The 57671-nt window shown below is 66.5% G+C and carries 26 protein-coding genes (1 of these 26 running past the window's edge); 21 read left to right on the top strand and 5 right to left on the bottom strand.

All coding sequences use genetic code 11. The features are described from left to right. The 19 genes from VIN30_RS06325 to VIN30_RS06235 form a co-directional block, all read left to right on the top strand. On the top strand, nucleotides 1-22325 hold the end of the coding sequence (locus VIN30_RS06325) for an LPXTG cell wall anchor domain-containing protein (protein ID WP_338210144.1). 45169 nt of this gene lie to the left of the window's left edge; only the last 22325 of its 67494 coding nucleotides appear in the window; the start codon falls outside the window, past its left edge; its stop codon occupies nucleotides 22323-22325. A gap of 259 nt (nucleotides 22326-22584) precedes the next feature. Further along, nucleotides 22585-23211, top strand: a complete 627-nt coding sequence (locus VIN30_RS06320) for a DUF4433 domain-containing protein (RefSeq protein WP_326424188.1) — start codon at nucleotides 22585-22587, stop codon at nucleotides 23209-23211. Between the two features lie 8 nt (nucleotides 23212-23219). Next, on the top strand, nucleotides 23220-24314 hold the full coding sequence (locus tag VIN30_RS06315; RefSeq protein WP_326424189.1) for a macro domain-containing protein: 1095 nt from the start codon (nucleotides 23220-23222) through the stop codon (nucleotides 24312-24314). 71 nt (nucleotides 24315-24385) lie between these two features. Next, on the top strand, nucleotides 24386-25279 hold the full coding sequence (locus VIN30_RS06310; RefSeq protein ID WP_338210141.1) for an AzlC family ABC transporter permease: 894 nt from the start codon (nucleotides 24386-24388) through the stop codon (nucleotides 25277-25279). Next, on the top strand, nucleotides 25276-25605 hold the full coding sequence (locus VIN30_RS06305; RefSeq protein ID WP_338210139.1) for an AzlD domain-containing protein: 330 nt from the start codon (nucleotides 25276-25278) through the stop codon (nucleotides 25603-25605). The genes VIN30_RS06310 and VIN30_RS06305 overlap by 4 nt, the downstream gene beginning before the upstream one ends. An 85-nt stretch (nucleotides 25606-25690) precedes the next feature. Beyond that, the gene (locus tag VIN30_RS06300) at nucleotides 25691-27733 is read left to right on the top strand and encodes an ABC transporter ATP-binding protein (protein ID WP_338210137.1); all 2043 of its coding nucleotides are present in this window, start codon (nucleotides 25691-25693) and stop codon (nucleotides 27731-27733) included. After that, complete coding sequence (locus VIN30_RS06295; RefSeq protein ID WP_338210135.1) at nucleotides 27730-29631, top strand: ABC transporter ATP-binding protein; 1902 nt, start codon at nucleotides 27730-27732, stop codon at nucleotides 29629-29631. The genes VIN30_RS06300 and VIN30_RS06295 overlap by 4 nt, the downstream gene beginning before the upstream one ends. Before the next feature lie 580 nt (nucleotides 29632-30211). Next, nucleotides 30212-31045: an HAD family hydrolase gene (locus VIN30_RS06290; RefSeq protein WP_338210146.1), complete on the top strand. Its 834-nt coding sequence runs from the start codon at nucleotides 30212-30214 to the stop codon at nucleotides 31043-31045. A 206-nt stretch (nucleotides 31046-31251) separates the two neighbouring features. Then, nucleotides 31252-32766, top strand: coding sequence for a ribonucleotide reductase subunit alpha (locus VIN30_RS06285; protein ID WP_338210133.1), 1515 nt, complete (start codon nucleotides 31252-31254; stop codon nucleotides 32764-32766). A 77-nt stretch (nucleotides 32767-32843) separates the two neighbouring features. Next, the gene (locus VIN30_RS06280) at nucleotides 32844-33725 is read left to right on the top strand and encodes an HhH-GPD family protein (protein ID WP_338210131.1); all 882 of its coding nucleotides are present in this window, start codon (nucleotides 32844-32846) and stop codon (nucleotides 33723-33725) included. A gap of 186 nt (nucleotides 33726-33911) precedes the next feature. Next, nucleotides 33912-34550, top strand: a complete 639-nt coding sequence (locus VIN30_RS06275; protein ID WP_338210129.1) for a manganese efflux pump MntP — start codon at nucleotides 33912-33914, stop codon at nucleotides 34548-34550. A 77-nt stretch (nucleotides 34551-34627) separates the two neighbouring features. Continuing rightward, nucleotides 34628-35533 (top strand): prephenate dehydratase, encoded by a 906-nt coding sequence (pheA, locus tag VIN30_RS06270; protein WP_338210127.1) that lies wholly within the window; start codon nucleotides 34628-34630, stop codon nucleotides 35531-35533. A 280-nt stretch (nucleotides 35534-35813) separates the two neighbouring features. After that, nucleotides 35814-37091: a hydrogenase small subunit gene (locus tag VIN30_RS06265; RefSeq protein ID WP_326424202.1), complete on the top strand. Its 1278-nt coding sequence runs from the start codon at nucleotides 35814-35816 to the stop codon at nucleotides 37089-37091. A 16-nt stretch (nucleotides 37092-37107) separates the two neighbouring features. Next, nucleotides 37108-38781: a nickel-dependent hydrogenase large subunit gene (locus tag VIN30_RS06260; RefSeq protein ID WP_338210124.1), complete on the top strand. Its 1674-nt coding sequence runs from the start codon at nucleotides 37108-37110 to the stop codon at nucleotides 38779-38781. A gap of 1 nt (nucleotide 38782) precedes the next feature. Further along, nucleotides 38783-39469 carry a cytochrome b/b6 domain-containing protein gene (locus tag VIN30_RS06255; protein ID WP_338210122.1) on the top strand — a complete coding sequence of 229 codons (687 nt, stop codon included), beginning with the start codon at nucleotides 38783-38785 and terminating at the stop codon, nucleotides 39467-39469. Between the two features lie 640 nt (nucleotides 39470-40109). Continuing rightward, nucleotides 40110-42788 carry a YhgE/Pip family protein gene (locus VIN30_RS06250; protein WP_338210120.1) on the top strand — a complete coding sequence of 893 codons (2679 nt, stop codon included), beginning with the start codon at nucleotides 40110-40112 and terminating at the stop codon, nucleotides 42786-42788. Then, nucleotides 42781-44973 (top strand): YhgE/Pip domain-containing protein, encoded by a 2193-nt coding sequence (locus tag VIN30_RS06245; RefSeq protein WP_338210118.1) that lies wholly within the window; start codon nucleotides 42781-42783, stop codon nucleotides 44971-44973. The genes VIN30_RS06250 and VIN30_RS06245 overlap by 8 nt, the downstream gene beginning before the upstream one ends. 118 nt (nucleotides 44974-45091) lie before the next feature. Then, nucleotides 45092-45547: a viscotoxin-A3 gene (locus VIN30_RS06240; protein WP_338210116.1), complete on the top strand. Its 456-nt coding sequence runs from the start codon at nucleotides 45092-45094 to the stop codon at nucleotides 45545-45547. Then, a complete protein-coding gene (locus tag VIN30_RS06235; RefSeq protein ID WP_326424208.1) occupies nucleotides 45544-46071 on the top strand; it encodes a hydrogenase maturation protease in 528 nt (175 codons plus the stop codon). The genes VIN30_RS06240 and VIN30_RS06235 overlap by 4 nt, the downstream gene beginning before the upstream one ends. 239 nt (nucleotides 46072-46310) lie before the next feature. Here VIN30_RS06235 and VIN30_RS06230 read toward each other — a convergent pair whose 3' ends face one another. The 5 genes from VIN30_RS06230 to VIN30_RS06210 all read right to left on the bottom strand — a co-directional run bounded on the left by VIN30_RS06230 (nucleotide 46311) and on the right by VIN30_RS06210 (nucleotide 51897). Continuing rightward, nucleotides 46311-47816, bottom strand: a complete 1506-nt coding sequence (locus VIN30_RS06230; protein WP_338210114.1) for a hypothetical protein — start codon at nucleotides 47814-47816, stop codon at nucleotides 46311-46313. Between the two features lie 24 nt (nucleotides 47817-47840). Then, the gene (locus VIN30_RS06225; protein WP_326424210.1) at nucleotides 47841-48530 is read right to left on the bottom strand and encodes an RNA polymerase sigma factor; all 690 of its coding nucleotides are present in this window, start codon (nucleotides 48528-48530) and stop codon (nucleotides 47841-47843) included. Nucleotides 48531-48653: 123 nt separating this feature from the next. Continuing rightward, a complete protein-coding gene (gene nth, locus VIN30_RS06220; protein ID WP_326424211.1) occupies nucleotides 48654-49316 on the bottom strand; it encodes an endonuclease III in 663 nt (220 codons plus the stop codon). Between the two features lie 338 nt (nucleotides 49317-49654). Further along, nucleotides 49655-51211, bottom strand: a complete 1557-nt coding sequence (locus VIN30_RS06215; protein WP_326424212.1) for a hypothetical protein — start codon at nucleotides 51209-51211, stop codon at nucleotides 49655-49657. Nucleotides 51212-51222: 11 nt separating this feature from the next. Continuing rightward, complete coding sequence (locus tag VIN30_RS06210; protein ID WP_326424213.1) at nucleotides 51223-51897, bottom strand: RNA polymerase sigma factor; 675 nt, start codon at nucleotides 51895-51897, stop codon at nucleotides 51223-51225. 333 nt (nucleotides 51898-52230) lie between these two features. Here VIN30_RS06210 and mfd point away from each other — a divergent pair, with 333 nt between their 5' ends. Then, nucleotides 52231-56160 carry a transcription-repair coupling factor gene (gene mfd / locus VIN30_RS06205; RefSeq protein ID WP_338210109.1) on the top strand — a complete coding sequence of 1310 codons (3930 nt, stop codon included), beginning with the start codon at nucleotides 52231-52233 and terminating at the stop codon, nucleotides 56158-56160. Nucleotides 56161-56441: 281 nt separating this feature from the next. Next, nucleotides 56442-57527, top strand: coding sequence for a DMT family transporter (locus VIN30_RS06200; protein WP_338210107.1), 1086 nt, complete (start codon nucleotides 56442-56444; stop codon nucleotides 57525-57527). Nucleotides 57528-57671 lie beyond the last annotated feature (144 nt).

The following is a 57671-nucleotide window of genomic DNA, read 5'->3' as shown; positions in this document are numbered from 1 at the left end:
CCAACGAGACCGTGTACCTCACCCAGTGGTACTACCTGCCCCTGGCGAATCTGAACGCCGGCGCGGGCAGCGTGTCCGATCCCGACGACACCTCCTTCCGCTGGAAGGCCGACGCCGAGCTGGCCGATCTGGCCGCGAAGTGGGCCGCCGGCACCCTGACCGACGACGAGGCCGCTGCCCTTGAGCAGAAGGCCCTGGCCGTCGGCGTGCCCGTGACCTACGTGGCCGACGAGGACGGCAACGCGACCGATGTGGTGGACTACGTGGCCGATTGGGAGCCTGCCTCCGACGGCTCGGGCTTCTGGGTGCGCAACATGGACTTCGGTCACGACAAGCTGACCGGCCGCTTCCATACCGAGACCCATGTGGACGAGACCTCTGACGAGGTGATCACCACCACCGAGTTCCTGGGTCCGCGCTCCACCGACTCGTGGTATGTGGAGGGCAAGCGCGGCGTGGTGGCCGTGCGCACCGCCGACGGCGTGTCCACCGACACCGCCGAGGACGGCACCGTGACCGAGACCACCGACGAGAACGTGCGCGGCACCTACCGCTTCGACAACCTGCCGGCGGCCTACACGGCGCCCGATGGTGGACACTACCTGGCCTCCTACCGGGTGGAGCTGGCGAACACCCGCCGGGTGTCCACCGACGAGGCTGCGGCCGAGGATGACGAGCAGTGGCTGCTCACCCGTTACCAGCAGCCTCTGCGCACCGCGGCCGATCCCGTGAAGGATCTGGCCGAGGGCACCGTGGCCGATATGGACGACGCCGCCGTGGTGGAGCAGCTGCGCCGCCGTGCCGACTCCGATGCCGAGAGCGCCCGCGGCGTGGCCGGCGGCCTGGCTCTGACCGCCAACGACACCGTGGCCTCCATTAACGGCACCAGCTACACCGGCACGCGCGCCCACACCGGCCACATCGTGCTGGCCGGCGAGGCTGCCGACACGCGCAACAGCAATATCGATATCCGCACCAAGGCGGCCGACCTGGCGGCCTCGCGGGTGACTGTGCCCGTGACCGACTTGGTTAACGTGACGGTGGAGGGCGACGGCACCGCCGACGCCAACCTGCTGGTGCCCACCGACCGCTACGTCACCTTCGACTGGCTGGGCTACCGTCCCAAGACCGACGCTTTGGGCACCGTTATCACCGAGGAAGTGCCCGAGCTCGACCGTAACGGCAACCCGGTGCTGGACGCCTCGGGCAAGCCGAAGGTGTCCCAGGTGCCCGTGCGCGAGGTGTTCGGCGGCGACGCCGGCGAGATCGCGCCGCCGAAGCAGGCCATCACCGGCGTGGTGTGGAACGACGCCGACAACGACGGCATGCGCGGCGTGGCCACGGCCGACGGCTCCGATCGCGAGCTGGCCGAGGGCGAGCAGATGCTGGCCGGCATCCAGCTGACCCTGGAGCGCCACTACCTGGTGCTGGGCGACGCGAACGCCGCCTGGACCTACGACGCCGATTGGGCCGTGAACGACGAGCAGTACGCTGCCGATCCGACGGTGGGCCTGGAGGGCCACAACACCTACGGCGCCTATGTGGAGCCCGATCCCGAGCCCGAGCTGGACGAGGACGGCAATCCCATCGAGCCCGACGAGGGCGACGAGGGCGATGCTCCCGAGCAGCCGGCCGAGACGTTCACCCATAACACGGTGACCGACGAGACGGGCGCCTACCGCTTCGACAACCTGAAGAGCCAGGGCTTCGTCATGGTGCCCGTGGCGGCCGACGGCTCGCAGATGGCCGGTTCGGTGGACGATGTGCTGTACGTGCGCACCGAGGCCGAGAAGCCGGGCCGCGTGGAGTACGTGCCCGCCGACGACACCGTGGCCGACGACGTGCAGCGCTTCGCCAAGAAGCGCGTGGTGTACGGCTACAAGGTGCGCGTGACCGACGAGAACTGGTGGAACCGCTACTGGGGTACCGCCAAGTACCTGCAGGGCGACGACTACGGCCTGGCCGGCACCGACTACCGTTACGACTCCGATCTCATTCACGGCACCGGTTACCTGATGGCCGAGGCCGAGGAGGGCGTGCCCGCCGAGTACACGGTGCTGCTGGATGTGGCCACGGCCACGTCGCCCACCGAGAACGACGCGGTTATCGCCAACCCGAACCATGCCGACCTGAACACCGTCGACCGCTACGGCGACGCGGTACGCTACGGCACGGCCGACGAGGGCTATGAGCCGCGCGCCGGCGAGAGCAAGATCGTGCCCGACGTGTACACCACGGGTGCCGTGGACGCCTTCAACCGGGCGGCCGCCGAGGGCGAGTCCATCACCTTCGCCGGCACCACCACCTTCGACCTGGCCCGCGGCGCCGACCGCGCCGGCAACGACGCCGGTCTGCGCGAGCCGGTGTTCCAGTCCATCGAGGGTGTGGTGTTCCACGACGCCGATTACGACGGCCTGTTCGCCGCCGACGAGAACACCCAGGATGCGGGCCTGCCCGGCAAGCGCGTCATCCTGAAGCAGTGGTACTGGGCTCCGGTGCCGGTGACCGACGAGGGCACCGACGATACCGAGGGCACCGAACCCGACGAGGGCACGACGCCCGACGCGCCGGCTGCTCAGGCCGAGGGCGACGAGGCGACCGGCGACGGCACCGAGGGCTCCGAGCCCGGCGAGGGCGACAGCGCCGACAAGCCCGCCTACGTGTGGCAGTGGGTGCTGAACCCCGACTTCGGTGCCGACAACTACACCTGGGCCGCCGCCAACGCCGGCGACGTGCCCCACAGCTCGCTTTCCGCCATCGACGGCGCCACCTACGACGCCGACCTGGGCGCGGTGTGCACCTTCACCGATGCCGGCACGGCCACCGCGGCCGCCGGCGCCGGCGTGGTGGGCGACGCGGGTCATTACGACTTCGCGAACCTGCCCACCCGTTACGTGGCCGACCGCCGCGCCGAGGGTGCCGACACGTCGAAGCCCGCGGCCGAGTACCTGGCCGGCTACACCGTGGAGGTGCTGGGCGGTCCTGTGACCTCCACCAACGCCGAGGCCATCCAGGGCCTGCCCGCCACGCTGCTGCAGCAGGGCAGCCTGGCCACCGACGACGTGAACTCCAAGGCCGTGTCGGCCCTGGCCTCGCTGGGCAACGAGGTGTATGTGGACGGCAACTACCCGGTGCGTTGGAACGAGCAGACCGCGCAGAACCCGGCCGACGACGCCGACTTCAACAGCAAGGCCACCCTGGACGGCAAGATCATCCTGGCCGCCCGCGCCCAGGCCAACAAGCTGGCCGGCGACGACGAGCCGCTGACCATTTCCGATACCGTGACCGAGGGCACCGCCCCGGCCGAGGCCACCCGCGATGCGGCGGCCACCAACCGCGCCGACGCCGCCACGGCGGCGGCCCGCGGCACGGCCAAGCAGTACTACGTGGAGGCCACCCGCGATGCGGCTGCCGCCGGCTCCAAGGACGGCGCCGACGTGCCGGCCGCCGAGGACGTGACCGTGCGCTTCGACATGAGCCGCGGCCAGTCCGAGCTGCGCATGAACGCCGGCTTCGGCGAGTACGGCTACACCGAGGTGAACGGCAAGGTGTGGCGTGACGAGAACTTCGACGGCATTTTGAACCCCGGCGAGGAGCTGCTGACCAACGGCGTCATGTCCATTACCCAGTGGTTCTGGGTGACCGACGAGGCCCTGATCGCCGCCTTCGAGCGCGAGGACGAGAACTACGAGGTGGATCGTCGGACGAACACGCTGACGCGCAAGGCCGACGGCACGCCCGATAAGGTGGAGCAGGGCGCTTGGATCCACGTGATCGAGGAATCCGGCAAGTCCAGCTTCCACCGCGATGATGCCTACACCGACAACCGCAACGGCGACGGCGAGGGCGTCTACCGCTTCAAGCAGCTGCCCAGCTTCGTGTACGTGCTGACCGATACCGTTCAGACGCCTGCCGAGGGCGAGGGTGCCGAGGGCGCCGAGCCCACGCGCACGGTGACCGTGGACCGCATTCTGCAGCCCAACGACACCACGGCCGAGAACATCACCGAGGCCAACGCCGCCTCGCTGGATCAGCTGTACATGACGGCCTACCGCATCACCATGGCCGATGTGGCGCCCGACTACGCGCTGACCACCCCGCATGTGGGCGTCAACGTGGATAAGAAGGTGCTGCCGCCCGACTTGACCACCATCACGGTGACCAAGGACGGCGCGCCGCTGGAGGATGCCGACTCCGACGCCGTGCGCGGCGACGATCGCGTGATCCAGATCGTGCAGGAGTACTTCGACAACTCGCTGGATCTGAAGGCCGACGACAAGCACACCTCCGACGCTGCGGGCAATGCCACCAACTGGCGCACCGACGGCTACGTGATCGTGGCCAAGCGCGGCAACGCCGAGCAGCACTACCAGTACGAGGAGATCTACAATTCGGTGGCCTACGACGTGCCCCGTCCCATGGGCGAGCAGCGCGGCGGCGAGGCCGGCCTGGTGAAGATTCCGCGCTCGGCCCTGACCGGCCGCGTGTGGGACGACACCGGCGTGAAGACCGTGGGCGAGGACGGCAATGCCGTGCTGAACGAGAACGGCCAGCCGGTGTACAACTACGCCACGGGCTACAACGGCGTGCAGGATGCGGGCGAGGCCGGCATTCCCGGTCAGACCCTGTACCTCACCCAGTGGTTCTGGGTGCCCGGCGACGAGTGGGTGCGCTTCGCGAGCCTGCATCCCGAGCTGGCGGCCACCGTTGACGCGAACGTGAAGCGCGAGGAGTCCGGCGAGGGCGACGATGCGACCGTGACCTGGGACACCTCTGCTGTGGTGGCTCCCGCCGAGGAAGTGGGCGGCTACTGGATGCACAATACCGCCTTCGGTTCCGACACCTTCACGTCGAACCGGTACAGCCGCGGCACCGGCGAGGACGTGGCGCCCATCGTGTACGACGCCGCCACCGGCCAGCCGCTGGCCTACCAGGATGCCGCCAACGGCGTGCTGAAGGTGACCACCGACGAGAAGGGCCGCTACACGGTGACGAACCTGCCCACGGCCTATGTGACCGACAACGACGATACCTACTACCTGGCTTCCTACCGCGTGGAGCTGGCCGAGCTGTACCACGACCACAGCAACGCCATCGACGACACCGAGAACCAGTGGATCCTCACCCGCTACCACGCCGACGGCGCGGACGCGGCGAAGATCGCCACGGTGAACAACGCCGAATCGGTGGTGTCCGACTCCGACGTGGCCAGCGAGGTGGACTTCGGCATCGCCGGCGGCATGGTGGTGGCCGGCCGTGTGAGCGGCGACTCCACCGGCGCCGCTTCCGATGCGGCCGACGCAACCGGCACCACCCGCACCCACGACGGCCAGGTGATCCTGGCCCGCCAGGTGACCGACCTGGACGTGAAGCCCTCGGTGGACGAGGACGGCAACTACTCCGACGGCGACCGCAACGCCTGGGTGCAGCTGCCGGCCGGCCAGGGCGCGGGCCGCGCGGTGGAGACCTACAGCTGGATTTCCGATCCCGATGCCGTCGACGGCACGGGCGAGCGCACCGTGGTGGCCGTGAAGCCCGGTTCCACCGAGACCGTGGTGGCCGTGGAGGCCGGCGACATCGGCCAGGTGCAGCAGCCGCGCCAGAGCATCTTCGGCACCATCTGGAACGATGCCAACAACGACGGCCTGTACAATGCCGGCGCGCTTACCGTTGATCCCATCACGGGCGACTCGCTGACGACGGCTGGCGAGGAGCTGCTGAGCGGCGAGAAGGTGGTGCTGGAGCGCTTCACCATCACCGCCAAGCGCACCGACAACGGCTCCTTCGCCGTGGCCGAGGGCGCTACCTGGACGCGCGACACCGACTGGGCCGACGAGGCCTCGTGGAACGCCTATGCGGCCGACCCGGTGAACGGCCTGAAGAAGACCTTCACCGCGGCCGACGGCACCAAGAAGGAATACGACCGCACGGCGACCACCGACAAGGACGGCCGCTTCAGCTTCAACGACCTGCCCAGCTACGTGATGGTGCCCGGCGCCGCCACGGCCGACGACATGCTGGTGCTGTACGGCTACCGCCTGCGGGTGATCGCGCCCGATTGGTGGGATCGCTACTACGACACCGCCAAGTACCTGGTGGCCGGTGGCGTGAACAGCTTCGCCGTGGATTCCGACCTCATCCACGAGGACGGCTACCTGATGGCCCCGGGTCAGTACGACGTGCTGCTGAACGTGGTGACCGACGAGTCGCCCGCCAGCAACCACCTGACGGCCCCGTCGTCGAAGAACATGAACCAGAACAGCAACGACCGCTACGGTAACACGCCGACGGCTACCGACGCGGACAAGCTGGTGGGTGCCGGCAACCTGAAGCCCGCTGCCGGCGAGGGCGATGCCGAGACACCGGCCGCCGGCGAGCCCACCGCTGCTGTGAACCTGACCTACGACCTGGGCCTGGGCGCCGACCGCGACGACAACGACGCCGGTATGCGCACGCCCATCAACCAGGCCATCAGCGGCGTGGTGTTCCAGGATGCCTCCGGCAAGGCCACCAACCTGGCCACCACCGACTACAACGGCAAGCGGGACGAGGGCGAGCCGGGCATCGCCAAGAAGAAGGTCATCCTGAAGCAGTGGTACCTCACCGAGGACGGCTGGAAGCAGAACACCTCCTTCGGCAACGACAACTACACCGCCGCCGCGACCATCGACGGCGACGCCGCCACCGAGAACCACGGCAACCGCAAGGTCATCCCCGGTTCCACCTACGATAAGAACCTGGGCGGCGTGTGGGTGCTCACCGCCGACGGCAAGCCCGCCGACGACGGCACCGTGGTGGAGGAGGGCCGCTACTGGTTCAAGCAGCTGCCCACCCGCTACGTGCAGAAGCACGAGGGCACCCAGCCCGGCCGCCAGTACCTGGCCGGCTACACCGTGGAGCTGGCCGGCGGCAACGGCGAGAACGACATGCAGGGTGCGGTGGCCACGCTGCTGCAGCAGGGCACGGGCGTTGACGACATCGTGAACTCCCAGGCCTACAGCGGCCAGCGCACCGTGGCCGGCATCAATCTGGCCGACGGGGTGACCACCGCCTACACCGCCAACAACTACCCGCTGGTGTGGAACGAGCGCACCGCTCAGGATACCTACGGCACCGTGACCGAGGGCGAGGGCGACGATGCCGTTGTCACCGGCACCGAATACACGAAGCACAACATCCAGGGCATGATCGTGCTGGCCGGCGCCTCCGACACCCAGAGCGCGAACGTGGCCGAGGCCGTGGTGGCCGTGGATGCCGACGGCAAGCGCGTGGACTCCGACGCCGAGGGCGCCCTGGTGTTCGATTGGACGCTGGGCCGCGACGAAGTGAACCTGAACGCCGGCTTCGGCTTCTACGGCACCGGCAAGGTGGGCGGCTTCGTGTTCCAGGACAAGAACGTGGACGGCTTCTACACGCTGCGCGAGCCCGTGGTGCTGCAGGAGAACTACGATTCCACGAAGAGCGATAAGGTGTACTACGACGCCTTGACCGGCGGCAACCGCGTGGTGACTGCCGAGAAGGGCCGCACCGTGTACGAGGAGACCGGCGATGTGCCCGTGGCCGGCGAGACCGTGCAGCTGTCCCAGTGGTTCTTCGTTCCCAAGGACGAGGCCGACCTCATCAAGCGCCTGCAGGACGCCAAGTACGAGTGCGACGAGGACACCACCAGCGATGGCGTGTGGTTCAAGTCGCGCACCTTCAGCTACCGCACCCATATCAGCGAGCTGCCGAAGGTGGGCGAGGGCGACGCTGCCGCTCCGCTGACCCTGGACGGTCGCATCAAGGTGGATGCCAACGGCTACTTCCAGGGCACCTACACCGATGCCCAGGGCAACTACGCCTTCGACGAGCTGGCTAGCTACGTGTACGTGGACGAGCTGACGGTGGGCGAGGGCGACGCCGCCGTGACCACCCTGAGCGACATCCAGCCCTACTTCGCCAACCGCGATCATGTGAACCTGCCCGTGGACGAGAACGGCACGGTGAAGGTGATCGGCGCCACGCCGGCCGCCCAGGCCGACGAGGACGGCGAGGGCGAGAACACCGGTGGCGACGAGAATACCGAGGGCGGCAACGGCGACAACGAGGGCACGGGCGGCAACGGCGACAACGAGGGCAACGACGGCAACGGCGGTAACGAGGGCGGCAACGGAGGTGCGACCGAGCCGGTCTTCCCGGCCATCGACGCGGCCGACGATCCGCTGCTGGCAAACGCCCAGCAGGTGACCTCCGACAAGCTGTACATGACCGGCTACCGCCTGGTGCTGGACGAGGTGGAGCCCGATTACGCCATCACGTTCCCGCACGAGTCGATGAACCCCGACCTGAAGAACCAGGATGCGGCTCACAACATGACCAACGACTCCGACGCGCTGCGCGGGGCCGACAACGCCATCAATCTGTACGAGCAGTACGATGCGGCCAACGCCTACGGCACCGCCGAGACGTCGGGCGATACGTTCAAGGAGCTGCAGAAGGGTTACGGCACCCAGCCGCGTCACGACGGCTACGCTATCGTGGCCAGCGAGCTGACCGACCAGGTGACCGGCGATAAGCGCGGCCAATACCAGATGAACAACGGCGCTGCCGCCGCGAACACCACCGCCTTCTACAACGGCAAGCGCTACGACCTGCCGCGTCCGACCGCCAACCTGGTGGCCGGCGGCGACGCGGGCCTGGTGGAGCTGCTGAAGGGCGAGGTGACCGGTCGCGTGTGGGATGACGCCGACTACGACGGCGTGCAGGCCACCAAGCCCGTGACCGAGACGGTGGACGGCGAGACGGTGACCACCATGGTGCCCGACACCGACAAGGAGCCCGGCATCGCCGACCAGGAGATGCGCATCACCCAGTGGCTGTATGTGCCGGCCGGCAAGTGGACCGCCTTCGTGGCCAACCACGCCGATTTGGTGGCGGCTTCCCTGGCCGATGCCCAGGCGGCGGCCAAGCCCGATTCCACCGAGGCCGCCATTCCGCTGAAGAAGGCGGACGGCACGCCCATCCTGGGTGCCGACGGGCAGCAGCTGACGGCTCCCGGCGAGCTGGCCCAGGGCGTGTGGCTGCGCAACACCCTGTTCGGCGAGGACCGCTACACCGCCTACACCTCTACCATCACCGAGATCGACGAGACCGATCCCGCCAACCCGGTGGCGGTGAAGAAGGTGTTCCATAAGCCTTATATGTCTGGGTCGTTCTACAACGGCAACGGCGTGGTGTCGGTGTGGACCGCCGACGGCAGCGCCAAGACCGATGGCGACGGCAACGCCGTGCTGGACGACGCGGGCAAGCCCGTGATGACCACCCAGGGCGTGTACACCTTCGACAACCTGCCCACGGTGGCCGTGGTGCAGTCGGCCGACGGGCTGTCCGACGAGTTCTACCTGGCGGCCTACCGCCTGGAGATTCCGGCCATGAACGTGACCGTGGCGGGCGACGCCACGACCGTGGCCGGTTCCGAGAACGACACCTGGCTGCTCACCCGCTACCACGGCGATTCCAACGTGGACACCGCGCTGGATTCCGACGTGGCCGACCTGAGCGATGCGAACAAGGGTGCCTCGGGTGCCTACATCGTGGCCCAGCAGAACGCCGACAAGGATAAGACCCGTCGCCAGAACAACGGCCAGATCATCCTGTCCGAGCAGGTGAAGCCCGAGAACCGCAATCCGAACACCACCGAAGAGGTGGACGGCGACAAGAACATGGACCAGAGCAAGGTCATCTACGACTGGATGAAGGAGGCCAACGGCCAGAGCGTGCATCACGGCGGCGACGTGGGTGAGGTGCGCCCGCCCTACGAGACGCTGTCAGGCTACGTGTGGTACGACAAGTCCAACGACGGCCTGCAGGGCAACTACATTCCCGATCCCGATGATCCGACTGCCACGCTGGCCGAGCCGCCGGTGGCGGGCGCCCAGGTGTCGCTGGAGCGCTACGTGCAGGTGGTAGGCGAGGGTGCCGACGGTACGTGGCTGTGGGATACCCAGTGGGCCGACGTGGCTCCGGAGAACTATCTGGACCAGTACTCTGGCACGAAGAACAACATGAAGCCCGGCGTGGGCCATTGGGAGAAGAACGCCGATGGCAGCTTCGCCACCGAGGATATAACGCTGGCCGACGGCACGGTTGTGATGGGTCCCGACGGCAAGCCCAAGAAGCGCCATAAGTTCAGTGCCGACGGCTACGAGTACGCCAACACCAAGACTGACGAGAACGGCCGCTTCTCCTTCGGCAACCTGAAGACCTCCGACTACCGCTACATGCTGGACGGCAAGCTGGTCAGCTTCGATACGCCGGGCGCCACCCGCGTGCTGGTGATCTACGGCTACAAGACGCGTCTGACTGACGAGCGCTTCCGCAGCCGTAACCTGCTGGCCGCCAACTACCAGGAGGGCACCGACTACACGCTGGATTCCGATTTGGTGTACCGCGACGGCTACATGATGGCCCCGAACGAGTACGCCGTGCTGCTGAACGTGGCCGACGACGCCGACTACGTGGCCCATGCCGCTGACTACGTGGCTGCCACCGATCATCCGGCCACGGTGGTGAAGACGGTCTCGCAGCCCTCGAACCTGGTGACGGGCGCGAACTCCCTCAACGCCGATCAGAACAACGTCGACTCCTACGGCCGCTACCCGGCGCTGACTGCCGGTGCTTCCGAGCCGAAGGCTGAGGGTCATGCGGTGGTCAAGGGCGACGTTCCCACCACGCTGACCTACGACCGGGCCAAGGGTGCCAGCCGCGCCCATAACGACGCGGGCATCATGGACATTCCCACCCACTACATCGCCGGCTACGTGTTCAACGACGCCAACTACGACGGCGTGTACAACAACGGCACCTCCGACGACTTCGAGGTGGCGGGCAACCGCTACCACGAGCAGGGCCTGGTGGGCAAGAAGGTCATCCTGAAGCAGTGGTACTTCAAGCCCGCGGCCGACGGCAACGGCGGCCAGTGGATTCAGAAGGCCGACTTCGACAACGGCCAGCGTGCCGAGGAGCCGAAGAAGCCCGAGGTGCCCACCGATCCGACCGATCCCGAAAACCCCGTGGATCCGGCTAACGACCCCGCTACGGCCGTGATGCTGGCGGCTTACCCGGCCTTCGCCGCGGCCACCCTGGCCGAGGCCGGCATCGCGCTGGCCGACACCACGGGCGGCACTCCCGTTACGGGCAACGTGGAGGTGTCCACGCTGACCATGGAGGCCACCACCATCGATGGCGACAAGGTGCGCGACGGCTACTACCGCTTCGACAAGCTGCCGGTGTACGTGGCCGTGGAGGGCACCGAGTACCTGGCCGGCTACACCGTGGAGGTGCTGGGCGGCACCGACGCCATGGCGGTGAACTTCCCCGTCACCAAGATGGAGCAGACCCGCTCCTCCGACGGCACCGGCGTGACCAACGGCAACGACCAGAACTCCACCGCCCAGGTGATCGGCACCGAGCTGGTGAACGGTAACGGCGTTACCTACACCGCGGCCGATGGCGGCGACGTGTTCGCGAACACGAACTACCCGCTGCTGTGGCACAACCGCACCGGCCAGGGCTACACCAAGGACACCCACAACGCCGGTTGGCCGAACAACCCCGACGGCTCCATGGAAGTGGGCCCGGTGGCCAACAGCTCGGTGTCCACCTTGGACGGCATGATCGTGCTGGCCGGTAACACCACCGACTTCACCCAGGACGACAACTACAAGGTGGCCGCCACCCGTGGCACCGGTGACAACGCCACCACCGTGGCCTTCGACATGGCCACCGGTGTGGATGAGGACAACCTGTCGGCCGGCTACGGATACTTCGGCACCACCGAGGTGTCGGGCTACGTGTGGTACGACGCCAACTTCAACGGCGTGCGCGAGGTGACTGCCGGCGCCACCGTGGGCGAGGTGGCCGTGAACGGTCAGGAAGTGCAGCTCACCCAGTGGTACTACCTGGACGGCAAGCTGTCGGCCGACGGCACGCAGTTCATCGCCAATGCGAAGACCTACACCACCACGGACGGCAAGACTGCCGAGCTGCGCCCGTCCCGCACCTTCGATGCTACCGACGCCAAGATGCTGGAAGTGGTGTACGAAAGCGACAACACCACCGTGCGCGGTGCGTGGATTCGCAACATGAACTTCGGCGACACCGCCACGGTGACGCCCGAGGAGGGCGACGGTGCGGGCGTGCCCACCACGACGGTGCTGGGCTACAAGCGCGCCTTCACCAAGACCGAGGGCAGCAAGGACGGCTACTACTGCTTCGGCGAGCTGCTGCCCTACGTGCAGTTCGACGCCGATGGCAACCCGCTGACCACCGTGGAGAACGTGGCGAATGCCACCGACGACATGCTGGCCATCGCCGCCTACCGCGTGGTGCTGCCCGAGCTGCCCGAGAGCCATGTGCTCACCCTGTACCAGTCGGGCCAGGGCGCCTCGAACAACGACTCCGACGCCAAGCGCGACGTGCTGCGCACCGAGGCTGTGACGGTGTACCCGCAGTTCACCGCCACCGGCGAGCAGGCCGACGGTGCCTACGCCCAGAAGACGGGCTTCATCACCACGGCCAACACCACGGTGACGGGCGTGAAGCACCCGCTGCCCTACACTATTAACATCGGCGGTGCCGACTACGACATCGCCAACGAGTTCAGTACCCGCGAGAACGTGAACACCGGTCTGTTCAAGGTGCCCACCTCCCAGATCACGGGCGTCGTGTGGGATGACACCGAGCGCGATGCCAACGGCCGCGCCGAGAACACCGCCTCCGACGGCATCCGCGCCGAGGACGAGAAGGGCATCGCCGGCCAGACCGTGCTGGCCACCCAGTGGTACTACGTGCCCGCCGATGCGGCCGCGTTCACCCAGCTGGTGGGCGACGTGCACGTGGGCATCATCGAGTGGGTGAAGTCCGACGGCACCAAGCAGGTGAACGGCGCGGCTCCGGCCGATGCCGTGGGCGCCTGGGTGCAGAACGCCCAGTTCGGCAGCGACTGGGTGACCACGAAGCTGCCCGACGGCGCCAGCGACCGCGTGCCGGTGGTCACCGGCGGCGTCAGCCGCGCCGATGCCGCGGGCCTGCGCTCCGTGGTGGCCGTGAAGACGGCTGCGGCCGGCAGCAGCGCCACCAAGCTCGACAAGGACGGCAACACGGTGGCCGTGGAAGAGGGCGAGTACGTGTTCGACAACCTGCCTGCGGGCGTGGTGAAGTACAACACCCAGACGGGCACCGACGAGTACTTCCTGGCTGCCTACCGCATCGAGCTGGCGGACCCGGTGGATTACGTGCACGAGGCCGACGTGACCGATGGCGAGGGCAATGTGCTGCACGCCCAGGGCACGCTGAACGACCCGTGGCACTTCACGGCCGCCAACCAGGGCAACGATGTCGCGGTCGATTCCAACGTGGCCGCCACCGCCGCCGGCATCGCTGGCAACGCCGACACCGTGGGTGCCACCCCGGTGACCATGGCCGATGCCGACGAGCGCGCGCTGTACCACAGCTCGCCGGTGGTTCAGCGCTACGACGCCGCGGGCACCCTGCGCGCCAACAACGGCCAGGTTATCCTGGGCTCGGTGGCCGGTGACGACGCCACGGGTCTGGATGCCTCCTTCTCCACCATTCCGGCCGGCCATGCCATGGACGACGGCGGGGAGGTGCGCTACCAGTGGACCGAGCCTGTCATCACGCGCAATGCGGGTGACGTGGGCGAGATCGAGCCCGCCTACCAGACCATCGCCGGCTATGTGTGGAAGGACAACGACTACCACGACGGCGTGTACACCTATAAGCTGGATCTGCCCTTCGCTTCGACGACGGGCTACCCCGATCCCGAGGAGACCGATCCGGACTACGACAAGCGCACCAAGCTGAAGCTGACCGATCCCGAGGGCGGCCGCGTGGGCACGCATATGTACCTGCGCCAGTGGTACTACGATCCCGAGAACACCAACCCGAATATGGGCAACAGCCACTGGTTCCCCACGCAGGCCTACGGCGACAGCGTGGCCACCGACGAGGCCGAGGAAGCCTTCGCCTTCAAGAACACCACCACCCAGGGCGCCAACGCTGCCCGCGGCACGCTGGACGGCTACTACGAGTTCACCGACCTGCCGGTGCGCGTGTACGTGAAGGGCAAGGAGTATCTGGCCGGTTACACCGTGGCCATCAAGGGCAATCCGGGCTTCAAGCCCTCGGATAGGGAAGTGATGGTCACGCCCGACCCCTATATCACCACCGATAGCGGCTTCGTCGGGTTCGACCACTGGAACTCGAAGGGCTTTGCCTACGTGAAGCCCAACGCGTCCAACCCCGACGAGAACCGCCACGGCGCCAACACCTTCCCGCTGAAGCGCAACGAGGCCAATTCCAACACCGGCTACGTGCATACGCTCGACTCGATGCTGGTGCTGGCCGGCTCCACCGCCGACGATGCGGCGGGCACGAGCGTGGCCGCGGGCCAGTACGTGAAGGGCGACGGCACCTACAACTTCGACCTGAGCTACGGCAAGAACGACCTGTACATCAACGGCGGCTACGTGATTCCGCCCAGCGCGCCCATCGAGGGCTTCATCTGGAACGACGCCGACTACGACGGCGTGCGCGACGAGGATGAGGAGGGTATCGCCGGCGTGACCGTGCGCATCACCCAGTACTACCTGAAGGACGGCGTGTGGGTGCGCACCGAGAACGTGTTCGCCGACGAGGTGACGGCCGACGACAACGACAAGGACGGCCTGCCGAAGGGCAAGTACGTGTTCGAGGACATGCCCGCCAGCTACCAGCCCGACGAGACCGACACGACCGAGTACCTGGCCGGCTACCGCGTGGAGGTAGTGGAGCTGCCGAAGGGCGCCACCCTGACGAAGCCCCATGCCACCACCAAGGCCACCGACGACGGCTATGCCGACGACTCGGACATCTACCGCAGCAGCGAGGGCACCTTCCCCATGGTGAACCGCTTCACCACCGTGGCCGACGGTGCCACCGAGCCGCGCGCCGACGGCATGATCATCGTCGCCCGCAAGCGCACGAACGAAAGCAACGACCCCTATCCCTACGCTGGCGTCGACTACGACATCAAGATGGCCGTGCAGCGCCAGCAGGGCGGCGACGGCGGCCTGGTGTTCATCCCCGAGACGAACATCGACGGCGAGGTGTGGGACGACAGCTACCATCCGGTGACGGGCAGCGATCCGCTGGCCCCGGCGGCGGATGCCACGGCCCGCGCCAATTCCTACAACGGCGTGCACGATGCCAACGAGCCGGGTCTCGAGGGCCGTACCATGATGCTCACCAAGTGGTTCTACAAGAACGGCACGTGGGTGAACATCAAGAGCGCCACCCGCGAGAAGCTCACCGACGCCTCGGGCGCCTACCGCTTCGACAAGGTGGCCGCGGCCCACTACGAGTCGACTGAGGACTACAACCTGCCGGTGCAGGCCACGCTGCCCGATCATGGCGGCGAGAAGCTGTCGTCGGACGACTACTACCTGACTTCCTACCAGGTTGAGATCAAGGGCCTGGAAAGCGGTGCCGACGACGGTACCTGGATGCTCACGGGCTACCACCAGGGCACCGACACCACCAAGGACTCCGACGTGGAGTACGGCAACCGCGTGGGTGCTGCCGGCGGCATGGTGGTGAGCGACACCGCCACGGTGAAGGCAAGCGATGGCACCGCCATCACCGGCACCCGCGCTGGCGCCACCACAACGGTGGGCAGCGGTGCCGATGCTGTAAACATGAAGAGCGGCGCCCGCATCATCGTGGCCGCCGAGGGTGTGAAGGGCACCACGGCTCTGGCTGATGCGGCCGACTACCGCAGCGTGCCCGCCAACCAGCTGGTGGAGTCGGCCGACGCCGCCGGCAAGACCGTGAATTACGACTGGCTGACGGTGGCCGGCAAGAGCGTGGCCGGCGGCAACGTGGGCGCCGTGGCTCCCACGAAGCGCTCCATCAGCGGCATCCTGTGGAACGACGAGGACAACGACGGCGTGCAGGACGCCACCGAAAAGGGCCTGAACGGCTACGCGGTGGAGCTGGAGCGCTACTACTTCGACGGCACCAACTGGACGAAGGACGAGGACTACGTGTACGGCGAGACCGTGCAGGAGGAAGATCCCGACAACCCCGGTTCCATGAAGGACGTGTTCAGGCCCATCTCGGTGAAGACCGAGCCCGAGGTGGTGGGCTTCCTCACCTCCGCCTTCGTCGGCCAGGTGCAGGGCTGCGGCCTGCGCAAGGAGTCCGTCGCTGGCGGCTACAGCATCGTGCAGGACGGTGCCTACCGCTTCGAGAACCTGGAGCCGGCCGGCAAGCGCGACGGTGCCTGGGTGGTGTACGGCTACAAGGTGAAGGTGACCGATGCGCGCGTCACCTCCGAGGACCTGTTCAAGGCCAAGGCCCGTGTGGCCACCAAGAAGGACGTGGTGGACGGTGTGGAGACCGATGTGCCCGTGGGCTACACCGAGAACTCCGACCTGTTCACGAACAACCACCTGACCCAGACCGCCAACGCGGGGGCCGCCACCATCGACCCGGCGGCCGACGACGAGTTCATCGTGCTGCTGGAGGTGGTGGATACCGAGGGCAACACCCCCGAGTACGTTATCGAGAACGCCGACGGCACCACCACGGTGGAGATCGCCAAGCGCCATGCGAACGCGTCGAACATCGTGTACGCCCCGGCCTCGAACAACGACGACCAGACCAACGCCGCCAACGCTAGCAAGCGCGGCAGCCTGGTGGCCTACGACCTGATGATGTCCCACGACCGCGCCCATTCCGACGGTGGTCTCATCATCCCGCCGGGCTACGACATCTCGGGCTTCGTGTGGGAGGACTACGACTACGACGGCCTGTACAACTTCGCCGACGAGATTCGCGTGGTGAAGAAGAACGGCAAGAACGAGATCGAGATGCACCGCGAGGAGGGCTACGCTAACAAGCAGATGATCCTGACGGCGTGGTACTTCGACGATGCCGATAAGACCTGGAAGCGGGGCGGCCAGTACCTGACCGGCGACAACAAGGACGTGCGCGTCGAGATGGCGGGCGGCCAGATGACCGTGCTGACCGGCGGCGCCACGAACGCCACCAAGAAGAAGGTGCAGCTGACCGACGAGCATCTGCGGGAGGCCGGCTACAAGAGCTTCAACGAGTTCAAGGGCGCCTACGCCGAGGGCGCTGGCGACAACGAGAAGTGGTATCTGGACATCGACGGCTACTACGAGTTCAAGAACCTGCCCACGGCCTACCACCATGCCGACGGCAAGTGGTACCTGGCCGGCTACACGCTGGAGGTGAGCGGCGCCAACAACGCCACCGGCCTGGCCTCCACGCTGGTGACCACCCATCAGTGGAACACCACCGACAAGGACGCCTGGAACTCCAAGAGCCAGCCGCTGTTCAACGCCGAGGATGCCGCCGCGCTGGCGACGTCCACCGGCGCTGCGGGCAACATCCACGAGGACAGCCCGCGCTACACCCCGGGCAACTACCCGGTGTACTGGTACGAGGACGATGTGCAGACGGGCAGCGCCGCCCATGTGGGCGCCACCTCGAAGACCGGCGTGTCCAAGAACGTGATGAGCGGCAAGACCGATGCGGGCGAGGCCCTGTTCGGCGGTCGCATCGTGCTGGCGGGCATTGCCGATGCGCATTCCATGGCCGGCCAGCACCTGTCCGTGCAGGTTTCCAGCACAGTGGAGGAGAACGGCGTGGAAGGCGTGGCGAACGCCACCTTCGACTTCGACTTCGCCCGCGGCCAGGATCAGACGTCCATGAACGCCGGCTTCGCGCCGCCCGACCGCTCCAGCCTGGCCGGTGTGGTGTGGTACGACGAGAACTACGACGGCATCCGCGACAACTTCAACGATGTGGTGGACGATCCCGAGAACGCCCCGGCGGAGGATACCGAGGACGGCCTGAAGGACATGACCGTGGTGCTGACCCAGTACTACTTCGTGCCCAAGTACGACGCCACCCACACCCACCAGCTGGTGGAGGACGAGGACGGCAACACGTTCTACTACACCGACTCCACGCACACCAAGCTGGTGCTGTACCAGGCCTCGGCCGCCAACAACGTGCTTGCGGCTTCCAACGGTGATGTGTACTACGTGCGCAACGGCCGCCTGTACCCCTACGAGACCACCTCGCGCTTCCAGAACCTGAAGGACTCGGGTACCTGGGTTGAGAACGAGGCCTTCGTGGGCTCGGGCGAGTACCTGGTGAAGACTCCCGATGTGAAGACCGCCGACGGCAAGGTGATCGAGCAGGGCAAGGTGACCTACGTGAAGTCGGAGAACGCCGGCGCCATCACGGTGGACGCCGAGACGGGCGCCGAGATGATCGACTGCACCATCAACGGCGCCACGGTGAAGTGCACGCTGCTGGCCCGTCCCCACGAGCGCACCACGCTCACCGACGAGAAGGGCACTTACAACTTCTCCGAGCTGCCGGCTTACGTGCTGGTGGACGACAAGGAGGCCATGCCCACCAAGCCGGACTTCGGCAACATCTACCAGCCCGAGATGGTGCTGACGGCGAAGTCCATCGCCGCCCTGCAGGCGCGCGAGGTGACGGCGAACATGCTGCGCTCGCTTACCCTGGCCGAGCTGGAGAGCCTGTCGGCCGCCCAGATCGCCAAGATCAACGAGCCGAAGTTCACCCAGACCCAGGTGCAGAAGACCGAGGAGCGCCAGAAGAAGGACGAGCTCGGCAACCCGGTGACCGAGAATAAGCAGGCCACCGACAATGACGGCAACCTGCTGTTCGACGAGACTACCGGCAAGCCGATCTACGTGCAGAAGATCGATCCGGATACGAACCAGCCCATGGTTGACGCCGATGGCAACCCGGTCTACGAGCAGGTGCCCGTGATGGAGACCGTGCCGGTGTTCGAGGAGAAGCAGAAGACCGACGAGAACGGTAACCCGGTGTTCGACTCCATCCCCGTGAAGGACGAGAACGGCGATCCGGTCATCGACGAGGTCACCGGCGAGCAGGTGACCCAGCGCGTGCCTGTTATGGAGCAGGTGCCCGTGATGGAGACCGTGACCGTCGAGGTGGAAAACGAGCTGAAGGCCATCTACGAGGCGCGCCTGGCCGCCCTGAAGGCCGACGACGCCCGCCATTACGAGACCGCTTCGCCCTACCTGGCCGGTTATGCCATCAAGGTGCTGGAGGACGGCAAGTACGTGGCCAGCCGCTTCCACGTGGATTCCAACGGCGCCGACCGCGACTCCGACCTGAAGACGTTCAACGCGTCCATGGCCGGCAAGTACAACGAGGACGGCTTCAACGAGGACACCTACGCCGTGGTGGCCCAGTCGGCCAAGAAGGGCGCGGCCGTGGCCGACCGCTACGACGTGGCCTACAAGGGCGTGCAGTACGACCTGGCCAACCGCCTGTACCTGAAGCACGCGGGCGACGCCGGCCTGGTGCTGCAGGACCCGGTGTACATCGCCGGCAAGGTGTGGGACGACGTGAACGGCGACGGCCTGCAGGACGAGGGCGAGGAAGGCGTGCCCGGCGCCACCATCAAGCTGGTGCGCTACTGGTACGACACCACCGGCGCCGGCTTCCTGGAGCACGATCCGCGCGAGGAGTACGACGTGGATCCGTCGCCCGAGTTCACCGAGGAGCAGATCAAGGCCATCGAGTCCATGGCCAACGAGGAGGTGACCATCAAGTGGGTGAGCGCCGCCGAGCGCACCATGGACGAGCTGCGCGTGGTGGCCCGTTCGCACCGCGACTACATCTTCGGCTACTCGGTGAAGGTGGAAGACGAGGTGACGGGCGAGATCACCATCCGCGACGTGCCCGGTGCCCTGGACGGCGAGTTGGCCAAGGCGTTCGACAAGAAGTGGAACGAGTTGGAGAGCGCTCTGAAGCCGACCGATGACGACAAGGGCGTGTGGCGTCGCGACTGGACCTTCACCCAGGAGGACGTGGCGGTGCTGATGGAGGACGCCGACGGCATCGACGGGTCGACGAACTACACCATCGACGAGCTGAAGGGCCTCATCCGCGAGGAGACCTACGATCCGGGCGAGGCCGGCGAGGAGTACGTGCCCGGCGGCGCCTTCGACCAGACGGTGAGCACCGGCGACTGGGCCTTCCTGGCACCCGGCACCGGCAACCACGAGTTCCAACTTGAGAACGGCGGCACGGCCGACGTGAAGGTGCTGTACGGCTACCGCGTGGAGATCGTGAGCTACCCGAACGAGGACAAGTACATGCCCACGCTGCAGCAGGTGGGCGAGGACGACACCATCAACTCGAACTACGATGCGGTGACCGACGCCCTCACGCCGAACAAGGCCGACGTGAAGCTGCCCTCCGGCTCTGCCGAGGTGGGCGACCTCATCGTGCTGTCCCGTCTGGCTGACGACAACGAGGTGGGCTCGCGCACCGACGGCCCGACGGCCAAGTTCGCCGACATGAACGGCAACGGCGGCTCGGGTGCGGGCGACGCGACCGATCCCGACGACGGCAATACGGGCGACGGCAATGGTGGCGACGGCACTAGTGGCGGCACCGGCAGCGGCGACGGCAACGGCACTGGCGACGGCAACGGTGACGGCGGTGCGGTCACGGCCGGCCTGCTGGCTGCCTTCGCCGCCCTGGACGCCCGCGCCTTCGCCGAGGCGGCCGAGGGCGAGGATGCCGGTAACGGCACCGAGCCGGTGCTGCCCGAGCTGACGCCCGACCAGCAGGTCATCATGGATGCCATCCTGGCGGCCACGACGGTGGAGGAACTGGAGGCTGTGGATACTGCCCACCACGTGGAGATCTTCGGCGAGCCCATGCTGGACGCCTCGGGCAACCAGGTGTTCGAGGACGGCAAGCCGGTGTACAAGGTGCCGCAGACCAAGCGCCTCATGGAGGCCTACGAGGCCCGCATGGCCGAGCTGTCGGTGCCGGTGGCGGCCAATCTGTGGTCCGACATCAACTGGCAGGATTCGCTGGACCACGACTTCGGTCTGGTGAAGATCGCCGAGGCCCGCATCGCCGGCACGGTGTGGCAGGACAACGGCTACGACGGCGTGCGCGATGCCGGCGACACCCAGCGCTTCGGCGGCATTCCGGTGTCGCTCGAGCGCTACTGGTTCAACGGCACCGAGTGGGTGGCCGACACCGCCTTCAACAACTCGGCGGCGGCGCACACCACCTCGGCCGGCAACGGCGAGTGGGCCTTCGAGAACCTGCCCACGGCCGGTATCCGCCGCGACGACAAGACCGTGGTGCTGTACGGCTACCGCGTGAAGGTGGACAGCCTGCCGGCCGGCTACGGTGTGACGCTGATGAACGCCGGCGCGGCCGACGTGGACTCCGACCTGGACGAGATGACCAAGATTCTGGATCCGGCCAACCCGGTGTCCGGCATGATCGTGCTGGCGGTGCCCTCCGAGCGCACCGATCTGGCCACGGGTGGCCTGACGGTGTACCTGATGGGCCCGAACGGCACCTGCTGGCTGGCCAGCGAGGCCGAGGACAGCGAGTTCAACGACACCGGCCTGGTGCCCTACGCCACGGCCACCATCGCCGGTGTGGCCTACAACGATCCGGAGGGCGACGGCCTGCAGGACGACACCGCCGAGTACCTGCCCGGCATGACGGTGCACCTGGAGCGCAAGACGCTCGCCGGTCAGGCGGCGGTGGGCTTCAGTGGCGCCAGCTACACGCCCACGGCGCTGGCGGCCATCGACGGCACCACGGTGCGTTCCGACGACGGCTGGACGGAGGTGGCCTCCATGGACACCGACGTGAACGGCGCCTACCGCTTCAGCGGCCTGCCCATGGTGGACGGCAGCGACACGCCGTATCTGTACCGCGTGCGCGCCACCATGCCCGACGGCGGCGAGTTCGTGACCCTGAACGTGGGCAACGACGACAACAACGACAACGACTGGGGCGAGGCCACCGGTCAGGTGGTGGGCGAGGGTCGCGTGGGCATCACGCCTTCGATGTGCGTGCTCGGCAACTTCCGCGTGGTGCGCTCCGAGCCCAACGCCTACGGTCAGAAGTTCAACCTGCTGTCGCCGTACGACTGGACGCCCGAGGTGAAGCGCTCGGTCGACCTGGGCATGACCGGTGCCGGCGGTTGGCGCACGCTGATCTTCACCACGCCGTGGGGCACCAAGGTGTTCTACGTGAAGCTCCCGCAGACTGGCGACGAGCTGATGCCGTGGATCTTCGGCGCGGCGCTGGTGGGGGCCATGGCCCTGCTGCTGGCCCTCATCGCCCGCCGCCGCTCCGAAGAGGAGGAAGAAGAGGAGGCTGAGGCCGCTCAGAACAAGGTGAGCGACTCGTCTGAGAAGGAGTAGCTTCGTCGAGGCGCTCCGGAAGGGAAGTTTCAGCGGCCCCGTCACTTGGCGGGGCCGCTCTCTTTTTTGCAAAGGGAGAAGGTCAGATTTCGGGCGTTCTTTTGTACGGCGTTGCTCCTCGCTAGACAATAAGCGGTAGAGAAAAATGCTCGGGTTGTTACGCCGCACTTTCTGAGAAAGACAGAGCTCTTTCCTTGTATAAAACGAACATTAGTACTATAATGCTGAAGTGATCTTGTTGATCGAGGAGGGAGGAACGATGGGGGCCGTAGCTCGTGCTTACGCCGAAAGAATAGGAGACAGAAAACTTCAATATATAACTCCTATTGCCAATACTCCTTCCATTATGCAATATGGAATTCTGAGTCATCACGGGGCTTCGCAATTGGCTCATATCGATATATCGCTCGGAGATGTGCAGCGAAAGCGATCCAAGAAGGAAGTCGTGGTGGGGCGAACGCAGCTTCATCAGTATGCGAACCTCTATTTTGACGCACGTAATCCCATGATGTATCGGAGGAGGTCCGAACGGTCTTCCCTGTGTGTGCTCTCGGTATCGTGCGATGTGCTTGATATTGCCAGCACGGTTGTGGCGGACAGGAACGCTGCTTCGGATTATGCGCGTTTCTTTTCTCCCATGGCGGCATTGGATGCTCTAGATTTCGCTTCTGTATTCGCGCGTGATTGGACGGATCCGCGCGCTCCTGTCTTCTATGAAAAAAGGTCAAAGAAATGTGCCGAGGTGCTTGTTTTAGACTGCGTTCCTCCGAATCTTATTGTTGACGCCTGTGTGCTTTGTGAGGCTTCCGCGGAGCAGCTCAGCGGCAAGATCGGCGCTGGCTCGGGTTTTTGCGTTAAAATCGACCCCGATCTTTTCTTTGAATAGGAGCTGCAATGCGGGTTCTCATCGGCGATATGTTTGAAAGCAACGCATCAGCGCTTGTCAATACGGTGAATTGCGTCGGAGTCATGGGCAAAGGCATTGCCTCGATCTTCAAACGCCGTTTTCCCGAAAACTACAGGGATTATCGCTTCCGTTGCAGTCACGGTATGGTGAAGCCGGGCGAACCCTATATCTTCTCGGGGCTTATAGGGCCAGCTGTCATTAATTTTCCCACGAAGGACCATTGGCGTTCGCCTTCTCGTTTGAGTTATGTTGAGCGTGGGCTAGACTGGTTCGCAGATAACTGGGATTCCTTGGGAGTGGATTCGGTGGCATTTCCTCCCTTGGGATGCGGAAACGGCGGTCTCAGATGGGAAGATGTGGGACCGCTCATGTACCGTAAACTTAAGGATATTCCCCTTGATATATCGATATACGCCCCATATGGAACCCCGCGAGGGCAGCTGAACACCTCATTTCTTGCCCAAGCATGTGCTCCTTATTCCGAGGTGGGCAGATACTCCGGGCGCTATAACCGCAAATGGGATCTTGTCCTTGCGGTTATCCAAGAACTCGATTCGGATAGCCTGTCGCTTTCCGTGGGTCGGACGGCCTATCAAAAAATTTGTTATATCCTTACGCGGTCGGGCGTTGCGACGGGCTTCGTGTTTGGAAAAGGGGATTACGGACCTTTTTCCGTGCAAGCCAAAGATGCGCTCTCCGCAATGGCGAATTGCAACTATATTACGGAAACGACTCTGGGACACATGATCCGGTTGAGCCCCTCTGATGGCTTCGTATTCGATCCTGGTCGTTTTACGGCCGCTGAACTTGAAGCCGTTCGGGTCACTGTCGACCTGTTTAGCCGTATTCGAGATACGCGCGAAGCGGAAATTGCATCGACGTTGATCTTCGCTCATGATCAACTGAAAAAAGCAGGTGGGCTTATTTCCGAGGAACAGATTATCGATTATGTGATTGCCTGGAAGCCTCATTGGGCCTCCGAGACCGTGCGAAGGGAATTGACCCGGGCTCTCTTCCAACTCGCAGCGCTTGGTGTGATTGGTGTGCAGCAACTCACGTACATTCCTGAAGAAGATTTTTAAGGGGTGTTCTTTTGTGCGGTTGCGCAAACGGGTGGTGCGCGGGGCGGGGCGGATGGCTATAATGGGGTGCTATGTTTTCTCGCGAGCACATATTGTCGGCGTTCTCGGCGGCGGCCCCCATTATGCTGGGCTACGTGGCCATCGGGCTGCCCTGCGGCATTCTGTCGAACACCATTGGGCTGAACCCTTTGCAGGTGTTTCTGCTGTGCGCTCTTCTGTACTCCGGCGCGGGCCAGTTCATGATCTGCAACATGTTCCTGGCCGGCTCGTCTATTCCCTCCATTGCGGCCAGCGTTTCGCTGGTGAACACGCGGCAGATGCTGTACGCCGCCTCGTTCGCTCCCACCTGCGAGCATGCTCCGCGTTGGCTGGCAGCGCTGTTCGCCGCCACGGTGACCGATGAGTCCTACGGGGTGAACACGCAGCGTTTCGCCGAGGGCAACTGGTCGGTGGACCGCGCGCTGATGGTAAACGTGTTCTCGCAGAGCTCATGGACCATTTCGAACGTGATCGGCTGCGTCGTGGGCGCGGCGGTGGCCATTCCCGTGAACATCGCGGCCTTCGCCATGACGGCCATCTTCATCTGCCTGTTGGTTACTCAGAAATTCACCTCGGCCAACATCGTGGCCATGGCCGTGGCGGCGCTCGGCGTGTACGTGTGCAAGGCATGCGGGCTTTCCGGCCCCGCCATCCTCATCGGCGCGGTGGCCGGCGTGGTGTGCGCCATGGCTTTCTCCCTCACGCTGGGGAAGGGCGCCGAAGCCGCGGGCGGCCTAAAGGCCGCCCCTACGGGGAGCGCGGCAGGGGATTGCGGCGTTCCTGCGGGGAATGCGACCAGCGATTGCGACGTTTCCTCGCGCCATCCCGAGCGGGGCGCCGAAGGCGACCACCCCTTGTGCCATCCTGGGCACAGCGCCGAAGGCGCGGAGCCGAGGGATCTTCCCCGAGGCGGTGATGCCCGATGAGCTGGACCGAGTTCTGGATCGTGCTTGCGGGCTGCGTGCTGGCCATGTGGGCCTGCCGCATCATCCCGCTGTTCCTGCTGAAGGGGCGTGCGCTGCCCGAGAACCTTGAGCGGGCCTTGGGATTCATCCCGCCCGCGGCCTTCGCGGCACTCGTGGCCAACGACCTTCTAAACCCCGGCATGTTCGATGCTGGCATCTGGCCGGCCGCCATTCCGCTCGTGGCCGCCGTGGCCGCGGCCATCGTGGCCGCGAAGAGCAAGTCGCTTCTGTGGACGGCCGTGGCCGGCGTGGGCGTGTACGCGGCGCTCGCGTTCTTCGCGGTGTAGGCGGGACGATGAAGGGCCTCGTGCGCATCGAACACGCCGCTTGCCCCGGCCGCCTTGGCATCGTGGGCATGAACGGGGGTGCGCCGTGGGCGTGATCCGCTTTCTGGGGCAGCACAAGGGCGCGGTGGCCCTCGTCATGCTGCTGCTGGCGTTGAAGGCCGTGTGCGATCTGGCCTTGCCGGTGTTCACCTCGCAGATCGTGGACGTGGGCATCGCCCAGTCGGGTGTGGAGGACGTGCAGGCCCTGGAGGGCTACCGCGCCGCCGGCGTCGATCTGTTCCCCATGCAAGTATCCTATCTGGTGCGCATCGGTGTGGTGATGCTGGTGGTGGCGGCCTGCGCCATGGTGCTGGATGTGGCCGTGAGCTTCGTGGCCTCGCGCACCGGCGCGGCCATCGGGCGCGATCTGCGCAGTCGGCTGTTCTCCCGCATCGTGGCCTTCTCCGACGCCGAGATCAACCGTTTCTCGGCCGCCTCGCTCATCACCCGAGGCACCAACGACGTGGTGCTCATCCAGAACGTGTGCACCATGATGCTGCGCATGGTGCTGTACGCGCCCATTCTCGCCATCGGCGGCGTGGTCATGGTGATGGTTACGAACCCCCAGCTGGGTTGGATTGTGGTGGTGGCCGTGGCGCTGGTGTTCGCGGTCATCGCGGTGCTGTTCCGCTTCACCCTGCCGCGCTTCAAGATCATGCAGAAGCTCATCGACCGTGTGAACCTGGTGGCGCGCGAGATGCTCACGGGCCTTGCCGTGGTGCGCGCCTTCAACCGCGACGCCTACGAGGAGGAGCGCTTCGACGGCGCCTCGCGCCGCCTCATGCGCACCCAGCTGTTCACCAACCGCGCCATGGCGTTCATGATGCCCACCATGATGCTGGTGATGAACCTCACCTCGGTGGCTATCGTGTGGTTCGGCTCCGGCGCGGTGGCCGCGGGCAGCCTGCAGACGGGCGACCTCATCGCGTTCATCACCTACGCCATGGTCATCATCATGGGGTGCCTCATGATGGGCATGATCTCCATCATGCTGCCGCGCGCCGACGTGGCCGCCCAGCGCGTGTTGGAGGTGCTGAATTGCGAGTCCTCCGTGCGCGACCCTGAAGGCGGTTGCGGCGATTCCCCGGATGCCCCCTCGCGCGCAGATTCCCTGGGCGATCCTTCAGGCACCCCCACGTGCTCAGGCAAGTCCTCGCTCGGCGGAACAGCCCACCGGGCTGTTCCGTTCGCTGCGGAATCTGCGCGCGAGGGGGTGCCTGAAGGATCGCGGAAAGGGGAGACTGCGCCGGCTGCTTCCAAGCCGCCGTATGGCCTCGATGCGGTTGCGGAAGGGGCGCGCATCGAGTTTCGGCACGTGTCGTTCCGCTATGAGGACGACACCGCCGACGTGCTGCACGATGTGTCGTTTACGGCCGAGCCGGGCCAGGTGGTGGCCATCGTGGGCTCTACGGGATCGGGCAAGTCCACCGTGGTGAAGCTCATTGAGCGCTTCTACGACGTGTGCGGGGGCGCGGTGCTGGTGGATGGCGTGGACGTGCGCGCCTGGCGCCAGGCCGACCTGCGCGCCCAGCTGGGCTACGTGCCGCAGAAGGCATTCCTGTTTGCGGGCACTGTGGCCAGCAACATTGCCTACGGCGATGAGGCGGCCACCGACGACGACATCCGCGCGGCGCTGGCGGCGGCCGAGGCCCTGGCCTTCGTGGAGGAACGCGACGAGGGCCTGGCCGCCCCCATCGCTCAGGGTGGTTCCAACGTGTCGGGCGGCCAGCGCCAGCGCCTGGCCATGGCGCGGGCTCTCGTGCGCCGCGCGCGGGCCTACCTGTTCGACGACTCGTTCTCGGCCCTCGACTACACCACCGATGCCCGGGTGCGGGCGGCCCTTGCCGCCTACGCGGCCGGATCCACCCAGATCATCGTGGCCCAGCGCATCTCCACAGTGCTTGCGGCCGATCGCATCGTGGTGCTCGACGAGGGCCGCGTGGCCGGCGTGGGCACCCACGACGAGCTTCTGGTCACGTGCCCGGCCTACCGCGAGATCGCTCTCTCGCAGCTGACGGAGGACGAGCTGGGACTGGGCGCTCTGCCTGCGACTGCTTCCGACCCGTGCGGGAAGGGGGGCGCGCGATGAGCGGACACCCCTCCTTTATTCCCAAGGGCGGCCCGTCCGGCCCGCGCCGAGGTCCCGGAGGGCCGGGCGGCCATGGGCCCGCCGGCCGTATGATGGGCGGTGAGAAGCCCCTGCACTTCGGTGCCACCATGCGGCGCATGCTGGGCTTCATGGGCCAGTTCAAGGGGCGTCTTCTGCTGGTGCTCCTCTTCGCCATCGGTTCCACCGCCTTTTCCATCGTGGGGCCGAAGGTGCTCTCCGAGGCTACCACGGTGCTGTTCGATGGCACGGTGGCCGCGGCGGCCGGCGCCGGCTCCATCGATTTCAACGCTATTGCGCATATCCTTCTGGCCACGCTGGCGCTGTATGTTGCCTCGGCGGTGTGCGCCTGGGTGCAGTCCTGGGTGATGAGCTACATTTCCCAGCAAACGTGCTACCGCCTGCGCGATGCCATTGCCCGTAAAATAGAGCGGGTGCCCTTCGGCTACTTCGAGAAGAACTCCACCGGCGACACCCTCTCGCGTATCACCAATGATGTGGACACCCTGGGCCAGAGCCTGAACCAGGGCGTCACCCAGCTGATCACCTCGATCGTCACCGTGGTGGGCGTACTGGTGATGATGCTGTCCATCAACCTGGTGATGACCCTGGTGGCGTTGGTGATGATACCTGTATCTATCCTGTTGGTGTCCCTGGTGGTGCGCCTGTCGCAGAAGCACTTCGTGGCCCAGCAGCGTCTGCTGGGGGCGCTGAACGGCCAGGTGGAGGAAACCTGCTCGGGGCATGCGGTGGTGCGCGCCTTCGGGCGCGAGGGCGCCACGGTGGAAGCCTACGAGCGCGATAACGAGGCCCTGTACAATGCCGGCTGGAAGGCCCAGTTCCTCTCGGGCCTCATGATGCCGGTGCTGGGATTCGTGGGGAATCTGGGTTATGTGGCCGTGGCGGTGTCGGGGGCCTTCTTCGCTGTGACGGGCGCCATCACTGTGGGCGACATCCAGGCGTTCATCCAGTATGTGAAGAACTTCACCCAGCCCATCACCCAGCTGGCCCAGGTGTCCAATGTGCTGCAGTCGTTGGCTGCGGCCGCCGAGCGCATTTTCGCCTTCCTCGACCTTCCCGAGATGGAAGGGGAGGGCGAGGCCGTTGCCGGCAAGGCCGCTGCGAATGTGCCGTGCGATGTTGAATTCGACCACGTGCGCTTCGGATATGCGCCCGATGCACCGGTCATCCGTGATTTCTCGGCCCGGGCGGCCGCAGGGCAGACGGTGGCTATCGTCGGTCCCACGGGTGCGGGCAAGACCACTCTTGTGAAGCTGCTCATGCGCTTCTACGACGTGGATGCGGGCTCTATCCGCATCGGGGGCGCCGACATTCGCGACATGGCGCGCGCGGCGGTGCGCGATCAGTTCGCCATGGTGCTGCAGGACACCTGGCTGTTCTCGGGCACTATCCGCGAGAACATTCGCTATGGACGTCTTTTGGCCACCGATGCCGAGGTGGAGGAGGCGGCCCGCGAGGCGTGTGCCGATCACTTCATCCGCACGCTGCCCGGCGGCTACGATTTTGAGATAAACGAGGACGGCACGAACATCTCGGCCGGCCAGCGCCAGCTGCTCACCATCGCCCGCGCGCTTCTAGCCGACCGCCGCATGCTCATCCTGGATGAGGCCACCTCTTCGGTGGACACGCGCACCGAGCTGCGCATCCAGCAGGCCATGGACCGCCTGATGGAGGGCCGCACCTCCTTCGTCATCGCGCATCGTCTGTCCACCATCCGCCGCGCCGACCTTATATTGGTGCTGCGCGACGGCGACATCGTGGAGCAGGGCACCCACGACGAGCTGTTGGCCGCAGGCGGTTTCTATGCCGAGCTGTACGCCTCCCAGTTCGCCGCCTGCAACGATCGCTTCGAAGACTAGAAGCGTAGCCGCCCCGCCCGGAGGCGTCGCGCATCCGCAGGCCTCGTAGGGGGCGGCTTCAGCCGCCCCGCCCGAGTGGGCTTCTTCTGGCAGGGCGGCCTGAAGGCCGCCCCTACGCAGTCCCGTCCCGCCGCCGTGCACCGACCCGATGCCGCCCCGCCCTGCCGACGGTGCTCCGACCCGATGCCGCCCCGCCCCGCCGACGGCGCTCCGACCCGATGGCACCCCGCCCTGCCGACGGTGCTCCGACCCGATGGCACCCCGTAGGGGGCGGCTTCAGCCGCCCCGCCCGAGTGGGGGGCTTCTCCCAGGAAGGCGGCCTGAAGGCCGCCCCTACGAAGTTCTCGTCTCCTCGATCCCCCTGCCCGTGTTGGCGACGGCGTGGGACGCTGCTGGCCCAGGGCACCGCTGTCGGCGGCTTCGCGGCGATGCTGTCGCGACGGCGGCGATGCGGCACCGGGAAGGTAAAGGTTCTCTGTTGTTGGCCCGCGAACGGCCGCGACGGGTTCCCGATGAGATATTATGTCGGCTCGAACCGATTCGCATTGCCGTCGATATGTCGAAGGATTGTCGAGTGATCATGCCCATAGTGCCGAAACCCTCCGTGCTCGTGCCCGACGAGGAATGCGGCTGCGGCGCGGCCGCCCGTCTGCCCGAGGGCATCTGCCGCGTGACACCTGCCGCCCTGGGCGCCGAGCGCCTGCTGCCGGCCCAGCCCGTACGCGATGGGTCGGGCAAGGTGCAGGTGGCTGCATTCGACTTCGATGGCACCTGCATTCGCGGCAATTCCCCGGTGCTGCTCGTGCGTCATTTGGCGCGCCGACGCATGCTGAAGCCCTCGGTGATAGCCCGCATCATGGGGTGGGGGGCTTGCTACAAGGCCCGCCTTCCTCAGAACGAGAGCTGGGTGCGCGGCCTGGTGTTTCGCGCCTTCGTCGGTCAGCCGGCCGCCGAGGTGAACCGGTTCCTGCGCGATTTCTACGATCGGTTTATCGACGAGCGCTTCCGGCCCGATGCCGAGGCCGCGATGCTCGCCCATGAGGAGGCGGGCCATGCGGTGGTGTGCGTGTCGGCTACATTCGAGCCTATCGTAGCCGCCGCCATGCAGCGCCGCCCCATCCAGTACGCCATCGCCACCCGCATGAAGGTGGACTTCCAGGGCAACTACACCGACAAGGTGGAGGGCCTGCCCATCGAGGGCTCCCAGAAGGTGCAGGTGCTCTCGCAGTTCTGCGACGAGCGGTTCGGCGAGGGCCGATGGGAGCTGGCCTGGGCCTACGGCGACCATCATTCCGACCGCGCGCTTCTGGCCGCGGCGGCGCATCCCTGCGCGGTTACGCCCGACCGTCCGCTGACGCGCACGGCCAACGCCGAGGGCTACGAGATCCTCGATTGGCGCCAGGGAAGGAAGTAGGGCCGAGCGTGCCGCACCGCCGCTTTGCGATCTGCTGCGGAAAACAGCTTCGCTGTCCCGAATGCACCCCACCGAGGGAGAAGCTGTGCGCTGTGCGATGGAAATGCGAAAATACCCTATTCAAACGATCTTTTGTTCGATAGAATAGCCCCCAAAATACGATGAGCGGGCCCCAGCGGTCCGCAGCCTATGAGAGGTAGCAGCTTATGTTCGAGAACGTCGATGCGAATCTTCCGCCCTGCGGCGACGGGGCGCAACCTACGCCGGCCGACTATCTGGCCCAGGCCACGGCGGCGTGCGAAGCGGGGGACGCGCGCCTGGGACTGCATCTGTACCTGGCCGCCTTCGAGGAGGCCTCCGAGTCCGAGGTTCCGTCGGAGGATGCTATTTACGGCCTGAAGCAGGCGTGGCGGGTGGCGTGCTCCACGCGCGAGCGGGCGCTGGCCGAATACATTTTCGAGCGCCTGGAGCCCTATCTGTCCCACGACGAGATCGCGGCCTGCGCCGAGCAGCTGCAGGGTCTCGCCTTCGACCGCCTGGAGCAGTTCGGCATCTCCCGCGACGACATAGAGGAAATGACCGAGGCCCTATCCCAAGAGGCAGTGGGTATGATCATGGCCTCGCCGGGTGGCGCGGTGCCCCCGGTGTTGGCTGCTTCCGTCGCGGTGCCGACGCCTGAGGCCTCTGCGAAGGCGAAGGAGCCGAGTCGTCCGAAGAATGCGCCTTCGGCTTCGCCGGGGGCGGCTGGCGCGGGTGCGCCCCAAGGTTCTCCCGCCGCCGGTCCCGCGGCGGCGCCGGCCGATGCGCAGCCGGTGGACATCTTCACTTACGCCTCGCTGCCTGGCTTCACCGAGGTCGTCGAGCGCATGCGCGCCCTGGGCATCGGCCTGGCGGGCGACCCGGAATACGAGGCCTTCATCGCCATGCTGAACAGCCGCCACGGCTTCGAGGGCGCGCCGGCGGCCGACAACCTGCTGTTCTGCTCGCAGGCCCGCGAGGATGCGAGCCGCTTCATGATGGCCACTGTGGGCGAGCTGGGTCTTCCCGCCGTGCGCATGCGCATGGAGGAGAGCTTCCAGGGACTGCCCATGCTCTGCGTGACGGCCCAGGCCGCCGATGCCGACGGGCTGAATGCCTTGCGCCACGGCTTCGAGGGCGGCGGCGTGCTGGTGTTGGAAGACATCGACTTGTGGGGGTCGCCCATCGCCGAGATGTCCGACGACATGGCGGGATTCCTCATGGCCGCCATGTCCCGAGGCGCCCGCGAGGCGGTGAACCTTATTCGCCAGGCCGTGGAGAACCCCGATGTGTACGTGCTCGCCTCGGCTTCTTCCTCCGAGGTTATCGACCCGTTCTTCCTCGATCTGCTGTATCCGTTCACCTGCATCGATATCGCCTATCCCACCGAGGGCGAGCGCGCCGATATCTGGATGGACATTGCGCGCGCCCACCCTTCCATCCGTGCGGTGAACCGCGACGAACTGGTGCGTCTGTCGGCCCATATGCCCCGCTACGACATCTACATGGCTGCTCGTGAGGCCATCGAGGAGGCCTATAAGCAAGGTCTCATGCACCGTCGCTACCAGCCGGTTACCCGCGAGAACCTGTTCGACAAGCTGGCGGCCTACCAGCCGCTGGAGTCGGCCGAGTACGCCGAGTTGGAAAACGCCGTGGTGTCCGACTTCGCGGCCTCTCTCGGCGACTTGGACGAGCTGCTGTAGGGGAGCGTCGCCTTGACGGTTTCGGCAAGCAGAGGCGCGGCGCATCTCGCGCGGCCGCAATGGGGCGTGGATGAGCTATGGCAAAGGTCGTAGAGCCGGCGTGGCCCGCTGGGATCGAGCCGCTGGATTGCTTCGTCCATCGCATGCTCCAGCATGCCCGCGAGCTGTACCGCGATCTGCCCTGGCGCCATATCGACGATCCCTATGCCGTGCTGGTGTCGGAGATCATGCTGCAGCAGACCCAGGTGGCGCGCGTGGGCCGTTTCTGGGAACGGTTCCTCGATGCGTTTCCCACCGTGGATGCCCTGGCCGCCGCCGCGGTTCCCGATGTGCTGGAGCAATGGCAGGGCCTCGGCTACAATCGCCGCGCCCTGGCCCTGAAGCGCACGGCCGACCAGTGCGCGGCTTCTGGCGGCCAGCTGCCCGACACCTATCAGGAGCTGCTGGCGCTTCCGGGCATCGGGCCGGCCACGGCGGCCGGCGTGATGGCCTTCGCGCATCAGGTGCCTGGAGTGTACGTGGAAACGAACGTGCGGGCCGTGTTCCTGCACGAGCTGTTCCCCGATCGCGATGGCGTACCCGATCGCGAGTTGGAGCCCCTGGTGGCTGCCGCGGCCTTCCATCCGGCGGCCGCTGCCGATCCGCGGCGCTGGTATTACGGACTGCTCGACTACGGTGCCCATTTGAAGGCCACGGGCGTGAATCCCACGCGACGCTCTGCCTCCTATAGTCGCCAGTCCGCCTTCGAGGGGTCGCGCCGCCAGAAGCGCTCGTGGATTGTGCGCCGCGTGCTGGCCGCGCCCGAAGGAGTGCCGGCGACGGCCGTTCGCTCGGAGCTCAACCGTGCGGAGGTCGCGGCGTCCCGTGAAGGAGTCGACGGCGACCTGTTCGTCTCCATCGTCAACGATCTTGTGTCCGAGGGGTTCTTCCGCCGCGACGGTGATCTTCTCGTGCCCTAGGTGTGGTACACTCGCTCTCGTCCGCAGGGGAGTGGCCGGCGTCTCGGGACGTGGCCGCACCAACAGACTGCCCGCAAGGGCTGATACGATCCTCAATGGTAAGACGTGCGGTGCCGCCCTTGGCGCCGCACCGCCTCAGCGTCGGCGCGAAGTCGGCGCTTTTTTGATGGCCGAAAGGAGTTGTTCGTGGGCATCATCGAGCTGATCCTCACCGGGGCAGGGCTTTCCATGGATGCCTTTGCCGTGGCGGTGTGCAAAGGTCTCGGCATGCGCCGCGTCCAATGGGGGCAGGCTTTGGTGATCGCCCTTTTTTTCGGCGGCTTCCAGGCTTTGATGCCCCTGGTGGGTTGGGCGGCCGGCAGCCTGTTCTCCAGTTCTATCAAGGCGGTGGACCATTGGATCGCCTTCGGGCTTCTGGCGTTTATCGGCGGCAAGATGCTCTGGGACGCCTTCCGCGAGGACGGTGCGGGCTCATGCGCCTGCGGCCGCGACTGCGCTTCCTGCCCCAAGCGCAACACCCCCGCCTGCGACGATCCTGTGGCGGCTGGCACCGTTGCGCCGCCGCTCGATTACCGCGAACTCACCATGATGGCCGTCGCCACCAGCATCGATGCCCTGGCCGTGGGCATTACCTTCGCCTTCCTCGGTGTGAACATCTGGTTGGCCGTCGCCATTATCGGCGTGACCACCTTTGCCCTGTCGTTTGCGGGCGTGGCCATCGGCAACCAGTTCGGCGCCCGTTTCGAGAAACCCGCCACCATCGCCGGCGGCCTCGTCCTCATCCTCCTGGGCGCGAAGATCCTCCTCGAGCACCTCACTTCTTAATGCCGTTCCCAACTCGCGTTGCTGTCGCCATTCGCCCGAGGCGCCAGTCGGATGGTCAGGGCTCGAGGTCGTCTGATGTGGTGAAAACGTTTATCATGGGCAGCGGCATGTTTCCTGCGACAGATTGGCGCCCCATGAGCTACGACAACTCCATCGCCTTCCTCGGCCCGGCTGGCACCTACTCCAACGAAGCCGCCCTGCGTTTCGCAGCGCGTCTCGGTATCGACGAGCCGCAGCTGGTGGAGTGCACCTCCTTCGACGAGGTGTTCGATTGCGTAGACGGCGGCGTCACCCGCTTCGGCGTGGTGGGGAAGGAAAACTCGCTGGAGGGCCCGGTCACGGCCACGCTCGACAACTTCGCCTTCCGCACCGACGCGGTCATCCTGGCCGAGGAGGTCATCAACGTGAGCCACTGCCTGGTGGCGCATCCCGATGCGACGCTGGACGCCATTGCGCGTGTGGCCTCGCATCCCCAGGGCATCGCCCAGTGCCGCCGGTTCCTGGCCACCGAGCTGCCCGGTCGCTCCACGCTGGCCGTGTCCTCCACAGCGGAAAGCGCGCGCATGGCGGCGGCCGATCCCACGTGCGCCGGCATCTCGAACGCCTTGGCCGCCGAGCTGCACGGTGCGCGGGTGCTGCGTCGCGGCATCCAGGACAATCCCGAGAACCAGACGGCGTTCGCCCTGGTGGGACGCTTGAGCGATGCCGAACTCATTACGGGTGCGCGTCATAAGACCTCGCTGGCGCTGTTTTTGCGGGCCGACAAACCCGGTGCCCTGCAGATGATTTTGTCGGAGTTCACCTACGCCGGCATCAACCTGACCATGCTGCAGTCGCGCCCGACCAAAAAGCAGTTGGGCGACTACATGTTCTTCGTGGAACTGGACGGCTCCATCCACGACATCGACGTGCAGACGGCCCTCGACTGCCTGCGCATGAAGCTGCGCGAGGTGAAGGTGCTCGGCAGCTATCCTGTGGAATAGGGGCTGGGGCCCGGCGGGAAACTCAAAAGGCGTTGCCCCAGATCGTAGGGGAGTACCCGGCCGCCTGGCGGTGCGAACGTGCTGGTCGGATGCCTCGCATTCGCGTCGCCCCTGTTGACGGCGTGCCATTTTGTTACCCGCACCCTCGTGCGTAACATTTTGAGGCCGTTGGTAGATTGTTTTCGCATCTATCCGCATTCCATGGAGCAATTGTGACGGGAATAAGGATAACCTAGCGGAGCATGTAAGAGTGACGAGGACACCTTGAGGAGGTGTACGCATGGAAAATCAGGCAACGATGTCAGAGTTCGACAACATCTTGGCCTCGCGTGGCGTGTCCCGCCGCAGCTTCATGAAGCTGTGCGCCGGCATCGCCGCGGCCGCGGGTCTTTCCCCGCTGGCCATCCCGCGTGTGGCGCAAGCGGTTGAGGACACTGTTATCGGCGCGACGTCGGGCAACCTTTATCCGGTCATCTGGATCGAGGGCGCGTCCTGCACGGGATGCACCGAGTCCTTCGCTCAGGTGGAGACTCCCGACGTAGCTTCCGTGGTGCTCGACTTGATCTCCCTGAACTACTCGGAGACGCTGTCGGCTGCCGCGGGGCACTCCGTGGAGGAGGCCAAGGCCCAGACCATCGCGGCCGGCAACTACATTCTCATTTACGAGGGTGCGGTGCTGGAGGCCTTCGACGGCAACGCCCTGCGCGTGGCCGGCGAGACGGGCATCACGGCCCTGGTGGAGGCGGCCGAGTCCGCCAACGCCGTGGTGGCCGTGGGTTCCTGCGCGGTGAACGGCGGCTGGATGGCCGCTCATCCGAACCCGGCCCAGGCCCTGGGCGTTCAGCAGTACCTGGAGAAGGTCGGCGTGACCACCCCCGTGGTGAACGTGCCGGGCTGCCCGGTGAACCCCGAGTGGGTCATGTCGGTGCTGGTGGACGTCGTGGTCATGAAGGACATGGATCTGCTGCTGAACCGTCTGAACGACTTCAACATGCCGGGCGACCTGTTCAACCAGACCATCCACGACAACTGCGAGCGTCGCGGCCACTTCGAGAACGGCGAGTTCGTCTACGAGTTCGGCAGCGAGGAAGAGGCCCTGGGCTACTGCCTGTACCCCGTGGGCTGCCGCGGTCCGCAGACCCGCTCTATTTGCGGTGTCACCCTGTGGAACAACCGCCGCAGCTGGTGCGTGCAGTCCGGTGCCCCCTGCATCGGCTGCTGCGAGGCCAATCCGGGCAACCCGGGCGACAACTGGGTGGAAGTGAACACGCCCTTCTACAAGCGCATGCGCGACCTGCGCATCGGTGACTTCGAGTTCCAGCCCACCACCATCGCGGTCGCCGTCACCGGCATTCTGGCCGCCTGCCTGGTGGTGCACGGCTTCGGCATGAAGATGTCCGGCCGCATGGACGGCGGCGCGCCCTTCGAGAAGATCCGCAAGTGGGACGCCAAGCATCCCGAGCAGGAGATCGGCACCTACGCCGATCCGGTGTCCGGCGGTCCGGTTCTCGATGAGGAGCTCGTCCACAAGAACGCCGATCCCCGTAAGAAGAACTAGAAGGAGGTGAGCTGACTTGACACGTTCTGTTATTGATCCGATTACCCGTATCGAGGGCCATCTCCGCGTCGAGATGGAAGTCGACAACGGCGTGGTGCAGGATGCCTGGGTGTCCGGCGGTTGCTTCCGCGGCATGGAGCTGGTGGTGCAGGACCGCACCCCCGAGGACGCGGCCCAGATCGTCGAGCGCATCTGCGGCGTATGCCCGGTGTCCCATGCCCACGCGTCGTCCATCGCCGGCGACAAGGCCTACGGCATCACCATTTCCAACAACGCCCGTATCGTGCGCAACCTGCTTGAGGGCGCGCAGTTCCTGCACAGCCATATCCTGTGGCTGTACAACCTGGCGGCTCTGGACTACGTGAACCCGCTGAACGCCCTGAACGCCAATGTGGACGAGGCCTATGCGGTGGCTCTGGAGAACGGCCTGGCGCTGCACTCCGACCTGAACCAGCTGTACGACAAGCTGGGCGCCTTCGCGGCCAACGGCCAGCTGTCCATCTTCTCGGGCAACTGGTTCGGCGCCGATGGCGGCGAGGCCTACAAGCTCACCCCCGAGCTCGACCTGATCCTCACCTCCCACTACCTGGAGGCTCTGAAGATGCAGGCCCGCGCCTCCGAGATGGCGGCGCTGCTCGGCGGCAAGATGCCCCACGTGATGACCTCCATCCCCGGCGGCAACATGTGGGTGCCCACCGAGAGCAAGCTGGACGACCTTCTGGCCATGGCCACCGAGGTGCGCGACTGGGTGAACGACACCGTGCTCGCCGACACCGTGGCGCTGGCCGGCCCCTACGCCGAGGCGCTGACCTTCGGCAAGGGCTGCGGCCGCTACATCGCCTGGGGCGTGTTCGAGGGCAACGGCTGGCCCTACGGCGACGACTACATCGAGCAGATGAAGAACCGCTACCTGCCCATGGGCGTGCTGAACGAGAACTTCGACGTGTCCGATGTGGAGGAGAGCAAGATCCAGGAGTACATGGGTCACTCTTGGTACCAGGGCGACGACACCTACACCTCGCCCTACTTCACCACCGACCCGGCCTACACCGACTACAACGTGGACGACCGCTACACCTGGGTGAAGTGCCCCACCTACGACGGCAAGCCGATGGAGGCGGGCTCCATGTCCCGTATCTTCGCGGCCTACGTGCGCGGCGTGCCCTTCATCAAGGAGAACGTCGACGCGGTGCTGGCCATCCTGGGCGCGAAGCCGGGCGACCTGTCCGCCTTCCAGTCCACCCTGGGCCGTACCGCCATCCGTCAGATCGAGACCATGTACGTGGCCGACCTGATGGTGGAGTGGGTGAACGAGCTGGCCGAGGCCATCAAGGGCGGCGACTCCGAGTACTTCCGTGCTCCCGAGCGCATCACCGGCGAAGGCAGCGGCTTCTGGGAGGCCCCGCGTGGCGCCCTGTACCACTCCGAGAAGGTGGTCGACGGCAAGATCGAGGGCTACCAGATCATCATCCCGTCCACGTGGAACCTGGCTCCCATCAACTCCGCGGGCGAGCATGGCCCGCTGGAGCAGGCGCTCATCGGCGTTCCGGTGGCCGACATCGAGATGCCCATCAACGCTCTGCGCACCGTGCACAGCTTCGACCCCTGCACCGCCTGCGCCGTGCATGTGACCGATCGCGCCACGGGCAAGAGCTTCGAAACCGTGACCAGCCCTTGGGGGGTGAAGTAAGATGGCCCATCTCGCACACTACAAGGAGGCCCATCCGCTTCCGTTCGTGATCACCCACTGGATCAACCTCGTTGCCATGGTGGTGCTCATCCTGTCGGGCTTCCTCATTCACTTCCCGTTCCTGCCGTACCTGATGGGCATCGCCCGCGGCGCGCACCTGCTGTTCGGCTTCGTGCTGTTCATCAACTGCGTCGTGCGCGTGGTGATGGCGTTCTTCGTGAAGTCGGCCCCCACGGCCGGTACCCGTCAGCAGGTCACCGACATCAAGACCTGGATGCCGCAGAAGGATAACCGCCATCAGGCCGGCGCCTGGATCACCTACTACCTGTTCCTGAAGAAGGACCATCCGCTGGGCGCCAAGCTGGGCGTGCCGCAGAAGATCAGCTACCTGCTGATCCCGATCCTGATCGTGATCATGTTCTGGACCGGTCTGTGCCTGTGGGGCGTGACCATGAACGTGCCGGTGTTCGCCGCGACGACGAACCTGGTGGGCGGGCTCATGTCCATGCGCATCATCCACTACTTCATGATGTACGTGTTCATTTGCTTCATGTTCATCCACATCTACCTGGCCAACGTAGAGGGCTTCGAGCCCACCAAGCTGATGTTCCTGCGCAAGGAGCACGGCGGCCTGGTGTACGATCCCGATCTGCACAACATCGTGGGCGAGGACCACGACGTGCACTAGGGGTTGCGCGAGCTAATGCGACCAAGGGGCGGCTTCTTCGGAGGCCGCCCCTTCGTTCATTCGGTACAGCGCCATCGCCGTATGCTGCCTCGCTCGTCCGGCGCAGCCCCTTCGCCATGCGTCGCCCTGCTCGTCCGGGCCGCCCCTCCGCCATGCGTCGCCCCGCTCGTCCGGGCCGCCCCTTCGCCATGCGTCGCCTCGCTCCATGGCCACAAAACGATAGATTTATATGGGAATTGCAATCCAATTTGCCTTATTTGGCCAAAAACATCTTGATTTATATGCTCGCAAGCATGAATTGCCCTCCGTTTTCCGAGATTCTCCTCAATTAGGGTCGGAAAATGAGCGATTTGAGCGCCTGATCTTTGTGGAACCATAGACATCTCGCGTTTTATGGCCAGAATCCATTGGGAAAAGCGAAAAGCGCTTATAAATCCTCTTTCTTTTGACCATCGAGAGCTGCCATTTCCGCATGCGACCAGCTTTGGGCGGAGAAACCGGGCAGCAGGCGTCCGCGATTTGGCCGCTGCTTGACCGATGATTCCGTTCCGTCAACAAGGGCGAGCGCGCCTGCCGGGGTTGCGCTATGATGAGCGATACTGTTCATACTGGGTAAGCTATGCGGAAAGGACCCGTTTCCGTGCGGAATGTGCTGAAGATTCTCAAACGCGACGTGCTGCGCCTGGTGCATACGCCCCCGGCTTTGGTGGTCGTTGTGGCGCTGCTGCTGTTGCCATCGGTGTACACGTGGTACAACGTCATCGGTTTCTGGAACCCCTACGACAACACGGGGAACCTGCGTGTGTGCGTGGTGAACCAGGACGCGGGCGGCAGCTCGGAATTGACCGGCTCGTTGAACGTGGGCGACAAGATCGTCGACCAGTTGCACGACAACCATCAGCTGGACTGGGAGTTCACCACCTATGACGAGGCCATGGACCAGCTGAACGCGGGCACTGCCTACGCCGCCTTCGTCATACCGTCGCGCTTCACCGCCGATCTGCTGACCATCACCACCGGCGAGTTCACCCAGCCCAAGTTGCAGTACTACGTGAACGAGAAGGCCGGGCCGGTGGCCCCCAAGATCACCGACACGGGCGCCACTACCTTGGATGAGACCATCAACTCCACTTTCGTGTCCACGGTGACCGACGTGGCCGTGAAGGCCATCGATGCGGCTGTCGACGACACGCGGGCCCAGGCCGGCGAGAGCCAGTCGCGGGCGGCGCAGAAGATCGCCGATGCCGCCGCCACGGTGGGGGAGGCCCGTACCACCCTGGTGGGCATCAAGACTTCGGTCACGGAGGCCCACGACAAGATCGACGGCGCCCGCGATGCGCTTTCGCGGGCAAGCACGGGCATCGACGAGGCCGATGCCAGCCTGGGCGAGCTAGGCGAGACATCAGCGGCCATGCAGAAGACCCTGTCCGACTTCTCGGCCTTCGCCATGCCGGCGGTGACCAAGGCCCTGGGCGCGGCTACCACGGCGGCCTCGGCGGCCGATGGCGCGGCGGCCAAGCTGACCGGCTCGCTGGGCCAGGCCCAGGGCGGCATCCAGTCGGCACTGGCCCAGGGGCGGGCGGCTGTGACTGAGAGCCGCGCGGTGGCCGAGGCGCTGCGTCAGAGCGCGGCCGGCCTGCCCGCCGGCAGCACCGAGCGCGCGTCGCTGGAGGCCCTGGCCAAGAACCTGGACGCCCGGTCGGATGCAGCCGAGCAGACCTTGGGCGACCTGGAGGGCCTGAACACGCGCACTCAGGACACCGCTCAGGCCCTGCAGGATGCCACCTCGTCGCTGAACACGGCGGTGCAACAGGCCTCCAGCAGCATGAGCTCCTATTCCACGGGCCTGTTCGGCACCACTATCCCGGCGGTGAACAGCGCGCTTGATGCGCTGGCCGAGACGTCCGACGCGCTGCAGGAGGCTCTGGCCACCCAGCGCATGCTGGTGCAGCAGACGACGCTGGTGGTGAATCAGCTGGATGCCACCATGCAGACGGCCCAGACCACCGTGAATGAGACCGACAAGTTGTTCGCCAGCCTGGAGTCGGAGTTGGGCGTGGTGTACAGCGACGTGGTGGCCTTCGGCGCGTCCGACGCCCTGGCGCGGCTGGTGGGCGAGGAGGGCCTGGACGCCGACCGCATCGCCAGCTTCATGGCGTCGCCCACCGAGGTGGTCACCGAGTCGCTGTATCCGCTGAACGCCTACGGTAGCGCCATGGCGCCCCTGTTCATGAACCTCACCTTCTGGATCGGCGCCTTCATGCTGCTGGTCATCATGCGACAGGAGGTGGACGGCGAAGGCGTGCCGGGCCTCACCTTGGCCCAGCGCTACTGGGCGCGCTTCCTGTTCCTGGCCGCGATGGCCGTGGTGCAGGCGCTCGTGTGCTGCGCGGGCGTGCTGGCCATCGGGGTGCAGGCGGTCAGCGCGCCGGCGCTGTTCGTGGCGGCGGCCTGCGCGTCGCTGGCCTATCTGGCCATTATCTACGCCTTCTCGGTCACCTTGCAGCATATCGGCAAGGGCATTTGCATCATCTTGGTATTCGCCCAGATTCCCGGGGCCACGGGACTGTACCCCATCGAGATGACCTCGGGCTTCTTCCAGGCGCTGTACCCGTTTTTCCCCTTCACCTACGGCATCGGGGCCATGCGCGAGGCTATCTGCGGCTTCTACGGCAACCAGTATGCCACCGACCTGCTGGTGTTGGGCCTGTTCTTCGCCCTGTTCATGGCTGCCGGCTTGCTGTTGCGTCCCCTGATGGCGAACGTGAACCGCATGGTGGCGCGCCAGGTGCGGGAAGGGGGTCTGTTCAACGGCGAGGATGTGGACATTCCCGTGCGTCCCTACCGCATTTCCCAGATCTTGCGGGCGCTTTCCGACAAGGGCGGCTACGATGCCGAGATCGGGCGGCGCTACGCGCGCTTCTCGCATTGGTACCCGCGTTTGATGAAGGCCGCGCTGATCAGCGGTATCGTGGTGCCGGTGCTGCTGGCCGTGGTGTTCGCGCTCACGCCGGCCGAGAAGGTGTGGCTGCTGACGGCGTGGCTTCTGTGGACGGTGCTCATCTTCGTGGCGCTGGTGGTCATCGAGAGCCTGCGCTTCAGCTTCGAGCGGCAGATGAAGCTGGGAAGCCTTTCGGATGAGAGCCTGATCGGACTGTACGACGCCTCGGCGGCCGTGCGGCGGGCGGCCGACTTGGACGCCACGGAGGGCCCGGCGGCAACGGCAGCGCCTGCATCAGACCGGCCCTCGCCGGGGCCCGCGCCCGACGATCCTGCAGGGCCTGCGCCGGCGGCGAAGGGGGGTGAGGGCGATGAGTAACGTGATGCGCCTGTTTCGCGCCGACCTGAAGCGGCTTTCCGCCAATGTCATGTCCATCATCATCGCCGTGGGCCTGGTGATCGTGCCCTCGCTGTTCGCGTGGTACAACATCATCGCGTGCTGGAACGTGTTCGACAACACCGGCAGCCTGAAGGTGGCGGTGGCCAACACCGACGAGGGCTACAAGAGCGATCTGGTGCCCCTTCGCGTGAACGTGGGCGACCAGGTGGTCAGCGCGCTGCGGGCCAACGACCAGATCGACTGGGTGTTCACCGACGAGGAGGACGCCATCGACGGCGCGCGCTCGGGGCGCTACTACGCTGCCGTGGTCATCCCGCCCAGCTTCAGCCGCGACATGCTCACCTTCTATACCGCCAACGTGCAGCATGCCGATATCATCTACTACACCAACGAGAAGAAGAGCGCCATTGCGCCCAAGATTACCGATAAGGGTGCCGATTCGGTGTCGTACCAGGTGAACGCCGTGTTCGCCGAAACGTTGTCGGAGGTGTCGCTGTCGCTGGCGGAATCGGTGTCGTCGTTTGCCGAGGACGAGGACTGGGACGGGCGCATCGCGCAGGTGGCCGACCATGTGCGCGAGATGGCCGACGCGGTGGACGATGCGGCCTCGGTGCTCACACTGTACTGCTCGCTGGCCCAGGCGTGCCAGAACCTGGCCCAGGATTCGTCGGCCCTGGCCACTTCGGCTGCCGGTGCGGTGGATACCACGCTGTCGGCGGCCACGACGCGCACCGACGCGGTGCCCGGCACCGTGGACGCGCTGCGCGATTCCGGCGACGCGCTGTCGTCGGCCCTGGCCGAAAGCGCCGCCGGCTTCGACGCCGTGTCCTCGTCCATCGACCGCCTGTTCGATGCCGCCTCCCGCGATATGGCTGGCGCGGTGGGCGATTTGCGCAACCACGCCACCACCCTGGACAAGCAGGGGGCGCTGTACCGCGACGCGGCCTCGTCGCTGCAGGCCCTGGCGCCCAGCCTGCCCGAGAGCGTGCGGCCCCAGGCCCTGGCCGTGGTCAGCCGCCTGAACGCCGTGGCTGCCCAAACCGACGCCATGGCTGCCAGCCTGCGCGGCGCCGCCGACAAGCTGGAGGCGGGCAGCGGGGACGTGTCGGCCGAGCGCGACGCGGCCAAGGCCCAGGCTGCCGAGGCGCGGCAGTCCATCCAGTCGCTGAAGTCCGACTACGACGCCAACGTGAAGCCGGGCCTGGCGGCTCTGGCCGACGATGCGCGCGCCATGGCCGAGTCCATGGGCGCCATCACGGGGAACTTGTCGGGCGTAGGGGCCGACCTGGCCTCGTCGGCCGATTCCGCATCGCAGGTGATGGGCGATACCGCCGCGAAGATCACCGCCACTACCGACAAGCTGCACGAGGTGTCGAAGGATCTGCGCGCCATGGCCGTGGATATCGACGCGGCCCTGGCCACGGGTGATCGCGGCGCGCTGCGCGATGTGCTGGGCGCCGATGCCTCGGTGCTGTCGAAGGCCCTGGCGGCCCCGGTGGCGCTCGATCGTGTGGCGGTGTATCCGGTGGAAAACTTCGGCAGCGCCATGGCCCCGCTGTACACCACCTTGGCCCTGTTCATTGGCTCGTTGCTCATCCTGGTGGTTATCCGCCCGCGGCCCTCGGCGGCCGAGCTGGCCGCAGCGGGCATCGGCAACGCGAAGCCGCGCCAGGTGTTCTTCGGGCGCTTCGGGGTGATGGCGGCCATATCACTGGCCCAGACCACGGTGATGGCCCTGGGCAACCTGTTCTTCTTGCAGGTGCAGGTGGCCAACGTGGTCGAATTCCTCGTCTGTTTCTGGGGCGCCGGGCTCGTGTTCACCTTCATCATCTACGCCCTGGTGGTGGCCTTCGCGAACTTGGGGAAGGCCATTGCCGTTCTGCTGCTGATCATCCAGGTGACCGGCTGTGGCGGCTCGTTCCCCTTGCAGCTGCTGCCCGGGTTCGTGCAGGCCCTAAGCCCCTGGCTGCCGGCCACCCACGTGGTGAATGCCATGCGCACCGCCATGATGGGAGGCGCCGGGGCCGAGTTCTGGCTGCAGATGGGCCAGCTGGCGCTGTTCCTCATTCCGGCGGCCCTGCTGGGCCTGGTGTTGCGCAAGCCCTTGGCGAAGTTCATGGAGTGGTACGTGGAAGAGGTGGAGTCTTCGAAGCTGGTGGGGTAGACACGCGACGGCTGCCGGGCGATTGCTGGGGCGTTTGGCCGACGGATGGGCCGGTGCCGTCGCCGTTTCGCGGGCGGTTTCGCTACAGTGGGGGAAACACCGCGTACGAAGGAGTGCCATGGCGTCCACGCTGACTGACGAGCAGATAGCAGCTGAGGAAAAGTTCCTGAAGGGGCTTCCCCGGGTGAACCTGGGGGCCTTGTTCCTGGCTCCGGTGTGGGGGCCGGCCCATGGCATGTGGGCAGCGTTTTTGTTCTTTGTGGCGTGGCTGTTCGTCGACAACGTGATCTATGCGGCGGCGCACGAGCCCACGGTGCTTTCGGTGGCGCTGGCCGTGGTCATGACCGGGGGGCTTCTGGGGGCCACCCTGGTGTTCGCCATCGTGTCGCAGCCCTTTGCGGCCCATCGGGCCGAGGCGCACGGGGAAAGCCGCGAGCGCTATCTGCGCCGCCAGCGGGCGTGGGCCGTGGTCGGAGCCGTGGTGGCTGTGATCGTGGTGGTCCTGGCCACCTGGTACAACATCGATTTCCGCCCGGCCTTGGAGGCCGCCGAAGCGGCAGGAACCCTGCAATGACGGCCGATCGCGCCGAGGGCGCCCCGCGCACAGCGGCGGTGTTCTTCGTGGGCAACCGTCTCATGTTGGACGATGGCGTGGCCCCGGCGGCCTTGGACGCGCTGCTTGAGACCTACGAGGTGCCCGACAACGTGCAGCTGCTGGATGTGGGCTGCATGGCCCTGGATATGCTTGGCTATGTGGAACGGTGCGATCTCATTCTCACGGTGGACGCCGTGGACGGCACGGGCGACGCGCCGGGCACGGTGTACCGCTTCGAGCCCGACGCCATGGCGCGCCATTCCGGCCCCGAGGCCTCGCTGCACGATCTGAAGCTCGTCGACCTCTTCGACGCCGCTGCGCTTATGGGCTATGAGGCCGAGGGCTTCTGCCTGGGCATGCAGGTGGGCAACCCGTCGCCCTCCGAGTTCTGCGTGGGGCTCACCCCGGAATGCGAGGCCGCGCTGCCCCTGCTCGTGGAAACCGTAGCCGCCGAGCTGCACCATCGCGGCTTCCCTCTGCGGAAGAAGCCCGCAACGCCGTAGAGGCGCCCTTCAGCCCGCAGAGCAGTCGCGCCGAAGCACCCCGTAGGGGCGGGCTTCAGCCCGCCCGCGGAACCGTCGCGCCAAGAACGCCCTCAGAACCGCCACGACGAGAATACCCGTAGGGGCGGGCTTCAGCCCGCCCTCTCAGCTGCGATCGCCTGCACGAAAGGGGCGGCTCAAGCCGCCCCTTTCGGAGGGTATCTAGGGTGAGCGCCCGAAAGGCTCCACTCAAGGGCGCTTTACTGACGAATGTCCACGTAACCCAGTTGCAGGGCCTCCTCGTCGAAGCAGTACCCGGAGCTGCTCAGCGTGAGCAGCAGCTGCTCCAGCTCGTCGCGGGGCACGAGCCACGCGACGGACACCGTTGCCGTCTCGCCTGGTTCCAAGTGCGCGATGTAGTTCGGGGCGTCGGGGTCGTCGGTGGCCTTTCTGCCGTTCACATCGTAGTAGTACATCTCGCCCGTGCCCAGGGTCGTGCCGAGGACGGCCTCGTCGGATCCGGGTACTTGGCTCGCCCGGTCGAACACCTGCCAGCCGCCGGGTCCCTCGGTGGCCGACAACAGACCGGCGAAGAAGAGCACGTCGTCCAGCGCTGCGTCGCCCGTATTGGTGTAGTCGATGCTCACCTGCACGAGGGCCATGGGCACCGATCGCGTGGCCACTACCTCGTCAAGGCTGTTCACGCCGTCACCGTACGTGCGGAAGGATATCTCGGTGCTGCCCAGGGTGCCGCCGCCATCCGCCACGGCGCGCCATTCGTCGGGGATCATCTCGTCGCAAGCGAGCGTGCTCAGGTTGTCGGCCACCTTCACGTCGGTCACCCGCGCCTCAAGCGTGCTCTCATCGTCGCGGTCGAACAGTGCGGCATCGTCGTTGGGCAGCGCGAACGCATCGCCCACCTGGTGCAGGTGCGCCATCTGGTCGTGGGATGCCCGCAGGCTCGCCGTGTCGGCGGCGTCGCCTTCCGATAGGGCCGGGGCCAGGAAATCGCTGAGCAGCCACAGGTGAGTGCGGCCCACTGTGCCCGCCGGCTCCAGCGAGATGCCCCGGGCCACGGCCAGCATCTCGTCGCGCAGGCTGGCCGTGGCGCCCACCACCACCACGCGATGCTCGTCGGGGAAGGGGATAAACAGCTGCAGGTAGCGGTTGTCGGGCCCGTAGCCGTTGGTGATCAGCGCCGATGCGCGGCCGTTCACGTCCACGGTCTCGCTGGCGGCCACGTAGGATACCGGGAACGCCTCGTCGGTGTCGTGGTACAGCACGCTCACCCTCAGCGACTGCAGGAAATCGTCGGAGTAGAAGTCGGCGCAGCGCCCGTCGGACGGCGCTCCTGCCGCGGTTCTGTCGGGGTCGCGGGTGAGGCCGGCCGGCTCGTAGGCCAGCTTCAGGCGGTAGTGGTCCACGGTATCGGGCACGGGTTCGGTTCCGTTTTCGGCCGTATCGTCGGCGATGCCCAGCATTACTTGATAGGGGGCGCTCGGCTTAAGCGAGATGAGGCCCAACGCGTCGGCAGCGTAGGCGGTGCCCCCCGCGCCCAGGCACACGGCGCAGGCCACGGCGGCAGCCCGGGCCCACGGCTTGGCTGTAAGGGGAAGGCGGCGGCCCTGGCGCGAGGACGGCGCGCTGCTGGCGGCATCCTGCGCGATGGCGGCGAAGGCGGCGTCCATGGCCGCGCAGGCGCCGGAAGAGGGGCGGGCGCCGTCCAAAGTAGCGCGGATGGCGCAATCGAGTTCGTGATCGTTCATGGGAGTCTCCTCGGAGAAAGCGGATCAGGCGGGGGCGGTGGCTTGCATGAGTCCCTCGCCATCGGGTGCCCGCGGCCGGCTGGGGTGGCCGACGGCGCGCGCGGGCCCCTCGTGGTCGACGGGGTGCGCCAAGGCGGGATTCTCGGCCAGCGCCCGCTTGATGCGCGCACGGCCGCGGAAAAGGCGCTGGCGCACCGCCTCGGGGCTCATGGACAGCAGCTCGGCGATTTCGGCGGTGCTGTAGCCTTCTCCGTAGTACAAGGTGATCACCAGGGCGTAGGCCTCTCCGGCGGCGTCCACCAGCCGGCCGAATGCGGCATTGGCCTCGGCTGCGGCTGCCGCCCGGGTGGTCTCGTCCACGCGGCCGGCGGCGCGCAGCGACGCATCCAGGCGCTCCTCGCCCACGCTGTCGAGGGGAACGGTGGCGCGACGACGCCGCTGCACCTGACGGCAGGCGTTGATGCAGATGCGGATGAGCCAGGTCTTGAAGTAGCGTGGCTGCTCCAGCGAGCCGATGTTGCGCCATGCGGCCACCAGCGTTTCCTGAATGGCGTCGGCCACGTCGGCCTCCTGGTTGCCCAGGCAGCTGGCGGCCACGCGGTACAGCGTGGTGCCGCAGGAGCGCGCCAGCGATTCGAAGGCACCGGCGTCGCCTCGCTGGGCGCGTCGCACCAGGCGCTTTACGGCCGCGCCGTGCGGTGATTCTGAGGTCATGAGAGCCCTCGCTTTCATCTCTCGGACAACAAGATATTCCGTTCGCCCTTTAGATGCGAGCGCCTTCGCGCAATGTGACAGACCTTACGAAATCTTAAGCTGTTTCCGCATTGGAACGAGGTTCTAGGCCCAAAGACCGCGGGTGGGGCACAGATCGCCCACGATGCAGTCGGCGCAGCGGGGGTTGCGGGCGCGGCAGAACTCGCGGCCGAAGTGCACCCACTGGTGGTTGATGAACAGCCACTGGGGCCGCGGGTACACCTTCAGCAGGATGTCCTCCACCTTCTGCGGCGTGTCGGCTGAGGGCCCGGCCAGCTTCAGGCGGTGCGCGATGCGGAACACGTGGGTGTCCACGGCGATGCCCTGGGGGTCTTTGAAGGCCTCGCACATCACGCAGTTCGCCGTCTTGCGGCCCACGCCGGGCAGCTTCTGCAGCGCGTCCACGTCGGCCGGGATCTCGCCGCCGAAGTCGGCCACCACCATCTGGGCCAGCGCCACGAGGTTTCTCGCCTTGGAGCGGAAGAACCCGAGCGAGCGGATGATTTCCGCCACCTCGTCGGGAGAGGCCGCCGCGAGGGCCGCCGGGGTGGGGTAGGCCGCAAACAGCGCCGGGGTGGTCTTGTTCACGGCGGCATCGGTGCACTGGGCCGACAGCACCACGGCCACGGTCAGTTCGAAGGGGGTCGTGTAGTCCAGCGACGCCTCGCCGGGCCCGTAGTGGGCGAACATGCGCTCCTCGATGGCGGCCGCGCGCTCCTTCTTGCTCGCGAGAGATTCCCGTGCCATGGCTGCTCCTTGTTGTTTACGCGCCGTTGGGCGCGGGGCGTTTTGCTTGCGGAAAGTGGGGTCCGCGAGGTTCGGAGGGGAGGCCCCTCGCCGCAGCCCGCTTCGTGCTTGTCCCGCCGCGAACGCGGCGACGGAAGCAGAGGGGATGACGCACGCAAGTCGGCACTATCCCTGCATCGCTGCTGCTGAAGTGGAATCTGCTTCCCAAGGGCCGCGTTCGCAGCGGGGCGCTCAGAGGTCTGCGGCGAGGGGTCTCCCCTCCGTACCCGAGATGTCTTCCATTGTCGCACAGGGCACATCGAAGCTCTCTGAGAATTCTCTGGGGCAGTCCCGATTCGTTACGATGCGCGGATGTCCACCAGCCGCTGGCCGAAAGTGCCGTCGGCGTAGTTGCCCATGCCGTCAATGTCGATATCCAGCAGGAGCTTGTCGGTCTCGTCGGCAAGCACAAGCCACAGGTAGCGCACCTCTCTCGTCTCGCCGGGATCCAAGGAACCCAGGCGTCGGTCCATGCGCCCGATGCTGCCGTCGTCAAGGCGCTCGACGTAGTCGGCAAGACCCGTTCCCACACCGAGATTGCATTGCGCCTCGTCGGCCTCGGGGCACTCGTCCACGCGCTGGTATCGCGTCCAGGTACCATTCTCGTGCATGGCACTTTCGAGGGAGAGCATGCAGCGGATGTCGTCCTGGGTCTCGGTGCTTTCGTTGGCCAGCGACACCGAGACTTCCACGAGTTTCAGCGGAATGGCCTCCTCTTTCACTACGGTATCGGTGTCGCTTTGCCCGTTACCGTAGCTGACGTAGGCGAGGGTGCCCTCGGCGAGGGAGCCGTCCTTGTCGATGAGACTGCGCCAGCTGGCGGGCATCTGCTCGCGGTCGACGAGGGAGCCGTCGTCGTGAAATTTGACGGACTCGACGGTAATGGCGATCGCCTCGTTGCCGGGCAGCGGGAAGGTCTCGCCAACGGTGCGGAGCGGACCCATCTGCTCGTCGGTCAGCGTGATGCCGCAGAGGGCGCCGAAGGCGTCGTCGATGCCGCCGTCCCGTGCTCGCGTGGCGGCATCCTCGGCATCGATGCGCGCGTTCTCGACGGCTTGGCTCCAGGTAATCTGAAACTCGAGGGGTACGGTGCAGCCCGTGGGTTTAAGGCTCATGCCCTCGGCGATGGGCACGAGCTCGTCGGCCAGCTCCGCGTTGCTCGTTTGCAGGTGCACCACCCGCCGCTCGTCGGGGAAGGCGACGTAGAGGCGCGTCTGCGTGCTGCGTTGGGCATACCTCATGCCGTAGTCGAATTCCATGAGCACTGCCTCGTGGCCGGCCACCTCGATGGCCTCGCCGTTCTCGACGGACGAGAAGACTGCGGGCTCGGTTGTGTCCAGATAGTAGGTGTAGTACTCGATGGAGGGGGCGAACTGCGACCAGCCCTCGAAGCCGTCGTTGTTGCTGAAGCCGCCGGAGTCCGTGCCCACGAGGTGGTCGGGCAAGCTTGCGGGAATGTAGGAGAACGTCAGCTCGTACTCGTCGATGGTCTGGGCATCTGCGGAGAGATTGTCCTCCTCGGGCATGCGAGGGCTCACCTGCATTTGGTTGGCGTCGGTCTGCTGCAGGGTGAAGCCGAGCTTTTCCGCGGCCCAGGCCGATCCGCCCACCCCCACGGCGACGGCGACTGCCACGGCCGCGGCCCGGGGCAGCCCGGCGGGGACTCGGCGCCCGCCTGCTGTCCTGCGGCGGGGGCGGCATGTCCAGCGGCGATTGCCGCTATCGCCGCGACAGGTTTGGTCGGAGGCGTTTTCCACAGCGCCGAGCGCGTGGTCGATGGCTGCCTCGAAGGAGGCGCTGGGGCGGCTGGCGGCAGCGCGGGAGGCAATGAGATCGTCAAGGCGTTTCTCGTTCATGGGAACCTCGCTTACGAGATGGAGTGTCGGGAGAGTGGGGCATGCTCAAGGTCCGCGCCCGGCGCCCGGGCGTCGGCGGCGAGGTCGGGTTGCTCGCCCCGGGGTCGGGACGCCGGTTGCGGCGCGGCGGCCTCGGGTTCTTCCGCGGCCAAGGCTTTTGCGATGGCCCGTCGACCGCGTGAGAGGCGTTGGCGCACCGCCGCAGGCGATATGCCCAGGATCTCGGCGATCTCATCGGTGCGGTAGCCCTCGCCGTAGTAGAGGGCGATGGCGGCTCCGTTGTCGGCGCCTGCCGCCTGCACGAGCTCGCGAAAGCCGGTGTCGGCTTCCAGGGCCGCTGCCGGATGAGGTGCGAGGTCGGGCAGGCTCTCGGCTTGCGCGTCTAAAGGGATTGCCGCGCTGCGGTGGCGCATGATGTCGACGCACTCGTTCAGGCAGATGCGGGTGAGCCAGGTTTTGAAATAGCGCGGCTCTCTGAGCGATTCCAAGCCCTTCCATGCCGCTGCGAGCGCATTCTGCACTGCTTCGGCCGCATCTGCCTCGCGCCCGCCCGTCGCGCCCAGGCACACACGGTACAGGGTGTCCGAGCAGTCACGCACTAGCGCGCCGAAGGCGGCACCGTCGCCCCGCTGGGCGCGTTTCACCAGATTGCGACGTTGTCGGTCGGTGAGTGCGTTTCGTTCCATAGCCTCTTCTCCTCAGGGCGTTCTGCTGATGACCATTAGACGGCAGGCGCGTGCCGGATGTGACCGCATGGCGGAAATAATCGGAAAAAGCCTCGGCGCGCTTTCCCTGGCTCCTGCCGTCGCTTGTTTTGGGCGGTCAGGCGTCGCTGTCGGACTCGCGCGTTCCTGCGACGGCCGAGCGGGTACGGCCGGTTGACTTCTTTGCTACCGTTGGGGGCCGAGGCGATGCGGGCGCCCTTGCGGTGCGCTACACTGGGCGCGGCGCATTTTTCGGCGCCCGCCGCCCCCCTCGGGCGGCTTTCGACGTTTGCCCTCGAATGAAAAGAGTTCGCCGTGCTCATCGATTCGCTTGCCTTCACGCTGGAAAAGTCGGGCTGCTTAGACGCGTTCTGGGGAAAGCTCGACGCGGGTGCCGACGCCACGCTGGGCGTGGCGGCCTCGGCGCGGCCCTTCCTCGTGGCGGCGCGGTTCGCCCATGCGCCCCAGGCCACGCTCGTGGTGGTGGCTGGCGAGGACGCGGCGGTGGCCTTCGCCCGCCAGGTGGCGGCTTTCTTGGGGGAGGAGCGCGTGCTGCGCTTTCCCGAGCGCGCCGATGTTCCCTTCGCGCCCAGAAAGCCCGACGCCCGCGTGATCGCGCGGCGCATGGAGGCGGCCTGGGCGCTCCAGTCGGGCCGCCCCGTCGTGGTGGTGGCGAGCGCCCGGGCGCTTCTGCGCCTTATGGCGCCCCCGGCGGCCATGGCGGCGCGCCCGCTTTCGCTTTCCGCCGGTACCGAGCTGGAGGACATGGGCATCCCCGGCGTGGCGGAGCTGGACGATCTGCCTCGGGCGCTCGCGGCGGCCGGCTACGTCGACACCGGCGAGCTGGACGGCCCGGGCACCTTCGCGCACCGCGGCGGCACGCTGGACGTGTTCCCCGGCAGCCTGGACTTCCCGGTGCGCCTCGACTTCTTCGGCGACGAGCTGGAGGAGATCCGCCGCATCGTGCCGGCCACGGGGCAGACCATCTCCTCGCTGCCGGCGGTGGAGATATACCCGGTCTCGGAGTTTCCCACCTCGCCCCGGGCGCTGGCCGATGCGCGACGCGCCCTGGAGAAGCCGGCGCTCACGAATCCGGCTCTGCGCGACGTGCTGGAGAAGATGGAGGGCGGCCTTATCTTCGAGGGGGCCGATGTGATTCTGCCCTACCTGTACAAGCAGCCGGTGACGCTGGGCGCCTACGCGGGGGCCGGCACACTTACCGCGCTCATCGAGCCGCGCTCGCTCTTCGATGACGCGGCCCATGCGGCCGAGGACTTGTCCGAGCGCGCCCGAGGCACGAACATCGCGCTGGCGGGCCTGTACGCGGCCCCGGCGGCCATGGACTTCGGCGGCGAGGCGCGTGCCACCTACGTGTCCATCATGCGGGTGGGCGGCGAGATAGACGACGAGCTGCCGGTGAAACGCGTGGACGTGGCCGGCGTGCCCGACAAGATATTCGGGAAGTTGAAGAGCCTGACGACCGACCGCTACACGGTGGTGTTCAGCGCCCCGAACTACCGCGCGCGGGAGACCATGCGCCACGCTTTCGTGGACCACGGCATTCCCATATCCATCGTCGATGCTGACGCAACGACGAATGAGCCGACGCCTCAGAGTCCCTCGCTGACGTTGTCCGACCAGCGTGTCGATGAAAACGATTATGAGGAAAAGGCGGCCAAGCGGCGCCTGCGGCGGGGCGTGGTGAACATCGTGGACAACGACATCCCGCTCGGCATGATCATACCCAAGGCGCATCTGGCCCTCGTGAGCGCGGCCGACACCCAGGGCTCGCGGGCCGCCAGCCGCGCGGCGCGCGTGTCGGTGGACGTCACCGAGGTCACCTTCCCCTTTAAGCCCGGCGACTACGTGGTGCACGCCGCCCACGGCATCGCGTTTTTCCGCGATCTGGTGCGCCGCGAGGTGGACGGCACCGAGCGCGACTACCTGCAGCTGGAATACGCCGAGGGCGACAAGCTCTTCGTGCCCGTGGAGCAGCTCGACCGCGTCACGCGCTACGTGGGGCCGGAAGGCGCGAGCCCCCGCCTCACGCGCCTGAACACGAGCGACTGGTCCCGGGCGCTCGCGCGTGCCCGCAAGGCCACCAAGAAACTCGCCTTCGACCTGGTGGACGTGTACGCGCGCCGGGCGGCCACCCAGGGCTTCCGCTTCAGCCCCGACACCCCCTGGCAGCGCGAGATGGAGGAGGCCTTCCCCTACCAGGAGACCCGCGACCAGCTGGCCGCCATCGCCGACGTGAAGGCCGATATGGAATCGGCTCGGCCCATGGACCGCCTCATCTGCGGAGACGTGGGCTTCGGCAAGACCGAGGTGGCCCTGCGCGCCGCGTTCAAGGCCACCCAGGACGGCAAGCAGGTGATGGTGCTGTGCCCCACCACCATTCTGGCCCAGCAGCACTACACCTCCTTCAAGGACCGTTTCGAGCCCTTCGGCGTGACCGTGGAGGTGCTCTCGCGCTTCCGCACGAACGAGCAGCAGGCGCGGGCCCTTGAGGGCTTCGCGTCGGGCGACGTGCAGGTGCTCGTGGGCACCCACCGTCTGCTGTCGCGCGATGTGAACCCGCACGATCTGGGGCTCGTCATCATCGACGAGGAGCAGCGCTTCGGCGTGCAGCACAAGGAGCAGCTGAAGAACCTGCGCGAGTCCATCGACGTGCTGACGCTGTCGGCCACGCCCATCCCGCGCACCATGCAGATGTCGCTGTCGGGCGTGCGCGACATGTCGCTCATTCTCACGCCGCCCGACGAGCGGCGCCCGGTGGAGGTGCACGTGGGGGAGTGGGACCCCGATGTGGTGTCGGCTGCCATCCGCTACGAGCTGGCGCGCGGCGGTCAGGTGTACTACGTGAGCAACCGCGTGCGCTCCATCGACGAGGCGGTGGACCGCGTGCACGCCGCGGCCGGCGAGGCGCGGGTGGGGGTGGCCCACGGGCAGATGACCAAAGAGGAGCTGGAGCGCGTGATGGAGGAGTTCGCCGCCGGCGAGCTGGACGTGCTCGTGGCCACCACCATCATCGAGAGCGGCATCGACAACCCGCACACCAACACGCTCATTATCGAGGATGCCCAGCGCTTGGGCCTCGCGCAGATGTACCAGCTGAAGGGCCGCGTGGGCCGCTCGTCGGTGCAGGCCTTCGCCTACTTCATGTTTCCCGAGAACGTGCCCTTGACCGAGGAGGCCGCCGCGCGCCTGACGGCCATCAACGAACACCAGGACCTGGGCAGCGGCATGCGCATCGCCATGCGCGACTTGGAGATTCGCGGCGCGGGCAGCATGCTGGGCGCCGAGCAGTCGGGCAACATGTCGGCCGTGGGCTTCGACCTGTTCGCCCAGATGCTGTCCCAGGCGGTGAACGACACGCGCGAGAAGGGCGAGGCCACAGGTGAGCTGCCCCCGGCGTTGTCGGACATCACCGTGAACATCCCGGGCCATGCCTACCTGCCCGAGGAGTACATCCCCGACGCCGACGCGCGCGTGCTGTGGTACCGCAAGCTGGCCGCGGCGGCCACGGTGGACGCGGTGGCGGCCCTGCGCGAGGAGATGGAGGCGAAGGCGCCTAAGATGCCGCCGGCCGCGGCGAACCTGTTCGCGCGGGCGCACCTGAAGGCCTTCGCCAACGAGCACGGCATCAAGCTGATCTCGGTGGTGGCGGGACGTCTGGTGGTGGAACCCATCGATGTGCCCGACGCCAAGATGAAGCCGCTGCGCCGCGCCGGCGGCCGCTACAATCCCGACAAGCGCAAGCTGGCGCTGCCGCTGCGCTACTTCAACCTGGAGGAGCAGGACAATCTCATGGGCCCCATCGCGGGCTTTTTGTCCGAGCTCACCGGCGACGACCGCGCCGAAGAGGGCGACAGGGAGGCCGCCGAGGCCGCGCCGTCGGCCGGGGGTGCGCCGTCCGCCGGGGGCGCGCCGGTCGATGGCGCAGATGCGGCCGAAGCTGCCCCGAAGCCGCGCGCGACGGAGGCAGTCGGTGCGGGCGGCGGCACAGCACCCGCCAGCGCATCCGCTTCGTCTAAGCGCGCTCTCGCAAACCCTCGTAGGGGCGGCCTTCAGGCCACCCGGGGTTCGACGTCGCCCAGCAACTCTGCATCCGCCCCCGCTGTCGCCACGCGCTCCACGGCCCGCGGCGAGCGCCGTGCGAGCAACCTCGCCAAGGGCGACGCGGCCCGCGACCGCCTGGCCGCCAAGCGCGCTGCCCGCGCCGCCAAGCGCCAGGGGGAGTAACTTTTTTCGGACGGTCACCTGTACCGCCGAGCCTGGGACAGCTGTGGCTAAGCGCTGGGCAGGTGCTGCCAAGTGCTAGGCAGCTGCAGCCAGGCGCCGGGGTCGACCGCTGCCCGCGACGGCGTCCCGCTTCCTTCCCGGGGTCGTCGGTGTCAGGAAAAGAGGTAGGGCTCCTGTGGGGTGGGGGCAACCAGGCGGGCGCCCATGGTGACAAGCTCCCGTGCCTGGCCTATGATAGCGGGGGCAGGGTAGGTAGCTAAGTTCAGAGGAGGGTTGCCCTTATGGGCGCATCGGGACATTTCTGGCGCGGCGTCGTCTTCGCGCTCGCGGGGGCGACGCTGTGGGGCTTCTCGGGCGCGTGCATTCAATTTCTCGCCGAGAGCTACGACATCAGCTCCGCTTTCATCTCGGCTGTGCGCGCCGTGGTGGCGGCCGTACTGTTTGCCACCTTCGCGCTGGCGACCCGACGCGAGGCGCTGCTGTCGCTGGTGGGCAGCGCCGCGGTAAGGCCGACGCTTGTCCTGTTCGGCGTGGGGCTCTACCTGTCCCAGATCACCTATGCCGTGTCCGTGGCCCTTACCAATGCCGGCACGGCCACGGTGCTACAGGCCACGTGCACCGTGTTCGTCATGCTCTTTACATGCATGAGGGCGCGCCACCTGCCGCGCTTGACTGATTTCGCCGGCCTCGTTTGTGCATTGGTCGCAGCAGCGCTCATCGCCACTCAGGGCGATTGGGACGTTATCGTGCTGCCCGTAGCCGGCCTGGTGTGGGGCATTGTCAACGCGCTTTCTGAGGCGCTCTACATCATGGTGCCCCAGCGGCTCTACGATCACTGGGACCGCCTGGCCATCATCGCCTGCGGCATGGTCATCGGAGGCGTGGTCGCTCTGATGGTTTGGCTGGCAGGCGAGGGTATCGTGGCCCTGTTCGCCACCAGCGTCGACCCCGTTCCCGCCACCGGAGCCGGCGCCATCGGCTCCGGCTCCGGCAGTCCCGCTCAGGCGGCGGGTATCCCGGCCCTGCTCGCCGACATCTTCGGCACGGGCGGCGCCCTTATCCCGCAGCTCGATGCGGTCGGCTGGATCGTCCTCGTCGGCGGTGTGGGCGTGCTCGGCACGTTCACCGCCTTCGGCCTGTTCCTCTACGGCGTGTCGCTTGTGGGCTCGGTCAAGGGCAGCCTGCTCGGCGTGGCCGAGCCCGCCGGCGCCATGGTCATCGCGGCGCTCTGGCTGCAGACGCCGTTCTCCGCCGCCGACTGGACGGGTCTTCTCCTCATGGCCGCCATGATCGCGCTTGTGTCCCTCTCCGGTGCGCGGCCACGGCGGCTTCGTGGGCAATCCCGGCCGCCCATAGCTCGCTCCTAGCCAATCGGCGGATCGGGAGGGGGGCGGCGAACGCCGCCCCCCTCCCGATCCGCTCTGGCGCCTTCCCGATTAGCCTCGGCGTGTTATGAGCCTTGTTTTCGGGCATTCTGACGGATACGTTTAGCGAAAAGGAACCCCGTTTGC

The sequence above is a fragment of the Adlercreutzia wanghongyangiae genome (assembly GCF_035989245.1).
Taxonomy (GTDB): Bacteria; Actinomycetota; Coriobacteriia; order Coriobacteriales; family Eggerthellaceae; genus Adlercreutzia; species Adlercreutzia wanghongyangiae.
The sequence above is the reverse complement of the archived record's forward strand: the minus strand, read 5'-3'. Positions and strand labels throughout refer to the sequence as shown.

Bases quoted from the DNA above. Each gene is read 5' to 3' on its own strand.
- VIN30_RS06320 (WP_326424188.1), top strand. From the start codon at position 22,585: ATGGGGGCCGTAGCTCGTGCTTACGCCGAAAGAATAGGAGACAGAAAA.
- VIN30_RS06315 (WP_326424189.1), top strand. From the start codon at position 23,220: ATGCGGGTTCTCATCGGCGATATGTTTGAAAGCAACGCATCAGCGCTT.
- VIN30_RS06310 (WP_338210141.1), top strand. From the start codon at position 24,386: ATGTTTTCTCGCGAGCACATATTGTCGGCGTTCTCGGCGGCGGCCCCC.
- VIN30_RS06305 (WP_338210139.1), top strand. From the start codon at position 25,276: ATGAGCTGGACCGAGTTCTGGATCGTGCTTGCGGGCTGCGTGCTGGCC.
- VIN30_RS06295 (WP_338210135.1), top strand. From the start codon at position 27,730: ATGAGCGGACACCCCTCCTTTATTCCCAAGGGCGGCCCGTCCGGCCCG.
- VIN30_RS06290 (WP_338210146.1), top strand. From the start codon at position 30,212: ATGCCCATAGTGCCGAAACCCTCCGTGCTCGTGCCCGACGAGGAATGC.
- VIN30_RS06285 (WP_338210133.1), top strand. From the start codon at position 31,252: ATGTTCGAGAACGTCGATGCGAATCTTCCGCCCTGCGGCGACGGGGCG.
- VIN30_RS06280 (WP_338210131.1), top strand. From the start codon at position 32,844: ATGGCAAAGGTCGTAGAGCCGGCGTGGCCCGCTGGGATCGAGCCGCTG.
- VIN30_RS06265 (WP_326424202.1), top strand. From the start codon at position 35,814: ATGGAAAATCAGGCAACGATGTCAGAGTTCGACAACATCTTGGCCTCG.
- VIN30_RS06255 (WP_338210122.1), top strand. From the start codon at position 38,783: ATGGCCCATCTCGCACACTACAAGGAGGCCCATCCGCTTCCGTTCGTG.
- VIN30_RS06245 (WP_338210118.1), top strand. From the start codon at position 42,781: ATGAGTAACGTGATGCGCCTGTTTCGCGCCGACCTGAAGCGGCTTTCC.
- VIN30_RS06240 (WP_338210116.1), top strand. From the start codon at position 45,092: ATGGCGTCCACGCTGACTGACGAGCAGATAGCAGCTGAGGAAAAGTTC.
- VIN30_RS06235 (WP_326424208.1), top strand. From the start codon at position 45,544: ATGACGGCCGATCGCGCCGAGGGCGCCCCGCGCACAGCGGCGGTGTTC.
- VIN30_RS06230 (WP_338210114.1), bottom strand. From the start codon at position 47,816: ATGAACGATCACGAACTCGATTGCGCCATCCGCGCTACTTTGGACGGC.
- VIN30_RS06225 (WP_326424210.1), bottom strand. From the start codon at position 48,530: ATGACCTCAGAATCACCGCACGGCGCGGCCGTAAAGCGCCTGGTGCGA.
- nth (WP_326424211.1), bottom strand. From the start codon at position 49,316: ATGGCACGGGAATCTCTCGCGAGCAAGAAGGAGCGCGCGGCCGCCATC.
- VIN30_RS06215 (WP_326424212.1), bottom strand. From the start codon at position 51,211: ATGAACGAGAAACGCCTTGACGATCTCATTGCCTCCCGCGCTGCCGCC.
- VIN30_RS06210 (WP_326424213.1), bottom strand. From the start codon at position 51,897: ATGGAACGAAACGCACTCACCGACCGACAACGTCGCAATCTGGTGAAA.
- VIN30_RS06200 (WP_338210107.1), top strand. From the start codon at position 56,442: ATGGGCGCATCGGGACATTTCTGGCGCGGCGTCGTCTTCGCGCTCGCG.